Below are 48,437 nucleotides of genomic sequence, written 5' to 3' on the forward strand. Positions count from 1 at the left end.
AGCGGCGGAACTCCGCGTCGCCGAAGGCACGCACGCTGTCTGCATGCACGTCGTCCACGGGGATGTCGTCGCGGGTGATGCCCCGCTGCGACAGCCACTCGTCGAGTCGGGCGTCGGCGGTCTCGGCGTCGGTCGGGGCGACGATCATCACGAACTCGTCGGCCTGTGGTCTGGCGGTTCGTCTTCGACGTCGCCCGGCGGCGTCACCGGCTCGACGAGCGTCTCTTCCTGGGCAGTGTCCGCCGCTTCGTCCTGGTCGGCTGGCTGGGCCGGCGCCGGAGGCGCGTGCTGCGACACGCTCGCCGGTTCGGCCGGTGGTTCAGCGGGAGGCGGTGACTCGTCCTGCGGCGCCGCGGCGGCCCGCCACGCCTGTTCCAGGTCGCCCGACTCGATGGCCGCGGCGAGGATCGCGTTGCGGTGCACGGTCGTGACCGGGACGCCCACCGCCTGCATACGCTTGCGGAGGCGCGCCACGTCGTCGAGCCGGCCAGCGGCGGCGTACCGCGGAGCGTTTGGGCGTGCGCCTGCGTGTTCCCCGGCGCGCCGACCTCCGCGATGCGGTCCAGCAGTTGTGCGGCACGGTCCAGGTCCCCGGCCTTGACGAAGACCGGCCGCTTCCACCCGGCCGGGGGCGGGAACGATCCCGGCATCGAGCATCTGCCCGATGATCTCGTCGACCGGCCGCGCTGCGGCCTGCTTGAGGTAGCCAGCCAGCAGACCGTCGTAGTCGGCGGGGCGTGCAGTCAGGCCGTCGCGCTCAATGTCGGACCTCCGAGAGCTGGCCCCCGACGCGGCTCCAGCCTGGGGGTGGGGTCGGCTGACAAGCTCGGTGAAGACAGAGTGGACAAGGCCGTCTTGTGACCTCCTCGTCAAGGCCGTCGTGTGACCTCCTCAGCGTGCACTGGCCGGACACGCCGAACCTCACGCGGTGGCCCCGACGTCGGAGCGGGACGTCAACAATCCCGAATTCCGATCACTCGGTTACACCAACCGGTCACTGCCGACGCGGCACGGACGCACCAAGGATGCCTAGAACAGGCGCTATGTTACATTCGCGCGTCTGGCGCTCCTTTCTGTAGAGCTTGGGGGCAAACCATGGGTGTCACTTGCCGGGCGGCCGTCGTCGGCCAGCTTGCCGCTGCGTTGATGCTGAGCATGACGAGCACCGCGCTCGCCGCATCACCGTCGGATGCCTCGCGACGCGAGGACGTGATCGTGGTGTTCCACGACACCGTCCGCGACCCGCGCGGTGCCGCACGGGACATGGCGCGACGCCACGACGGCGAGGTCCGATTCGTCTACGAGCACGCCTTGAAGGGCTTCGCCGGCAGGTTGCCGGCGGAGGCCATCCGAGGCATGCAGTCGGACCGACGCGTCGACTTCGTCGAGCTCGACCAGCGGATCGGCATCTTCAACCAGGCGATTCCGACCGGGGTACGGCGTATCTTCGCCGATGAAAACGCCAACATCGGCATCGATGGCTCCAACGCCGACGCCGTCAACGTCGACGTGGCGATCATCGACACCGGCATCGACGACGATCGGCCCGACGAGCTGAACGTGGTTGGCGGGGCGCGCTGCACCAGCCTCGTCGGGCTGTTCCCTTCCTGCTCGGGCGGCGGCTACGACGACGACAACGGTCACGGCACGCACGTGGCCGGGACGGTGGGCGCCATAGACGACAACGATGGCGTGGTGGGCGTGGCCCCAGGGGCGCGGCTGTGGGCCGTCAAGGTCCTCACCGCGAACGGCACCGGGTGGATGTCGCAGGTGGCGGCCGGAGTCGATTGGGTCACCGCCAGGGCCAAGACGATCGAAGTCGCCAACATGAGCCTCGGCTGCGAATGCTCCAGTAGCGCGTTGGACAGGGCCATCTCCGGCTCGGTCGCAAAGGGCGTCGTCTACGCGGTCGCCGCCGGCAACGACGACGCGGACGCCAACGATTTCTCGCCCGCCAACCACAAGGACGTCATCACCGTGTCGGCTCTCGCCGACTTTGACGGCGAGCCCGGTCACGTCGGAGCATCGACCTGCCGGAAGGACCAGGACGACACACTCGCGGACTTCAGCAACTGGGGCACGACGGTCGAGGTCGCTGCCCCGGGCGTGTGCATCCTGTCGACGGTGCCCCGCGAGCTTGATACGAGCGGCGCTCCTGCCGACGGCTACGCCACCTACAGCGGCACGTCGATGGCCTCGCCGCATGTCGCCGGCGCTGCGGCGCTTCTGGCCAGCAGGAACAATCCCAACAGCGCGTCGGACGTTCAACTGATCCGCGACACCATCCTGAGCGCGGGCAACTTCGACTGGATCGACGACTCAGGTGACGGCGTCATGGAGCCGCTACTCGACGTGGGCGTCTCAACCGTCTTCGACCCCATCCTCACCGGCGAGAACAGCCCATCCAGCGCCGACTCCAATTGAGGCTGCACGCAAGTCCAGTGCGCCTTCCACCGTTCGCCATCACCGTCGACGCTCCACGCCTCCAACGGGGCTCCGGTCCGGCGCAGGGCGCCGGTCGTCCGGGCAGGTGTCGCGCCCCGGTCTTCGACAGTGACGCTCTACTTGGTCGGCGGGTGCTCGGTGACCCACCGGGCGCGGATGCGGTACCGGCGGAACTCCGCGTCGCCGAAGGCACGCACGCTGTCTGCATGCACGTCGTCCACGGGGATGTCGTCGCGGGTGATGCCCCGCTGCGACAGCCACTCGTCGAGTCGGGCGTCGGCGGTCTCGGCGTCGGTCGGGGCGACGATCATCACGAACTCGTCGGCCTGTGGTCTGGCGGGTTCGTCTTCGACGTCGCCCGGCGGCGTCACCGGCTCGACGAGCGTCTCTTCCTGGGCAGTGTCCGCCGCTTCGTCCTGGTCGGCTGGCTGGGCCGGCGCCGGAGGCGCGTGCTGCGACACGCTCGCCGGCTCGGCCGGTGGCTCAGCGGGAGGCGGTGACTGGTCCTCCGCGGCGGCCGCCGGCTCGGCCCGTCCCGACTCGCCCGGGGGCGACGGCTCGCCCCCCGGGGCGCCTCGGGCCGGTTCGGCGGGGCCGGGGCCCGGCTGGTCGGCGGAGACGCCCTGCGGTACGTGGTCGCCGCGACCGGTCGCGTCGAAACCAGTGACGGCGGTATCGGGCTCCTCGCCGAGCTGGCGCGGGGTCTCCCCCGTCGCCCAGCGCACCGCCGCGTGGTGGCGGTCGTCCGCGTCGATGCCCGCGGTCGTCATCAGCTCCAGCAACGCCTTGGTCTGCGCGGCCTTGCCCTTCTTGGCGTACTCCCACATCAGCTCGCGGTAGCGCGGCTCGGTAATCGGCACGCCGGCGGCGACCAGGCGCTCGAGCAGCGCGCGTGCGTCGTCGAGTCGTTTGCGCCGTACCAGCGTCGAGATCACGTCACCAGCGTGGGTGGTCGGTGGAGCGATGCCTGCCGCCACGACCCGGTCCAGGAGCGCGACCGCGTCCTCGGGCCGCTTGCCCGACAGGCGCGACAGCAACGTCCCGATCGAACGCTGGTCCAGCGCGCCGGCGGCCAGGAGCCGCTCGGCGAGCCCCAGGGCCTCGGCGATCCGGCCAGCGCGGACGTATCCGCCCAGCAGGAGCCGTTCGTGGCGGCCCTCGACGGGGACGCCTGCGCGTCGCAGCCGGTCCAGCAGCGCTTCGGCTTCGTCGAGGCGACCGCCGCGGACGTACGCGGTGACAGCGGCGACCACGTGCCCGGGTTGGGGCTGCATCCCCAGGATCAGCATCCACTCGAGCGCCCCGGCTGCTCGATCGGGAGCCGACGCCGACATCGACAGGTTGAACAGCCGCTGAACGTTGGCGGTGGTCGGGACCTGCCCGGCCTCGGCGAGGTCCTCGGCGGCCCGCCACGCCTGTTCCAGGTCGCCTGACTCGAGGGCCGCGGCGAGGATCGCGTTGCGGTGCACGGTCGTGACCGGGACGCCCACCGCCTGCATACGCTTGCGGAGGCGCGCCACGTCGTCGAGCCGGCCAGCGGCGGCGTACCCGCGGAGCAGGTGGGCGTGCGCCTGCGCGTTCCCCGGCGCGCCGACCTCCGCGATGCGGTCCAGCAGTTGTGCTGCACGGTCCAGGTCCCCGGCCTTGACGAAGACCGCGACGGCCGCTTCCACCCGGCCGGGGGCGGGAATGATCCCGGCATCGAGCATCTGCCCGATGATCTCGTCGACCGGCCGCGCTGCGGCCTGCTTGAGGTAGGCAGCCAGCAGACCGTCGTAGTCGGCGGGGCGTGCAGTCAGGCCGGCGCTCGAGACCTGCCCGAGGAGCTGGCGGGCGATGCGCAGCTTGCCCGCAGCCAGGTAGACGGCGAGGAGGTCGCGGGCGGTCTCCGGCTTCAAGCGGATGCCCTCGGCGCTCATCGCCTCGAGCAGGTTCGCCGCGTCGCCCAGCCGGCCGGCCCGCGCGAGGCTCCGGACAAGCTGGGCGTAGTCCTCGTCGCTCGGTGCGATGCCGTCGGCGCGCATCTCGCGGATGACCTGGTGCGCCCCGTCGATGTGTCTCGCCCGGGTGTAGGCCTCCAGCAGGACGCCGTAGTGGTCGCGTGTGGGTGTCAATCCCGCGGCACGCATGCGCTCCAGCACGGCGCGGCTCTTGTCCGGCTCGCCGCTGGCCGCGAACTGGCGGATGGCCCGGGCGTACGACTCCGGGCTGGGCTGGATCTGGCGGGGGTCGGTGGCGGGCGGGGGGACGGGCGGTTGCACGCCCGGGGAGCGGTCGGTGTTCATGGTTCTCCAAGGTCGAGGAGGTGCTCGAGCCCGACGGTCAGCCCCCGTCGGTTCGGCACCTCACGGATGGCGAGGAGGACACCGGGCATGAACGCGGTTCGGTCGACCGTGTCGTGCCGGATGGACAGCGTCTGGCCCTCGGCGCCGAACAGGACCTCCTGGTGGGCGACCAGGCCGGGCAAGCGGATGGCGTGGATGCGGATGCCGTCCGCCTCGGCTCCACGCGCCCCCGGATGCTCGTCGTCACCCAGGACCGGCTTGGGTGCGTCGCGACGGGCCCGGGCCAGCAGCCCAGCGGTCCGCAGCGCGGTCCCGCTGGGAGCGTCGGACTTGCCGTCGTGGTGCAGCTCGATCACCTCCACGTGGGGCAGGTGCCGCGATGCGGTCTGCGCCAGGTGCATCAGCAGGACCGCGCCGAGCGCGAAGTTCGGCGCGACCATGGCGTTGGCCGACCCCGCGTCGGACCGTTGCCGCCAACGCGCGAGGTCGTCGTCGGTCCACCCGGTGGTCCCGACCACGGCATGCAGCCCATGTTCGAGGTACCAGGTCACGTTCTCGCCGACGGCAGCCGGCGTCGTGAAATCGACCACGACCTCCGCCCCGGCGTCGGCCAGGTCACGCCGGTCGTCGCCCTGATCGATCCGGGCGACGAGGTCGAGGCCGTCGGCGTCCGCGACAGCCTGACAGACGGTCCGCCCCATCCGGCCCCTCGCGCCGGCGACGCCGACCCTGACCATGTGCGTCGACCTCCCGCCGCGACCGTGCCACAGGCTAGGCGCCACGGCAGGACGCAGCGACCTCGACGGATCAGTCGGCCACGACCTCGCCGAAACGATCGCCGTCGTCGAACGGGCCGACCACCGCCAGACAGCGTGGTGGCGCGTACAGCTCCTCGATGACGGCGCGGACCTGATCGACGTCGACCGCGTCGATGCGCTGCAGCGTCTCCTCGACGCCGATCAGGTCCACGTCGGTACACACCATCTTCCCGAGCCGGGTCATCCGGGAGCCGGTGTCCTCCAACCCGAGCACCATCCCGCCCTTGACGTTGCCCTTGGCTCGGGCGACCTCCTCGGCGTCGAGCGTGTCGGGGAGGCGGTCGAGCTGTTCGCGCAGGACCTTCAGCAGCTCGTCGGTCTTGGCCGGGGTCGTCCCGGCGTAGGTCCCCCAGTAGCCGCCGTCGGCGTAGGACGCGTGGTAGCTGTACGTGGAGTACGCCAGGCCGCGCTGTTCACGCACCTCCTGGAACAGCCGGGACGACATCCCCCCACCGAGGAGCGCGTTGGCGACCAGGAGCGCGAACCGCCGGTCGTCGTCGCGGGGCAGTCCCCGTCCGCCGAGCACCACGTGGGCCTGCTCGGTCGGGCGGTGGCGGACGTTGACGTCACCGGCGCCGTACCGCTGCGGCGGGTGACGCTCCGGTCGGTCGCCGCCCGGGCGGCCCAGGTCCCCGGCGAAACCGTCCACCAGGGCGACGACCGCGTCGTGGTCGACGCTGCCCGCGACCGCCACGGTCAGGTTCGATGGCCGGTAGTAGGACTCGTAGTAGCCGTACACCTGGTCGCGGTTCATCGCCGCGATGGATTCGGCTGTGCCCAGCACCTCCCGCGCCAGCGGATGGCCGCGCAGGACCACGTCGGCGAAGTCGGAGTGCACCAGGTCCTCGGGGGTGTCGACGTGGATGTTGATCTCCTCGAGGACCACCTGGCGTTCCTGGTCGACGTCGGCCGCGGCGATGGTGGCCGAGCGGATCATGTCGGCGAGCACGTCGGCAGCCACCGGCAGGTCGCGGTCCAACACCCGCGCGTAGAAGCAGGTGTACTCCTTGGAGGTGAAGGCGTTGAGGTCACCACCGACGGCGTCGAGCGCCGCGGCGATGTCCTTGGCGCTCCTGCCGGCCGTCCCCTTGAACAGCAGATGTTCGAGGAAGTGGGACGCGCCGGTGTCATCGCCCGCCCGGCCGTCGCCGGGGCCGCGTTCGTCTCGTGAACCGACCCGGATCCAGAAACCGATCGCGGTCGAGCGCACGGCGGGCATCGGTTCGGTGACGACCTGTATGCCGTTGTCGAGTTGCGTGCGTACGACGTCCACCTGTCCTCCCAGGTCGCGGGCCGGGTCGCGGGCCAGGTCGCGGGCCAGGTCGCGGGCAGTCGCGGGCGCTGCAGCGGGCGCCTCCGGATGCTCGCGCCAGGCGGGTCTACTCGCGGCTGCGGGTCCGGGTGCGGACGCGTCCGCCTTCGTCGCCGCGGTCGCCCCCGCGCCGTCCGCGGTCACGCTGACGGTCGTCACTGGGGTCACGCTCACGGTCGTCGCCGCGGTCGCGTTCGCCGCCCTCGCCGCTTTGACGTGGGCCTGCTTGCGCCGTGGCCCCTGCGTCGCGGCGTTCACCGTCGCCGTCCAGGCCCTCGTCGACGAAGTCCAGCGAGTACTTCCCGCCGGGGCGGACCTCCTTGACCTCGACGTACACGGTGTCGCCGACCGACAGCGCCTCCTCGGCGTGGTCGAGGCGCTTCCCGGCCTTCTGCCCGATCTTGGAGATGTGCAGCAGGCCGTCCACGCCCGGCGTGAGCGACACGAACGCCCCGAAGTCCACGGTCTTGACGACCGTCCCGCGGTAGCGCTCGCCCTCCTTGGGCACGACCGGGTTCGCGATCGCGTTGACGCGGTCGGCTGCGGCGTCGGCTTGATCGCGTTGCGCGGCGTAGATGCGGACGATCCCGCGGACACCGTCGTCGTCCACGTCGATGTCGGCGCCGGTCTCCTCGGTGATCTCGCGGATGATCTTCCCCTTGGGGCCGATCACCTCGCCGATCTTGTCCATCGGGATGTGGATCGTCATCACCTGCGGGGCGTTGGGCTTCACCTCGGTCCGTGGCTCGGCGATCGTGGCGACCATCACCTCGAGGATCTCCAGCCGCGCCTCGCGAGCCTGCAGCAGTGCGGACGCCAGGACGTCCGCCGGGATGCCGGTGAGCTTGGTGTCGAGCTGCAACGCGGTGATGAGGTTTTCCGTGCCGGCGACCTTGAAGTCCATGTCGCCGAAGAAGTCCTCCACCCCTTGGATGTCGGTCAGCGTGGTGTAGCTGTCGCCCTCCTTGATCAGCCCCATCGCGATCCCGGCGACCGGGGCGTGGATCGGCACCCCGCCGTCCATCAGCGACAGCGTCGATGCGCAGACGCTGGCCATCGACGTCGACCCGTTGGAGCTGACCACCTCCGACACCAGCCGCATCGCGTACGGCCAGGCGTCCTCATCGGGGATGACCGGCAGCAGCGCACGCTCGGCGAGGAGCCCGTGACCGATCTCGCGGCGCTTCGGTGAGCCGATCCGGCCGGCCTCGCCCGTGGAGTACGGCGGCATGTTGTAGTGGTGGATGTAGCGCTTCTCCTCCTCGGGGGCGAGCGTGTCGAGCCGCTGGGACTCGCGGAGCGCGCCCAGCGCCAGCACGTTGACGACCTGCGTCTCGCCGCGCTCGAAGATGCTGGACCCGTGGACCTTGTCCAGGACGTTGACCTCGGCGGTCAACGACCGGATGTCGCTCGGCCCGCGGCCGTCCACGCGCGTCTCGGTCTCGCTGACGAGCCTGCGGACGACCGTCTTCTCCAGGCTCCGGAAAGCCTGCTTGGCCTGCTTGCCCCGCTCATCCTCGTCGAGGTCGGCGGGACCGTTGTGACGCACGTCGGCGATGACCTCGTCACGCACCGCCGCGACGTAGGCGTTCTTCTCCTTCTTGGTCCCCGGACGGGTGTACGCCTCGCGCAGCCGGTCCTCGAAGCGGGCGGCGTGGGCCAGAACCTCGTCGCTGTAGTCGACGAAGATCGGGAAGTCCTCGGGCGACGTCTCCCGCGCCCCCACCTCCTCGACGAACGTCGTTTGCGCCTCGCACAACTGGCGCAGGACGGCCTTGACCTGCTCCAAGCCATCGCCGATCAGTTCTTCGGTCGGCTCCGGCGCCCCCTCTTCGATCAGCTTCCAGGCGTGCACGGTGGTGTCGGCCTCGACCATCAGGATGGCCACGTCGCCGCGCTCGTCGACGCGTCCGGCGACGACCATCTGGAAGACGATGTCGGTGTCGAGGTCCTCGAACGTGGGGAACGCCACCCATGTCCCGTTACGGTGCAGGCCGTAGCGCACAGCAGCGACCGGACCGTCGAACGGGATCCCAGCCAGCAACGTCGACACCGACGACGCGTTGATCGCCACCACGTCGTAGGGGTCGACCTGTCCGGTTTGCAGCACGGTGTTGACGATCTGGATCTCGTTGCGCAGACCGTCAGCGAACGTCGGGCGCAGCGGACGGTCGATCAGCCGCGCGGTGAGGATCGCGTTCTCAGACGGACGCCCCTCGCGTTTGAAGAACCCGCCGGGGATCTTCCCGGCGGCGTACATGCGCTCCTCGACGTCGACGGTGAGAGGGAAGAAGCCCAGGAACTCCTTGACCGGTCCGGCCGTGCTGGTGGTCAGGACGGTGGTGTCACCCATGGACGCGACGACCGATCCACCCGCCTGCTGAGCGAGCCTGGCGCCCTCGAAGCGCAGGGTCCTGCCGTCAACGGTGATGGTGTGTTCGATTGTGCCGAGCTTGCCCACTGGGGGCCTCCTTCCGCGGTCCGCATGGGACCGCTGTCTGCACCGGCCCGGATCCTGTCGGACCGGGAGAGGCCGTCCGGGTCGCCGGTCTTCAGTGGAGGCGTCTGAGTGTTCGCCGGTGGAGCCCACCTCGGCCCCGACCGCGCTCTCACCCGTCTCCACTGACGACCGACGCGCGTCGGATACCTCATGGTCAGTCGCGTCTCGTCAGTATGGTTCGTGACGAGGCCCGGTCACCCGGCCTCGTTGTCGTTGGTCAGCGGCGGAGCCCGAGCTCCGCGATGAGCGCCCGGTAGCGCTCGATGTCGGTTCCACGCAGGTAGCCGAGCAGGCGTTTGCGCTGGCCGACGAGCATCAGCAGGCCCCGACGGGAGTGGTGATCCTTGTGGTGGGCCTTGAGGTGCTCGGTGAGGTGGCTGATCCGCGCCGTGAGCAGCGCGACCTGCACCTCCGGCGACCCGGTGTCACCCTCGTGACGCGCGAACTTGTCGATGATGGCTTGCCTGTCGTCGCCGAGCGTGACCGCCACGTCGCCTCCTTGCTGGCCCTGTCCCGCCGCGCCCGGCACCCTGCGAGGCGCCGCCGGTCGTCCGCGCTCGGCTGCGCGCCGATGCGGGGGAAACCGGACCTGGTCGTCGCACCGCCGGTGGCTCCCCGGATCCGATGGGGTCGGAACCCGACGAGCTCATCGTTCAGTTCGACTGTCTCGCTTCGACTGTCTCACTCAACCAGGCGCCCGAACGGGCACGGTGAAGGCGGCTACCGCCGCCTCGTGTCCAGTGTTCCACAGACCCGCACGACCGGCAACCGCCGGCCCCGCCAGGCCGCGGGGCTACGCCCCGAGCAGGACGTAGGAACGGAAGCTCTCTGCAGCGTGGCGGTCGGACCAGCGGCCGATCCCCACGTACACGAAGGTGAGGTCCACGGGACTGGCACCGTCGGCCACCAGTAGATGGGACAGGTACCAGCCCGGCTCGCCCGGCCGCCCTTCGACCGGCGCTCCGATCGGCACGTCGGCGGCGGTGGTCAGCAGCACCGGGGCGTCGAGGTAGGCGGCGAACGGGGCGACCGACAAGGCCAGCGCCCAGGTCTCCGCGTGGTAGCCGTTCAGACCAACGAACGCCGCCCGCTTGGGCAGGCTGGTCCGCGCCCACAGGTCGCCGTGACGCGCGATCGCCACCGACGTCTCCGTCCGGCTCCGGCCGAACACGCGTTCGGGGTTGCGTCCCTGCGCCCGCAGGGCATCCTCCACGGGCCGCTCCAGGGCCGCGGTGCCGCCGAGCATCAGCGTGCGGCTGATGCCGAGTTCGGCTAGCGCCTGGGCGGTTGCGCCGTGCAGACCGGCCTTCGACGTGAGCAGGATCGGCAGTCCCCGGGTGCCGGCGGCGGCACCGCCCGTCACGGCGTCGGCCGGGTCGTCGTCGCGGGCCACGAGCGCCACCCCGGCCCGGCCACGGCGCGCCACGACTTCGCGTGCCACCGCGACCGCGGTCTCGATCCGGCTCGGTCCGGACAGCCGCCGTGTGTCGGGCCAGCTGGCCCGCAACGCGTCGGCGACCGCGCGGGACACGGCCTGCTCACCGCCGAGCACGTACACGGTCCCCGACGGTGGCAGGGCCGACAGCAGGGCGGCCCGGACGTTCAACGGCAAGCTTCCGCCCGCACCGCCGGGCACGAACACCACCGGGCCGTCCTTGCCGGCGAGGGCGGCACCGGCGAGGCAGTCGGCGAAGACGTCATCGCGGCAGACGACGGCGACCCGTGCCCAGCCTGGTCCGCGCTCCTGCGTGGAGGCGGTCGCCAGGTGCACACCCAGGTCCCGCACGGATCCCGCGCCGTTCCCCAGCTCGCGGCGGGTGACCGACCCCACCTGGCCGCGGTAGTCACCCGGGAGGTTCCACGCGTGCCCATCGGGGCCGTCGCCGATGCGCGCCCCCACGGTGCACGCGCCGTTGTTGTACAGCCGGCGCAGCGCCTCGGTGGTGCCGGGCCCGACCCCGCCGGTGTAGACGAAGCCGTTGGACAGCGCCTCGTGGGCGTCGCCGACGTGCGCGAGGCCCAGTGCGTGACCGAGCTCGTGGATGGTGACCGCGATGCGCTGCTCAGGCGGCATCGTGGCGAACGCCGGGGCGTCGAAGGCGACGTCGGCGGCCACGATCTCCAGGGGTACTCCGCCGCTGGTGGTCCAACTCAGCCAGGCGGTCCCCGCAGCGCTGCCGGGCAGGTCGGTGAACGACGCGACGAACTGGCCGTCGTTGAGGTCCTTCCCGGTCTTGGTCGTCAGGTCGCCCACCGCCAGGAGGGACACGCCCGTGGCGGCGTTGATGCGCTGCACGGACTGTGCGAGCTCCTGCAGGAACGTGGGCGGCCCACCCGCCGGATTGGGGTGCACCACGATCGTCTTGCACGGTCGCCACCCGACGCCACCGGTGATCGAACGCCACTCCGTCCCGGCGTGGGCCGGGACCGCGGTGGACAGGACAGCGGCGGCGGCAGCCGCCGACAGCAAGGTCGTGAGCACTCGTCGCATGCGTACGGTGTCGACGCCGAACCTCGGCGTCTCCATGGCCCGTTCGGACCAGATCCCGGCGGGTGCAACGGTGCGACGGCGACGACGCCAAGCCACATGGGCACGTGCGGGGCCACGATCGAGCAGTCAGGGTCGGGTCAGCCGATCGACAGCACGGCACGTGCGTGGCGGATGTCGTCCTCCATGGCAGCGACCAGGTCCTCGACCGTGTCGAACTTCAGCTCGTCGCGCAGACGGTGGGTGAACCCCACCGAGACCTGCGCCCCGTACAGGTCACCGTCGAAGTCCAGCAGGTGTGACTCGACGGTGACGGTCTCGCCGCCGAAGGTCGGCCGGGTCCCGACGCTGGTCACCGCAGGCCAGTGCCCGTCGGGGATCTCCACGTCGCCTGCGTACACCCCGTTCGCGGGGAAGGCCATCCGCTTCGGTACGTCCACGTTGATCGTCGGGACACCGAGCTGGTGGCCGCGGCGGTCACCGCGGACCACCGTCCCGTCCAGCACGTGGGGTCGGCCCAGCGCCTCCGCGACCCACCGCACGTCGCCGTCGGCGAGCTTCTGGCGGATCGTCGACGACGAGATCGGGCGGTCGAGGTGGCTGCGGAGCGGCACGGTCTCGACGTCGAAGCCGTGGGCGGTGCCGAGGTCGGCCAACAGCGAGACGTCCCCGCCGGCGCGGTGACCGAAGCGAAAGTTGCTGCCCACCACCGCCTTGCGCACGTCGAGGACGGCGACCATCACCTGGTCGACGAAGGCGGTCGGCTCCAGCTGGGACAACTCCAACGTGAACGGCAGGATCAGCACGCGATCGGCGCCGACCTGCAGCAGCGTCCGCACCCGCCGTTCACGGGTCATCAGCAGCGGGGGCTGCGATCCCGGGCGGAGCACCTCGCTGGGATGGCGGTCGAACGTCACCGCCACCGCACGCAGGCCGAGTTGCTCGGCGCTGGCAACTGCGCGGTCGAAGATGGCCTGGTGGCCACGGTGGACGCCGTCGAAGAACCCGATCGTCGCGACCGACGGGGCGCGTTGGACCTCGTCCAGTGCGTGCCACACCCGCTCGGACGCGGGGGCGGAGGGCGGCGTCATCGGCTCTCCGACCGTTGCAGGTCGGCGGGTTGGACGAACACCGCTTGCGCGCGAGCGTGACCGTCGGCGTCGGCGTAGATCGCCACGAGCGTCGGTTCGCCGCCGACGCGGTGCAGCAGCGCGATCGGTCCCGGGATCCCTGTGGGCGGCAAGCCGCGTCCCGTGGCGACCGCCCGTGCGGTCTCGGCGTCGACCTCGACCGACGGCAGACCCCGCACCGCCTCGGCCATGGTCAGGACCAGCCGATGGAGCTCGCCGTGTTCGGCGGCTTCCTGGATCTCGGTCAGGGCGTGGGCGTCGTGCACGGTGAACGCACCGTTGGTCAAGCGGCGGAGCCTGGCGAGGCTCGCTCCGCAGCCGAGTGCGCCGCCGAGGTCGTGTGCGAGAGTGCGGATGTAGGTCCCCGAGGAGCACGTCACCAGCAACGACGCGTGTGCGCGCTCCCCGGGTTCGAACGATTCCACGACGATGTCGTGGATCGTCACCGTGCGTGGCTCGCGTCGCACGACCTCACCGCGCCGGGCCTTGTCGTACAACCGTTCGCCGCCGACTTTCACCGCCGACACCATCGGGGGGACCTGCTCGATGTCGCCGACGAACCCGGTCAGCGCCTGGCGGAGACGGCCCTCGGTGACGTCGTCCGCCGACCGTTCCGCCACGATCCGCCCGCTGGCGTCCTGCGTGGTGGTCTCCACGCCGAACGCGACCCGCGCGAGGTAGGCCTTGCGGCCCTCTTGCAGGAACCGCACCAGGCGGGTGGCTCGCCCCAGGCACACCACCAGCACACCGGTGGCGTCGGGGTCGAGGGTGCCGGTGTGCCCCACACGTCGCTGCCGTGTCACCCGGCGCAGCACCCGGACCACGTCGGTGGATCCCATCGCCGCGGGCTTGTCGACGACGAGGACACCGTCGCTCATGGTGACTGCGCGCGAGCCGCCCACGTCATGTCCCGGCGAGTCGCTCGACGACCGCGTCGATGATCGCATCACGCGGCTCGTCCGCGTGGAAACCGGCCATGAACTGGTGGCCGCCGCCACCGAGGTCGGTGGCCAGCGCGGCGACGTCGGTGCGGCCCTTGGCACGGAACGACACCCGCCACCGGCCGTCTGGCTGCTCCTTCATGATCATGGCCACTTCGGCCGAGTCGGCGGTGCGCAGCACATCGATGATGCCCTCGGTCTCCTCCAGCGACATCCCGTACCGCTCGAGGTCCGACTGCTCCACCCAGGAGTACACCAGGCTGGCCTCCGGCACGAACGTGGTGCGGTCCAGGACCCGGGCCAGGACCTTGAGGTACCCGAACGAGTGCGTCTCGAACATCTGCCGGTTCATCTCGGCGTGGTCGATCCCCTCACCGATCAGCCGGCTGCCGAGCTCCATCGCCGAGCGATCGGTGCTCTTGTACTGGAAGCGGCCGGTGTCGGTGACCAGGCCGGTGTACAGGCACGCGGCGATGTCGCGGTCGGGGTGACCGCCGAGTCGACGGATCAGCTCGTCGACGAGGACCGCCGTCGCTGCGGCGCGGGGGGCCACCAGGTTGATGTCCCCGAAACCGGTGTTGCTCTCGTGGTGGTCGACGACGATCACCGTCCCGGCGTGATCGACGGCGCCGGCCAGCAGGCCCAACCGTTCGGAGCTGCCGGCGTCGAAGGTGACCAGCACGTCGGGCGCGTCGGGGAAGTCGCGTGGAGGGACCAGCTGGTCGAGGGCCGGCAGGAACGTGTACTGGGGCGGAACCGTGAACGGGTCGCTCCCCCAGGATGCGACCGACTTGACGCCCCACTGTCGCAGGAACAGGTACGTGCCGAGCAACGATCCGATCGCGTCACCGTCGGGGTCGGCGTGACAGGCCAACCCGACCAGCAGGCCCTCGTTGCGGGCCCGTTCGAGGACGCCGATGGTCGCGTCCCACGCTTCGGCGGGGATCTCGCTGGCCCACCCCGGCGCGTCGCCGTGTCCGCGCGACGACAGCTGCTGGTCAATCACCGTCGCCGTCACCGCCCTCATCCTGCTCGCCACCGACCCGACGCAGGAGCTCGTCGATGCGCCGGCCTTCGGCGACGACCTCGTCCGGCGCGAACTCCAGGATCGGGGTGTTGCGCAGCCGGACCCTCCGCGCCAGCAGACCCTGGACGCGGGGCGCGGCGCTCGCCAGCCCGGCGGCCGCTTCGTCGGCGTCCGGCAGGCCGGCGCCACTGCCACCACTGGGGTCGCGCGACAGCACGCCCGGCTCGAGCGTCGTGTAGTACACGGTCGCGCGCTTGTGGTCCTCGGTGAGACGGACGTCGGTCACCGTCACGTAGGACACCCGCGGGTCGGAGATGTCTTCCTCGAGGAGTTCCGCCACGGCCTCCTTCACCCGCTGCTCCACGCGCGGGTTGCCTCGCTTGGGCATTAGCTGACCTCCCCCACATCGTTGAGGATCGCGGTCACGACCACGCGAGGGTCACGTTCGATCACCGCGACGATGCGATCGAGGACCCGCTCCGCGCCGGTCTGGGACGACGCGGCCGCTGCCACCCCGACCGCGGCACGCTGCCACAGGTCCTGGAAGCCGACCTCGGCCACGCTGCATCCAAGTTCACGCTGCAGCGCGGCCTTGAGCTTGTTCATCACGGCGCGCTTGCCCTTGAGCGACCCCACACCGGGGATGTGCAGCTCGACGCGCGCGACGCCGATGAAGACCGTGCCAGGCTCCGTGCCTGGAAGATCCATGCGACATCCCTCGAGTGGATCAGAACAGGTCAACTCGGGTCAGACGCGCTCGACCTCGCGCGCCTCGTAGACCTCGAGCACGTCACCGGACTTGACGTCCTGGAACCGAGCCAGCCCGATGCCGCATTCGTACCCGGCGGACACCTCGCGCACGTCGTCCTTGAAGCGACGCAACGACTCGACACGATCGTCGGCCACGACGACGCCCTCGCGGACGACACGCACGCTGCTGCCCCGTCGCACCTCTCCGTCGGTGACCATGCAGCCGAACACGAACCCCGCGCGCGGGACCCGGAAGATCTCGCGGACCTCCGCCTCGCCGAGCACGACCTCGCGGACCTCGGGTCCGAGCATGCCCTTCAGGGCGCGCTCGATGTCCTCGATGGCCTCGTAGATGATGCGGTAGCTGCGCAGGTCCACACCGCTCCGCTCGATCGCCTCGCGCGCGTTGGCGTCAGGCCGGACGTTGAACGCCACGATCGTGGCGTCCGACGCCTCGGCGAGCGTGACGTCGTTGGCGGTGACCGCACCGACGCCCTTGTGCACGACACGGACCTCCACCAGGCCGTCCAGGTCAGACACGTCGAGTTGGGTGAGGGCGTCGTCGAGCGCCTCGACCGAACCGGACACGTCGCCCTTGATGATCAGGTTGAGCCTGGCAACCTCGCCGCGCTCCACCTCCGCGGCCAGATCCTCCAGCGTCTTGGGACGCTGCTGCTCGACCAACTCCTTGCGGCGCTGGCGTTCGGCGCGACGCTCGGCGATGTCACGGGCCACGCGTTCCTCGTCGGCGACCCGGAACTCGTCGCCGGCCTCGGGGACGTCGTTCCAGCCCAGGACCTGCACGGGGCGGGCCGGTCCCGCCTCGTGGATCGGGCTGCCTTTCTCGTCGAACATGGCACGGACCTTGCCGTCGGCGACCCCGGCGACGACCACGTCCCCGACGTGGAGCGTGCCCGCCTGGACCAGGACGGTCGCCACCGCGCCACGGCCCTTGTCGAGGTGGGCCTCGACCACCCGTCCGCGGGCTTCCTTCCTCGGGTTGGCGCTCAGCTCCATCAGGTCGGCCTGCAGCAGCAGGATCTCCAGGAGCTCGTCGATGCCCTGCTTGGCTTTGGCCGAGACCTGGATGGTCGGCGTGTCCCCGCCGTAGTCCTCGGCGATCAGGCCGTACTCGGTGAGCTGGCCCTTGACCTTGTCCGGATCGGCACCCGGCAGGTCCATCTTGTTGACCGCCACCACGATCGGGACGTTCGCGGCCTTGGCGTGGTTGATCGCCTCGACCGTCTGGGGCATCACACCGTCGTCGGCGGCGACCACCAGCACGGCGATGTCGGTGATCTGCGCCCCGCGGGCCCGCATGGCGGTGAACGCCTCGTGGCCGGGGGTGTCGATGAACGTGATCTGCTTGCCGTCCTTGCGCACCTGGTAGGCGCCGATGTGCTGGGTGATGCCACCGGCCTCACCCGACACCACGTCGGCCTCGCGGATCGCGTCCAGCAGCAACGTCTTGCCGTGGTCGACGTGACCCATCACCGTGACGACCGGGGGCCGCGGCTCGAGGTCGGCCGGGTCATCTGGCTCTTCGATCCCGAACTCGAGCTCCTGCTCGGTCGCGAAGTACACGTCGACGCCGAGCTCGTCGCAGAGGATCTCGACGGTGTCGTCGGGCAGCGACTGCTGCACGGTGACCATCTCACCCATCTGGAACAGCTTCTTGACGAGGGCCGCTCCGGAGAGGTCGAGCTTCTTGGCGAGCTCGTCGACGGTGATGCCCGACAGGACCTCGACGCGCTCGACGTCGGTGGCGAGCGGCTCGTCACGTCGCTGCCGTGGCTGGAAGTCGAGCGCCTGCTCCTGGGGCTGGGTCTTGCGCCCCTTCTTGCGCTTCTTCCCGGCGGGACGGGGCGGTGCGCCCCGCCCGGGCGGGGCGCCGCCGGGGGCGCCGCGCCCGGGCGCCGGCGGGGCCGATGGGGTGGGCGTGCCCGGCGTCCCACGCCCGACCGGCTGGCGGTACGGCGAAGACGGGCGTCCGGGTGCGGCCGGCCGGCCCGGCGCGCCACGCCCGGGCTCGCTGGGACGGCGTGTGGGAGCGGCGCGCACCGGCGGTGGGATCGAGCGGCGCCCCGATCCCTCCTGCGGCAGCCTGGGCTCGACCACGCGACGGGCACGCGGCACCTGCCCCGTGACGGTCGGTGGCGGGGGCGCCCCGGGCATCCGCACGCCAGGCGGGGTGGGACGCGGAGCCTCACCCGCCGGAGCGGGTGGGGGCGGGGCACCGGGCATCCGCGCGGCCGGGGCCTGCGGTTCGGCGGTGGATGTGCGGGCGGCCGGGGCCTGCGGCTCGGGGGCCAGGGCGGGCCCAGGTTCCTCGATGGGCTCGGCCGTCGCCGGTTCTGCGGGGGGTTGCGGCGCCTCGACGGTCGGTGCCGCCGCGGCGGCCACCGCCGCCTCGCCCTGCTCCTGGGCCTCCTGCTGTGCCCGCAAGTGTGGCGGCAGGACCTTGGCAGCCTTCTTCCGCTCCGGCGCACCGACCGCGGACAGGTCGAGCTCAGCCAGCCGCCGTGCCTCCTCCCGGCGACGGCGCTCCTCCTCATCGTCCTCGGTGGTGCGTCGACCCAGCGATTCACGGAACCGCTGGGCGTCACCGAGCGTGATCGACGAGGAGTGGCTGGACGCCTCGATGTCGAGCTCGGCCAGGCGACGCAGGACCTCTTTGTTGGCGAGGCCGGTCTCCCGGGACAGCTCGTAGACTCTGACCGTGTTGCTCACTCGGGATCTCCTCCCGTCCGCACTGCCGCGTCCAGCGCGGCCAATGCGTCCTCAACGTCGTGCAGATCTGCGCCTCTGAGCCCGTGCCGTACGGCACGCGCCCCGCGGCGGGTCGCCGCCGCCACGCAGGCCGGGTCGGGGCACAGGTAGGCGCCCCGGCCGGGAAGGCGCTGACTTTGGTCGACGCGGACACCGGCGGGGTCGCGCACGATCCGCACCAGCTCCTGCTTGGGTCGGGTGCGACGGCACGCGACACACATCCGCATCGGTGTGTGCGACACGGCGGCCTCGTGTCTGCTAACGCGTCGGACTGCTGAACCCTTCCTCACGCGGTCTGGCTCGCCTCGCTGTCCTCGTCGAGGACCCGCTGGCGGGCCGAGTCCGCGGCCTCCTGCGCAGCGGCGATCGCAGCCTGGCCCTCCTCGCTCAGCGGTCGGCCGTACTCGTCCACCAGCCCGGCCTCGAAGGCCTCCTGGAACGCGCGCTGCTCCTCGGCGAACTGCGATTCGTTCTTGATGTCGATCCGCCAGCCGGTCAGACGCGCCGCCAGGCGGGCGTTTTGCCCCTCGCGTCCGATCGCCAGCGACACCTGGTAGTCGGGGACCACCACGATCGCGGTGGCCTCCTCCGGATAGAGGTAGACGTCGGTCACCTTCGCCGGTGACAACGCGTTGGCGACCAGCTCCTCGGGCTCGTCCGACCACGGGATGATGTCGATCTTCTCGAGGCCCGCGTTGTGCAGCTCCTGCATCACCGCCCGCACTCGCGAGCCTTGCGGCCCGACGCACGCTCCGACCGGATCGACCGGCGGGTCGTTGGAGCTGACCCCGACTTTGCTGCGGTGTCCGGCCTCGCGGGCGATGCCGCGGATCTCGACGATCCCCTCCTCGATCTCGGGGACCTCCAACGCGAACAGGGCCGCCACGAACGCCGGGTGCGTGCGCGAGGCCACAATTTGCGCTCCCTTGGGCTGGCGGCGCACCTCGATCACCAGCGCCCGCGCGTGAGTGCCGTGCTGGATGCGTTCGTTGGGGACCTGCTCGCTGTAGGGAAGCAACGCCTGGCTCCGGCCGAGGTCGATGAGCGTGACGTTGCCCTGCTGGGACACCATGCCCGTGACGATGTCGCCCTCACGGCCGACGTACTCGCCGTAGGTCATCTCCCGCTCGGCTTCGCGGAGCCGCTGCAGTAGGACCTGCTTGGCCGTCTGTGCGACGATGCGGCCGAAGTCCGTGGGTTCCTCCCGCCACTCCGAGACGATGTTGCCGTCGTCGTCGAGTTCCTGGGCGTAGAGGACGATCTCGCCCGACCCCCGGTCGACGGCGACGCGGGCCTCGTCGCCGCTGGCCTGGGGCGACCGCTTGTACGCCGACGCGAGCGCCGTCTCGAAGGCTTCCACCACCGTCGCGAAGTCGATGCCCTTCTCACGTTCGATCTGGCGCAGCGCGTCGATATCGACCTTCATCGTTCCTCCTCTACGTCTGCCGGCGCCGTGCGCGCGCAGGTCCCCGTGCCGGTCACCACGGCAGCGCCACCCGCGCGTACTGCACGTCGACCAGCGCCACGGACACCGCGGCGTCGTCGACCTCCAACGTCACCGCCTCGTCGTCCACGGCGACGACCACGCCTGTCAGCTCCGACGGGGACGACGTCTCCGGCCGGGTCACCACCCGCACCGGCCGACCGACGTTGCGCGCGAAGTCCCGGCGGGTGACCAGCGGGCGATCCACTCCGGGGGACGACACCTGCAGGATGTAGCGCCCGGGCACGGTGTCGGTCCGGTCGAGCACCACGCCGATGTCGTGCGACAAGGTCGCGCAGGCTTCCACGTCGACGCCCTGGTCGGCGTCGACCACCAGCCGCACCAGTCGGCTCCCGGGATGACCTTTGACCTCGACGTCGACGAGTTCGAGCTCGGCGGCGGCGGCGAGGGGTTCTGCGAGGTCGCGGACGTGGGCCTCCAGGGCGGTGTCGCGCTGGGCGGCCATCGCCACCTCCTCCCTCTCGTCACGTCGGGGTGCCCTCTCGCACCAACGGCCGGCCCCCGGGGGCCGGCCGTCGCGTGGACGCCTCGTTTCTTCGGTCACCTGCCGGCCACTGATCCGACATGACGGGGCCGGCGGCGAACCGCAGGAAGTGGGCGACGAGTCGCCCACTTCCGAGCGACCCGAGGCTACCAGAGCCGGGGTGGGCCCGCCAGGCTCCGCCCGTCAGCGGTCCTCACAGCGACGCGCGGTGCACCGCCGCGTCGACCGCGAGGGCACTGGCCACCACCAGCGGGGCCACTTCAGGACCGGGATCGCGTGTGATCTGCAGCCGGTAGCGGTCGACCACGCCGGTCGTGGCGGGGACGTCGTCGCGGCCGCGGACGATCACGGCGAGCTCTTCTCCGTCGGCGTCCTGGATGGTGAACGTCTCCTCGTGCCAGGAATCCGCCTCCACCTGGGCGACGGTCTGGTCCCCAGCGTGGATGGTGAGGCGGATCTTGCCGACGATGTTGCGCTGGGCGATCCGCCCCAGCTCCCCGCCCGACCCATCGAGCACGATCAGTTCCGGGGCGAAGCGCCGTCCGGCCCGTTGCAGGGCGAACAGGACCGTGTCGTCGGGGGCGTGGACCACCAGCCGGACCCGCTCGGTCCCCAGGTCGGTGAACAACCGTCCGATCTCGTCGGGGCCGGGTTCACCTTCGAGCCGCACCACCCCCACCGTCTCGCCGTCGCGATCGACGATGTCGTACTGCGTCATCGGGTCGCGCACAGACGTGCGGTGCCGGAAGTCCAGCCGGCCCAAGCGGCCGAGGTCGAGAGTGTCGTCGGCGGTCAACGGCTCACCTCCCCGGGCGTCAGCTGACCACCCGCGTCGCGCCGGAGCCGCGTTCGGCCCGGACCTCGTCGGCCAGTTCGTGGGCGAAGTGGACGAGCGCTTCGACGATGTCCTCCTCGCGGACGGTGGCGATCACCTCACCCTGGCGGATGATCTGTCCCTTGCCACGCCCGGCGGCCACGCCGATGTCGGCCTCCCGCGCCTCGCCGGGGCCGTTGACCACACATCCCATCACCGCCACACGCAGGGGCACGTCGAGGGTCTGCAGCTCGGCCTCGACCGACTCCGCCAGGGTGTACACGTCGACCTCGGCCCGGCCACACGACGGGCAGGCGATCAGCTGCAAGCCTTGCGCTGGGCGCAGGTGCAGCGACTCGAGGATGGCGATCCCGGTCTTGACCTCCTCCACGGGGTCGGCGGACAGCGACACGCGGATGGTGTCGCCGATCCCCTCGGCCAGCAGCGCCCCGATGCCCACGGACGACTTGATGTTGCCGACCTTGGGGGTGCCGGCCTCGGTCACGCCCAGGTGCAGCGGGTAGTCACAGTGCTCCGCCAGCAGACGGTAGGCCTGGATCATCACCCACGGGTCGGAGTGCTTGACCGACACCTTGATGTCGAAGAAGTCGACGTCTTCCAGGAGGCGGGCCTCCCCGACAGCCGCCTCGACCAGAGCCTCGGCGGTGGGACCGCCGTGCTTGTCCAGCAGCCAGTCCTCCAGCGAACCACCGTTCGCGCCGACCCGGATGGGGATGCCTGCGTCAGCCGCCAGGCGGCCGATCAGCGCGACCTTGTCGTGCTTGTGGATCGTGCCGGGGTTGATCCGCACCCCCGCGCACCCGGCCTCGATCGCGCGGACGGCGTACTTCCACTGGAAGTGGATGTCGGCGATCACCGGGATGCGGCTCTTGGCGGCGATCGCTTCCAGGGCGTCGGCGTCGTCCTGACGGGGGCAGGCCACCCGGACGATGTCGCACCCGGCGTTCTGCAACGCCGCGATCTGCTGCAGCGTTGCGTCGATGGCGTGGGTGGGGGCCGTGGTCATCGACTGCACCGACACCGGGGCACCCCCGCCGACCGGGACGGAACCGACGTTGATGCGTCGGCTGGCGCGCCGGGCCGGCCCGTCGCCGGAGCGCGCAGGCTGTGCGGGGACGAGGGGGAGTTCGCGGTTCACGCCGACTCCTGAAGGGTCGTGGTTCACGCTACCGCACGCGACCCGGGGGTGGCCGGGTGGCGGCCCGTGACGGAGGCCGCCTGCCAGTGGCCGATCAGTCCGGTAGCCGCAGCGGGTTGGTGATGTCCAGGACGATCAGCGCCAGCGCGACCATCCCGACCAGCACGATCACGGGGATGGCGATCGCTGTGACGGTGCGCGGGTCGACCCGGTAGTCGGCCGGCAGACCACGCAGGCCACGGACGGCGTTCACGCCGCGTTCGACCGCGAGCACCGCAAGGTGGCCGCCGTCCAAGGGCGGGAGCGGGATCAGGTTGAACACGCCGATGAACACGTTGAGCGACGCCAGCAGACCTAGCAGGAAGAACGCCCCCGCGACCGCGGTGCCCTCGCCGGCGATCATGGTGATGCCGACCAGTGAAGCGCCTCCCTCCAGGCCGCGCTCAGCGCCACCCAACTGGCGGAAGATCGCCCCGATGCCCTCGGGTCCGAAGACGCCGCCCAGGGCCCGGATCGTCCCCACGAACAGGGCCGGGAAGCTGCCTTCGCCGACGAACGTCTCGCGCAGCGCCCCGACCGCGCCCAGGTCCTGGTGCGCGGGGACGAACCCGGCCAGGCCTGTCACCAGCCGTGCGAGCTCATCGAGGGCACCGGCCGGGACGGCGAGGGTCACCTCACCGACGTCGCCGGGCTCGTCGCCGAGCCGCTGCACCGTGACATCGACGGTCCCGCGCGCCCCAGCAGGAGCGATGTCGGCTCGGCCCGAGACCTCCTCGCCGGCGACGCTGAGGATGCGATCGCCGGGCTGCAGACCGGCCTCGGCCAGGACCGAACCCGGCGGCAACTGGCCGACCACCAGCGCGGTCGTCAGGGTCAGCTGACGTCGGGTGCCGTCGCGGTGCTCGACGGTCAGTGTGATCGGTTCGCCGGCGTGGGCTTCGATGCGACCTTTGACGTCGGCGAAGGCCTGCACTGGGTGACCGTTGACCGCGACGATCCGGTCGTCGGCTTGCAGGCCGGCCGCCGCGGCCGGCGACTCGGGCAGGACCTCGCGGACGACCGGAACCGGCTGGATCCCGAACGCCCAGAACGCCACCAGCAGCAGGACGATGGCCTGCAGGAAGTGCATCGTCGAGCCAGCCGCCAGGACCACCCCCCGCTGCCACGCCGGCCGGTCGTGGAAGAAGCGCCCGTCGTCGCCGGACAGGACCCGGTGGCGCAGATCGCCGACCCGGCCGGTGCCTGTCAGGCGCGTCGCTGCGACCGCCGTGAAGGCACGGGCGGTCTCGGCAGCGCTGGCGTCGGAGCTCACCCGCCGGCGGGTGTCGGTGACCAGCGCCTCGCGCTCGGCGGGCGGGACGCCGCGCCGTGCGAGCTCCCCGTCGAGGCGCTCCCACGTCCCGGCAGGCACCGCCGGGACCTCGTGGAGCGGTCGGTGCTCGGTCTCGGCGGTGGCGCGTCGGTCGGCGGCGATGGCGTCGTGGTCGAACACCGCGTCCGCGATCGGCCGCTGCCGCGATTCGCCGATCGACATGCCCGCGATCCGGACGAACCCGCCCAGCGGGAACCACTTCACGCCGTACTCGGTCTCGCCACGGCGCGTGGACCACAACGTGGGCCCGAACCCGATGAAGAAGCGCTCGGCACGCATGCCGAACCAGCGGGCGGTCACGAAGTGACCCCATTCATGCAGACCGATCGCGATCGTCACCGCGATCACGAACAGCACGCTGCCGATCCAGGTCGCCACTTGTTCCTTCTCTGTGCTCGGTGACGCCTCGCCGGCGGCGACGCGCGTTGCTGGCCGAGAGCCTGGGGTCGCCCGCTACCGCGCGGTGGCGCGGCACAGTTCGTCGGCGCAGGCGCGCGCCCAGCTCTCGGCGTGGAGAACGTCGCCGAGGGTGAAGTTCGTTCCCTGCCCGTGGCCGCGGTGCCGGTCGAGGACCTGCTCCACCACCCGATCGATGTCCAGGAACCCGATGCGCCCGTCGAGGAAGGCCGCCACCGCCTGTTCGTTGGCGGCGTTGAGCACCGCCGGGAACGTGCCACCGAGCCGGCCGGCCTCCTCGGCGATGGACAGCAGCCGGAACGTGTCGCGGTCCACGGGCTCGAACTGCAGCTGTGTGGCCCGTCCCCAGTCGAGGGTCGCCGGCGCGTGCGGCAGCCGGCGTGGCCACCCCAACGCGAGCTGGATCGGCAGCCGCATGTCGGGTGGCGACAGCTGCGCGAGCGTGGACCCGTCGATGAACTCCACCATCGAGTGCACCACCGACTGTGGGTGGACCACCACGTCCAGGGCGTCCCATGGCACGGCGAACAGCAGGTGGGCCTCGATCAGCTCCAGGCCCTTGTTCATCAGGGTGGCGGAGTTGACCGTGATCACCGGGCCCATGTCCCAGGTGGGGTGCGCGAGCGCGTCGTCGGGGGTGACGCCGACGAGGTCGTCGCGGCCGCGCCCACGGAAGGGGCCACCGCTGGCGGTGAGCACCAGGCGGGCGACCTCGTGGCGTGCCCCGCCGCGGAGGCACTGCGCGAGGGCCGAGTGTTCGCTGTCCACCGGGACGATCGCGTCAGGTCGGCCGTCAGCGGCCCGCACGACCAGCGGCCCGCCGACGATGAGGCTCTCCTTGTTGGCCAACGCGACGGTGTGGCCGGCTTCGAGCGCTGCGAGCGTGGGCAGCAGGCCCTGCGAACCGACCACCCCGTTCAGCACCACGTCGGCCGATGCGAGCGCGGCCAGCTCGGCGACGCCGTCCAGTCCACTGCGCACCCGCGCGGTCGGGAGTGCGTCGCGGAGCCGGGCGGCGGCGACAGGATCCGCGACGGCCAGCTCGTCGACACCGAAGGCTTGCGCCTGCGCCGCCAGCCGGTCGCCGTCGGACCGGGCGGCCAGACCCACCACCTCGAAGCGGTCGGCGTGGGTGCGCACCACGTCGAGCGCCTGCGTCCCGATCGATCCGGTCGATCCGAGCACGACCACGCGTCGGCGAGTCACGACCGCCCCCTGCGGGTCACGCACCGCCCTCAACCGACCAGGATCAAGGCGTAGTACCCGGCCGGCAGCGCGAACAGCAGCGAGTCGATCCGGTCGAGGACGCCACCGTGCCCGGGGATGATCCGCCCGAAGTCCTTCACGCCGAGGTCGCGTTTGAGCAGTGACTCGGTGAGGTCGCCCACCACCCCGACCGCCGCGACGATCACGGCGAACAGGAACGCCGTGACGGGATCGAACAGCTGGCCGGTCCCCAGCAACGGCAACGCAACCGCAGCCACGACCCCGGCCACCGCCATCCCGCCGAGGACCCCCTCCCAGGTCTTGCCGGGGCTGACCGACGGGGCGACCTGGCGGCGGCCGAACGACGTCCCCACCACGTACGCGCCGACGTCGCTGACGACCGCTGCCCCGACCGTGGCGAGGACCGCCACCCACCCGTCGACGCCGCGGACAGCGAGTACCACGGCGAACGACCCCAGGAAGGGCACCCACAAGCCGAGCATCACGGTGGCCGCGATGGTGCGGAACACGTCGGTGCGTTCCGGATCGGCCAGCTCCCACGCCACCGCCAACAGGAACAGCATCACCAGCCCCACGACCAGACCGCCGGTCCCGCCGCGGTAGGCGCCGACCACGAAGATCAACGCGGCCACGAGGATGACCGGGACGGCGACGTCCACGCCCCGCTCCCGACACACTGCGGCCGCCTCGACGATGCCGACCAGGATCAGGAACGTCACCAGGGCGGTGAACGCCACCGGGTGGGTGAACAGCGTCACGAGGAACAGCAGGGTCAGCAGCGTCCCAGCCGCGACGGCGACCCGCACGTCGCGATCGGCGCGGCGGCGCCGCCGGCGCCGCTTCGTGGGTGGGCCCGCGACCCGTTGCTCCTCGGCGGCGTCCGGCCCGGGCGGGCGCTTGTCGGCGGTGTCCGGGCGCTCGGCGGCGTCCGGCCCGGGCGGGCGCTCGTCGGCGGCATCCGGTGCGGGGGGCGGCTCCTCGGCGGCGACGTCGCGGCGCTCGTCGGCGGCATCCGGTGCGGGGGGCGGCTCCTCGGCGGTGACGTCGGGGCGTTCGACGGCGGCGTCCGGCACGCCGGCGGGCTCCTCGGAGCCGGGCGCGCCAGGTCGTTGATCGGCGCCGCGGTCTGGTGGCTGGTCGTCCGGCGCCTGGGGCCCGCTCAACGGCGCGGTGGCCTCCGTGTGGGTCTCGAGCGGCTCCGTCGCCCGAGCGTCGTCGCGGCGAGCGTCGTCGCGGCGAGCGTCGCCGCGGCGACCGTCGTCGCGGCCATCATCGTCGTCTCCGTGTGCCACGGTGCGGTCGCCCAAGGATCCCCCGTGCGGTCAGACCTCGAGGAGCTCGCGTTCCTTGCTTTCGAGCAGCTGGTCGATGCGGTTGACGTGCTGGGCGGTCAGCTCCTCGAGCCTCTTGGCGTACCGCTCGTGCTCGTCGGCCCCGACCGTCCCGTCGTCCTCGAGCTGCTGCAGTGCGTCCCTGGCGTGCCGGCGGACGTTGCGCACCGCGACCCGGCCTTCCTCGGCGCGGGCCTTGGCCAGCTTGATGTACTCGCGGCGGCGTTCCTCGGTCAGCTCGGGGAAGATGCACCGGATGATCTGCCCGTCGGTGGAGGGGTTGAGCCCCAGATCCGACTCCCGGATCGCCCGCTCGATGTCGGAGGTGGCGCCCTTGTCGAACGGGTTGATCACCAGCATGCGCGGCTCGGGGACCGAGAACGACGCCAGCTGCTGGAGAGGCGTGGGCTGGCCGTAGTACTCGACGCGGAGGTTGTGCAGCAGCTGCGGGTTCGCCCGCCCCGTCCGGATGCCGGCGAAGCCCTCCTGGGTCATCTCGACCGCCACGTCCATCCTGTGGTCGGCGTCGGCGAGGATCTCGTCGGGACTCATGTCGGTGTCGACCATCTGTCTGCCTCCCGTGGTGTGCCGCGATCTTCGGCGGGGGTTGTGGGACGCTACACGTCCGCCGTGACCAGCGTGCCGACACTCTCGCCTTCCACCACCCGTTGGATGTTGCCCGGACGCAGCAGCTCGAACACCACGATCGGGAGCTTGTTGTCCATGCACAGCGAGATGGCGGTCGCGTCCATCACCTTCAGGCCGCGGTTGAGCACGTCGAGGAAGCCGATCGCCTCGAACCGGGTCGCGTCGGCATCCTCGCGGGGGTCGGCGTCGTAGACCCCGTCCACGCTCGTGCCCTTGAGGATCGCCTCGGCACCGATCTCGAGCGCACGTTGGGCAGCGGCGGTGTCGGTGGAGAAGTACGGGGCACCCAGCCCCGCCGCGAAGATCACGACCCGGCCCTTCTCCAGGTGGCGCAGCGCGCGCCGCCGGATGTAGGGCTCGCAGACCTCCTGCATCCACACCGCACTCTGCACCCGGGTCTGCACGCCAGCCTTTTCCAGCGCGTCCTGGAGAGCGAGCGCGTTGATCACCGTGGCCAGCATGCCCATCTGGTCGGCGCTGGAGCGGTCCATCCCGGTCGCCTGCGGGGCGTTTCCGCGGAAGATGTTGCCCCCACCGACCACGACCCCGATCTCGGTCCCGCGCGCTTCCTTGAGGTCGGCGAGCTCGTCGGCGATGCGCCGCACCACGTCCGGATCGATGCCTCCACGCACGGACGGGTCGGAGAACGCCTCGCCGGAGAGCTTGAGCAGCACCCGACCGTAGCTCCCCCGTTCCGGCAACGGCTTCTCCTCGCGGTGGGTGTGGCCGATGCTACGGCACCGCGACCGGCACCCGGGTCAGGCGCCCACCTCGAAACGAGCGAAGCGGGCCACCTCGATCTTCTCCCCGATGATGCCCTGCACCGCGACGATGACATCGCCGACGGTCCTGCTGGTGTCCTTCACGAACGGCTGGTTGAGCAGGACCTGCTCGGAGTAGAAGGCCCTGATCTTCCCCTCGATGATGCGGTCGATCACGTGCTCGGGCTTGCCCTCGGCCTCGGCCTGCTTCCGCGCGAAGATACGTTCCTTGTCCAGGAGCGCGTCGCTGATCTGCTCCTCGGACACCACCGCCGGGTTCGAGGCGGCGATGTGCATGGCGACGTCGCGCGCCAGTTGCTGGAACGTCTCGTTCTTGGCGACGAAGTCGGTCTCGCACGACAGCTGGACCAGCACGCCCACCTTGGCTGGGGTGCCGGGGGACGGGGCATGCAGGTAGGCGTGGACCAAGCCCTCCTTGGCGGTGCGCTCCCCAGCGCGGGCATCCATGCGTGCCCCGGTGCGCTCGCGGACGAGGTCGGCGGCCTTGGCGAAGTCGCCGCCGGCGTCGATCAGCGCCTGCTTGCAGGCCATCATCCCGGCGCCGGTCGCGTCTCGGAGGCGCTTGACGTCGGCAGCGGGGATCCTGTCGGCCACGGTGGGCTCCTTGTCGCTGCGGGTCAGGACGTGGCGGGCGCGCCGTGTTCCGGCTCGCCGGCGGGCTCCTCGTCCGCACGATCGGCGTCCTCGGCGGGCTCTTGCGCCGCGCGTTCGGGCGGCTGACCGGCAGACGCCCCAGGCTCACCGTCGCTCGGGCCGGTCGGTCCCCCCTCAGCCTGCTCGGACGGGGCCACACCGGCGGCGGCCGCCAGCCGTGCGGCCTGCTGCCGCTCGAGCTCGATCTCCCACTGGGCTTTGGGCTCGGCGACGTCCAGGCCGCTTCCTGTCGTTGCGGCAGCCTTCATCGCCTGCTCACGCAGCTCCTCGTCAGGCGAGCGCGACGCGCGCAGCAGCAGCCCGTCGGCGCAGGCATCACCGAGGATGCGGGTCATGAGCGCGACCGAGCGGATCGCGTCGTCGTTCCCCGGGATCGGGTACTGCACCAGGTCGGGGTCGCAGTTGGTGTCCAGGATGGCGATCACCGGGATCCGCAGCCGGTTGGCCTCCCGGACGGCGATCTCCTCGTTGACGGTGTCGATCACCCACATCGCGTCGGGGAGCTTGGCCATGTCCCGGATCCCGCCGAGGTTGGTCTGGAGCCGGGCGTGCTCACGCTGCAGCTCGAGGACCTCCTTCTTGGGGAGGATCTCGAACAGGCCCTGGGCCTCCATCGCCTCGAGCTCACGCAAGCGGGCGATGCGGCCCTTGATCGTCTGGAAGTTGGTGAGCATCCCCCCGAGCCACCGCTCGGTCACGTAGGGCATCCCGACCCGCGTCGCGTGGTACTCGATCGGTTCCTTGGCCTGCCGCTTGGTCCCCACGAACAGCACGGTTCCGCCGTGCGACACCAGGTCGCGCGTGAAGGCGTAGGCCTCCTGGAGGCGTTCGATCGTCTGGCGCACGTCGACGATGTAGATGCCGTTGCGCTCCGAGTGGATGAAGCGCTTCATCTTCGGGTTCCAGCGCCGGGTCTGGTGCCCGAAGTGGAAGCCAGCTTCGAGCAGCTGGCGGGTGGTGACGACGGCCATGTGGGATCGTCCCTCTCGTTTTCGTTGGCCTCGCCCGTGTCGCCGGGCGCTTCGCCAGGAGCGCGCCTGTTGGCCGACCGTCGCCGGCGCGGCTTCCGCGGCGTCGGACGGACTCGCCGACAGCTCCCGGCCGGGGGTCGGGGGCCGCCCGTCGACGGGCATGTGTGATTCTGGGCCCGCGAACGGGCCCGACCTGAGGCTAGCTGTTGCCTGGCGCGCCCGCCACCGTGCCCGGCAAGGGCACCCCGCCCAGGAGGTACCCGCCCAGCTGTTCACCCCACCCCACCGGGTACGACAGCCAGTGCCCGAGCCCGCCGGGCTCGCCGGGGACGGGCCGGTCGGCGAGGAAGGCGCGGATCACCAGCCGGCTGGCCTCGGTCGCGCGCATGCCCTGATGGTCGCCCGGCAGGACGACGTGGGGGGCCTCGGGTAGGTCGCTGCGGTGCTCAGGGACGGTCACGTCACGCGACCCGCCGACCGTCAGCACCTGCGTCCCGGCCGCGAGCGGCCCGCCCCAGCGGTCGCGCAGCGCCTGTTCCCAGGCCGACGCGAGCTCGCGTACCAGCGGCGAGGCGACCGCCAGGTCGCGCAGCGCCTGGTCGTCGTGTCGCGGCATCCCGACGAGCGGGGCGACCGCGTCGATCACCCATTCCATCATCGGGTCGCGGGCAGCCGAGCGGACGGCGGTGGCCAGGTCGGCTCCCTCGACCGGGGAGGCGAGCGTCACGGCGTGGGCGACCGGCGGGAGGGTCGGGTCGGCCGGATCGTGCAGGGTGAGCAGGTAGTGCAGCACGACGACGCCGCCCATGGAGTGGCCCACGAGATCCACCGCCTGTCCGGGGTTGGTCCGCGCGTGGGCGCGCAGCTGGTCGCGGAGGCGCCGGGCGGCGCGCTCCACCCCGAGGAAGGTGTGCTGCGGGCCGTAGGGCAGCTGGTCACCCGATCCGTCCGCGGCGCCGGGGCGGCGACCGGCGTAGCTGAAGTAGGTCACGTCCAGCGGGTCGTACCCCAGGTGGGTCAGGTCGAGCGGCTTCCTCGTCTTCCCCCCGCTCCTGCTGCCGAGCCCGGCCACGCCGATGACGTGGTTGGGGTTGGGCGGCAGGACCCACCCGGCGTGCTCGGCGACGGGCGACCCGGCCACCAGCCCCAGGCGCCCCCCCAGCCCTCGCGCTCGTCCGGGCCATGGCGCGTAGCCGGGGATGCGGGGGAGGTCCGTGACGACGGTCGCGCCGGGCCCGACCAGCGCGGGGCGCCACCGTCCGGCATCCAGGAGCGTCAACGGGTCGAGGTAGCGGCCGCCGCGGCGGGCGCTCCAATGCACGACCACCCGCCGCGGATCGTGGCCGGGGGTGACGGTGCCGACGCGCTGACCGCGGTCGACCCGCTGGCCGGCGACGACCTCGACCGTCGTCAGCGGCCCGTAGGCGGTGCGGATCCCGTCGGGATGGTCGACCGAGACCCATGTCCGCCTCGCGACCGTGCCGACGAAGGCGACCGTCCCGTCGCCGGCGGTTGCCACCGCCTGGCCGTCGGCCGCGGCGAGGTCGACCCCGCGGTGGCCGCGGCCCCACCGGGCGTGAGGCCGGTCGAAGTGGCGCACCACTGCGCCGTCGACCGGCGCGACGTACGGGGTCGTCGCAGCCGTCGGTGCCCGCGCGGGCGGCGCCAGTTGAGCGGCGGCGGTTGCGGGGGCGAGGGCCGCGACCAGCGTGATGGCCACGGCGCGGACCGCACCAGACGACGGCAGGGGGCGCTCCTCGGCCCCCCACGGCTCGCGGCGATCCTAGGTGCCGTCACCGCGGACGCGGCGGGTGGTGCGGCTCTCGCCTGTGGAGTTCGCGGGGTCGCGCCAGTCGACGCTGGCGCCTGACTGCCGCCGGCCGCCCGCCGGCCGCCCGGCGCGCCGTCACCTCGCGATGCGGTCGAGGAGCTTGGTGCGCAGCGACACCACCGCCTTGGTGTGGATCTGACAGACCCGCGATTCGGTGACGCCGATGACGCCGCCGATCTGGGCCAGCGTCATTCCCTCGAAGTAGTACAGGGCGACGACCTTCTGCTCGCGCTCAGACAGGCGCCGGATCGCGTCGCCCAGCAGCCTCAGCGTCTCGATCTGGTCCAGGCGCTCCTCCGGGCCCACCGCGCTGACGTCCTGGATCGTGTCGACCAGTGCGACGCGTTCGCCACTGTCGCCGACCTTGAGCGTCTCGTCGAGCGCCACGACCGCGGTGAACGAGATGCGCTCGAGCGTGGCGTGGAGTTCGGCGAGGGAGACGCCCAGCTCTTCAGCGAGCTCTTCGTCCGTGGGCGTGCGCTGCAGCACTCCCTCCAGGTGCTGCATCGCGCGCTCGACGGCGCGGGCCTTGGTACGCACGGAGCGGGGCACCCAGTCCACCGACCGCAGCTCGTCGATGATGGCCCCCTTGATCCGAGTGATCGCGTACGTCTCGAACTTCACGCCCTTGTCGGGATCGAAGCGTTCGATCGCGTCGATCAACCCGAACATCCCGTAGGACACCAGGTCGCCGTACTCGATGTTGCGGGGCAGGCCCACACCGACCCGGCCAGCGACGTACTTGACCAACGGGGCGTACGTCAGGATCAGCGACTCGCGGACGTCCGCGTCGCGGGACCGTTGGTAGCGATCCCACAGCGTCCGGGTGTCGGCATCCACCGCTGCCTCCGATGCGTGGGGACCGGCCTGCGCGCCCCGCCCCGTCGCATGCTAATCGGGGCGGCGAGCAGCGCCCCGCCGGAGCTGGCGGTGGCCCTGGCCGGCGTTCCGGCCGTGGGGGTGCGCGGCGGTGTACACCTCACGCACGTGGCCCCGTGACAGGTGCGTGTAGCGCTGGGTGGTCCCCAGCGATGCGTGGCCCAGCAGCTCCTGCACCGACCGCAGGTCCGCACCGCCCTCCAGCAGATGGGTGGCGCAGCTGTGGCGCAGGGTGTGGGGGGTGACCCGCCCCAGTCCCGCCGTCCGTGCGGCGCGTGACACCGCCGTCCGTGCGCCGCGGGTGCCCAGCCGCTTCCCGAGGGTGCCGAGGAACACCGCGGGGCAGGCCCGACCGGCAGTGGCGGCGAGCGCGGGACGGCCCTGGGCCAGGTAGACCCGCAGCGCGTCGACCGCCGGATCGCCGAGGGGGACCAGCCGCTGTTTGCGGCCCTTGCCGTGCAGTCGTACCTGTCTGCCCGGGATGTCGACCGCGTCGAGGTCGAGGCCGCAGGCCTCGGCGACGCGAGCGCCCGCCCCGTACAGCAGTTCCAGGAGGGCGCGGTCGCGCAGCCCCAGCGGCGTTGCGAGATCGGGGGCGGCCAGGAGCCGTTCGATCTGGTCGGGGCGGAGCACACGTGGCAGGGAGCGGACCTGCTTGGGGGTGGCCAGGAACCGCGCCGGGTCACGCGTGACATCACCACGCCGACGGCAGAACGCGAAGAAGGTCCGCACCGCGGCGGCCTTCCGTGCCACCGAGGCCCGGGCGTACCCCGATTCGTCCAGCCAGGCCAGGTACCGGCGCAGGACCAGCTGGACGACCTCGCCCGGTGCGTCGATGCCGTGCGCCCCGCAGAACTCGACGAGCTGCTGCAGGTCGGCGCGGTACGCCGCGACGGTGTGCGGGCTGCGGTCGTGGTGGATCGCGACCGCGCGCAGGTACGCGGCCAGCGGGTCGCGCCACCCGGGCGGGATGGCGGCGCCGGGCGCGTCACCCGCCGCCGCATCGTCGACCATGTCCGCATGGTGATGCTGATGTCGTTTGGAGTCAAGTGCAGTGGGTCATGATGTGTGCTGATGGCGGCGTGTGACGGCCAGTCGTCCCGGGCGATCGACCGTACGGTGGGTGCCGTCCTGCAGCCGTCCAGGACGAGACAGGAGCCGGGTCGTGTCATCGGTCGAGCGGTTGACGTACGGCGGGCACGAGCTCGTCTACGAGACGCACGGGAGCGGCCCACGCGTCACGGTCCTGGTGCACGGCCTGCTCCTCGACGCCCACCTCAGCCGGGCGTTGGCTATGGCACTGGCCGGTTCCGGCGCGCACCAGGTGGTCCTGCTCGAGCTGCTCGGCCACGGCCGTAGCGACAGGCCTGTGGACCCCTCCTTGCACCGCATCGACTCCTACGCCCAGCAGGTGGTGGCCCTCCTCGACCACCTCGAGGTGGACGAGGCAGTGATCGGCGGGACGTCGTTGGGGGCCAACGTGGCGCTGCAGGCGGCCGCGGCCGCCCCCGAGCGGGTGCGTGGGCTGATCCTGGAGATGCCGGTCCTGGAGTGGGCCGGACCGGCCGCGGCGGCCCTGTTCGTCCCGCTGCTGCTCGGGGTGCGCTTCGGGCGGCCGGTGGCGGAGCTGGTCACCGCCGTCGTGCGGCGCCTACCCCGGACCCGGATCGGTCCGCTGGACACTTTCCTGAACGCCGCCTCGATGCGGCCGGCCGAGATCGCCGCCGTGCTGCACGGGATCGTGATCGGGCCGCTGGCTCCGAGGGTCGACGAGCGACGTGTGATCCAGGTGCCATCCCTGATCGTCGGTCACCGCCGCGACGCCCTGCACCCGTTCAGCGACGCCGAGCACCTCGCCGAGCAGCTGCCCAACGACCGTCTGATCCGCGCCCGGTCCGCTTTCGAGCTGCGGACCCGGCCCACACGCCTGACCGGCGAGATCTGCGCGTTCCTCGACGAGGTCTGGCGGCCGCAGGTCGCGGGGGGACGCTCGGCCCGGTCGCGGTGAGCGCAGCCGACATCACGTCCGTCTCCGCCCGCGGGGACGGTTGGCGTCGCGGCTCAGGCGGACGCCGTCGGGGCTCTCAGCGACCTCGCCAGCGACCCGCGCCCGGGTGACGACCGCCAGCAGACGCGCGACCGGGATGCCGGCGCCGGCGGCGAGCTCGTCGAGGCGGACGGGGCGCGGCCACCGCCGGGCCAGCACCGCGTGGACGTCGGGCGGCAGAACGCTGACCACCTTGTCGCCGTCGTCGGCGCTCTCCGGGGCGGACACCCCCACGGCGTCCAGCAGGTCGGCAGGCCCGGTGCACGGTGCCGCGCCCTCCGCCAGCAGCCGGTGGGGGGCGGCCGACCCGGGCGCACGGACGTCGCCGGGGACGGCCAGGACCGCCACGCCGCGTTCCGCGGCGCACTCCGCGGTGCGCAACGATCCCGACCGCTCGCCGCCCTCGACCACCACCACCGCGTCGACCAGGCCCGCCACAATCCGGTTCCTGGCCAAGACGTTGGCCGGACGGGGCGGGGCGTCCGGCGGGAGCTCGGACAGCAGCCACCCGCCAGCGTCCAGGATGTGGTCGAACAGTCCACCGGGGCGCGCGTGAGCTTTGGGGTAGCCGACCGCGTGGCCGGATCCCAGCACGACCGAGGTGCGGTCGGCGGCGGCGCCGTGCGCGGCGGCGTCGATCCCGATGGCACCGCCGCTGACGACCAGCACGCCAGCTGCGGCTGCGGCCGCGGCCAGCCACGCTGCCACACCGGTGCCGTACCCGCTGGCGCGGCGCGCTCCGACGATCGCCACCGCAGGCGTGTCCGGGACACCGCTCGCGGGCCCGCGCCACGCCAACAACAGGGGCCCGCCGGTGGCGGGCCAGCCGGCTGCCAGACGCCGCGGGTAGGTCGTGTCGCCGACCACCGCGGCGTGCACGCCCAGCTGCACCCACTGCCCTGCGACGGTCGCGGCCGCCGCCCGCCCGGCAGGTCCGGGGTCGGGTGCGACCGCGGCCAGCAGCGCTGAGCGCTCGTCTGTCCCGCGCTCGCCGCGCTGGACGACCTCGCGGGCGACCGTGCGGGGATCGCCGCGGGGTCCCAGCAGCCGGGCGACCACACGGGCCAGCAGCTGCGGGTCCGTGCCGGACGCCGCGACCCGCGCGAAGGGGTCCGCGACGCTCACGCGACCGGTGGGAGCCGGTAGGCGGCGGCCTCCTCGACGTGCGCCACGTCGATCAGGTCGGCACCGTCGAGGTCGGCGATGGTGCGCGCCACCCGCAGGCAGCGATCGAACCCGCGTGCGGTCAAGCCGAGTGCGTCGACCGCCCGCCCCAACGCGGTCAGGGCCTGGCGCCGCGAGGTGGCGCGCACAGCCCCAGACGACGCGTCGCGCGTGAGCCGACCGGCGCCCCACCGCTCCTGGGCGCGCGCACGCGCTCGGGCGACCTGGGCGGCCACCACCGCGGACGGTTCGCCGTCGGGCGGGCCGAGCAACCGGTCGCGATCGACCGGTCGGACCTCGACCGCCAGGTCGATGCGGTCCAGCAGTGGACCCGACAACCGCGAGCGGTACCGCTCGACCTGGTCGGGGCGGCACCGGCACGGGCGGACCGCAGCACCCAGGTAACCGCACGGACAGGGGTTGGTCGCCGCGACCAGGAGGACCTTGGCCGGGTACCGCACGATTGCGCGGCTGCGCACGACCGTGATGGTGCCGTGTTCGAGCGGCTGGCGCAGCGCGTCGAGAACCCAGCGCGGGACCTCCAGCAGCTCGTCCACGAACAGCACGCCGAGGTGGGCCAGGGACACCTCGCCGGGACGTGCGATCCCGCTCCCCCCGCCGATCAGGCCCGCGACCGACGCGGTGTGGTGGGGGTCGCGGAAGGGCGGCCGCAGACACAGCGGGGCATCCGGAGGGCGCACGCCGGCGACCGAGTGCACCGCCGCGACCTCCAGCGCCTGGTCGACCGTGAGCGGCGGGAGGATCCCGGGCAGCCGCCGGGCCAGCATCGACTTGCCGCAGCCGGGGGGACCGGCCAGGAGCAGGTGGTGGCCTCCGGCCGCAGCCAGGACCGCCGCGCGCCGCGCGACCGGCTGGCCGCGGACGTCGAGGAGGTCGGGGACCGGCTCCGCAGCCACGGGGGCAGGCTCGCCGGGTGGACGCGCTGGTCGGTCATCGCGGAGCACCGCCACCGCCTCGCGCAGGTCGGCGACGGGGATCACCCGCAGGTCGTCGACGAGGTCGGCCTCGACCGCAGCGCGGTCGGGGACGACCAGCCGGTCACAACCGGCTCGCCGGGCGGCGACGGCCACCGGCAGGACGCCCGGGACCGGCCGGGTCCGTCCGTCGAGGCCGAGCTCGCCGTGGGCGTAGACGCCTGAGAGCGCGTCGAGCGGCACCTGGTCGGTCGCGCCCAGCACCGCCAGGGCGATCGGCAGGTCGAACCCGGCACCGGTCTTGGGGAGCGCCGCCGGGGCGAGGTTGACGACCACGCGGCCCGATGGCCAGGCGAGGTCGCTGCGCTGGACGGCGGTGCGTACCCGGTCGCCGGCCTCGCGCACGGCCGTGTCGGGGAGTCCGACCAGCCGCAGCTGTGGCAATCCCGACCCCGTGGAGCACTCGACCCTCACCGGGCGGCCCTCAAGGCCGGCCAGGGCGACCGCGCCGGCGATCGCCAGCGCCATCAGAACGCCGCCGGCACGTGCACGACGGCGGGCGCCTGCCCGGCTCGTGTGACGACGCCGATCACGTCGAAGCGCACCACCCACCGCCCGGCTCCTGCGTGTTGCAGGTAGGCGGTCGCCAGCGCCCGGACCCGGGCTTGCTTGCGCCACGTCACCGCCTCGAGCGGACCCCCGAAACGTTCCCCGCGGCGGGTCTTGACCTCGACGAAACACAGCACGTCAGCGCGGACGGCGACGATGTCGACCTCCCCGCGCAGCTGGGCGCCGTGCGGCCTCCAGTTCCGGGCCACGATGCGGTAGCCGCGTTCACGCAGGTACGCGGCGGCGAGGTCCTCACCGGCCGTGCCCAGCCGCTGGTTGGGACGTTGGCGCATGCGGCGACGCTACGGGCCACCGCGTCACCGGGGACGGGGAGCCGCGTTGTGACTGGGGACAACCTGCGGATGCCTGACCGCCTCGGCTTCCCTCCTGGCGCACCGAGACGGCAATATGGGGCACCACGACGAGGGGATCACGCCTTGCGGCCGCACGCTCATCACGCCAGACCCGCGGTGTGGCGCATGGCCATGGCCGGCGTGGCCGTCGCGTGCGTCGGGGCGCTGTCGATCCCGGCAGCCGGGACGGAGGCGGCCGAGCGCGTCGGCGATCCAACCGCTGGTTCGGCGTCGCTGTCGGCCGACGCCGCGACCGTCGTGTTCACCACCGCTGCGGGGGTCCACGCCGTCGATCGCCCCGGCGGGAGCGTGGAGCGCGTCGACGTGTCCGACTCCGGTGCGCCAGCCAACGGCGAGCCGACACGCGACGCCGCCGGGCCGGTGTCGTCCGCCGACGGAGGGATCGTGGCGTTCAGCTCCCACGCCAGCAACCTGGTCGCGGGTGACACCAACGGCGTCGCCGATGCGTTCGTCCGCGATCGTCGAGCGGGACTGACGGTGCGGGTCTCCGTCGGTCGCGGCGGCATCGAGCCGAGATGCGCGCTCGGCGTGACCTGCAACGGCAGCGTGGTCGGCGACATCTCCGCCGACGGCCGCTTCGTCGCGTTCACGTCCGATCTGGGCGACCTGGTCGACGGCGACGCCAACGGCCTCGACGACGTGTTCGTCCACGATCGTCAGACGGGTGCCACCGAGCTGATCTCGGTCTCGGCGCACGGCATCGCCGGCGACCTCGACAGCCGCGCACCGGCGATCTCGGCGGATGGCCGCTTCGTGGCCTTCAGCTCGAACGCGACCAACCTGGTCGCCGGCGCTCCGACCTGCGTCGGACGCAACCTCTACGTCCGTGACCGTGCCACGGCGACCACGACCACCGCGATCCCCGGCCGCTGCGCGGACGTCCGTGGCGGTGTGGCGATGTCCGCCGACGGCCGGCGCGTCGCGTTCGCGTCGCCTGCCTCGGACCTCGTCGACGGTGACCACAACGGTGCCGTCGACGTGTTCGTCCGCGACGTTGCCGCCGGCCGGACGGTGCTGGTCTCGCGTGCCGCGGACGCGACTCCGGGCGACGGCGACAGCGGCCATGGCGAACCGGCTCTGTCCCCCGACGGTCGCTACGTCGCGTTCGCCTCCCGTGCGACCAACCTGGTGGACGGCGACCGCAACGGCGCCCTGGACGTGTTCGTCCACGACCTCGACGGCAGCCGGACGGTGCGCACGTCGCTCGCCCCGGGCGGCCGCGAGCGCAGCGGCGGGGCGAGCGTGTACGCAGGCGCGCTGTCGCACGCTGGCCGCGTGATCGCGTTCGGGCTGGCCGGGACCGATGCCGCCGACGACGCGACCTTCGGTCCCGGCGTGATCGTGCGTGCCGTGCGGTGGGACACGGGCGCGAACGGACCCGCGGCCGGCGCTGCGGGGACCGTCGCGGGCCACCAGGCAGGCGAGCAGGTGCGGAGCCACACGCCGCCGGCGTTGCGTGGGCCGGCCCCGCCCGTGCCGCCGATCCGCCGCCCCGGGGATGCGGTCGCCGGGGGGCCACCGGCGGCGAAGGGGTCATCGGCACGGGCGCCGGCTCCCCAAGACACCACCTTCGGCGACCTGCCGCTCCCCCCGCCTGTGACCGTGACCGAGAGCGAGGCCGCGCTGGAACAGGTGGCGCTGGAAGGCGACGATCCGGAGCGTTGGTGGGTGCCCTACCTCGCCGGGTCGGTCCTGGTCCTCACGGCCGGGGCGCTGCTGCCGCTGGTGCGCCCGGCGCGGGTCAGCCGAGGAGGCCGGCCCCCCAAGCGACCAGGCCGACGATGATCAGCGTGCCGATGACGAGCAGCGCGATGTCGGCTGCTCTACCGTCGCGGTAGCGCCGGGTGGCGTTGAAACCCATCGGGCCTCCGCTCAGCCGATGAACGGTGGGGCGTCGTCCTGGTCGTCGTGCGCGAGTTCCTCGACGTTGACGTCGCGGAAGGTCAGCACCCGGACGTCCTTGAGGAACCGCGCCGGACGGTACATGTCCCACACCCACGCGTCGCGGATCGACACCTCGAAGTACAGGTCCCCGCCGGGTCCGTCGTTACGGGGCTCCACCGACACCTCGTTCGCGAGGTAGAACCGCCGCTCGGTCTCCACGACGTAGCGGAACATCCGCACGACGTCGCGGTACTCACGGTAGAGCGCAAGCTCGAGGTCGTTCTCGTAGGCGTCCAGGTCGTCGGTCACCGACGCTCCGTCCGGTCACGGTCTGGCAGGTTCATCGCTGTCCGGGTCCTGAAACGTCGGCCGGGTCGAGGCCGTCCATGGTAGGTCCCCCGTGCGCCGCCGCCACCGGCGCGAAGCAGCGCCGGTGGAACCCGCACGCACCCAGGCTGGCGAGGGCGGCCAGGTGCTCTGGGGAGCGGTAACCCTTGTGGCTGGCGAAGCCGTACCCCGGGTAGCGCTGCTCGGCGCGAACCATGATCCGGTCGCGCGTGACCTTGGCCACGATCGAGGCGGCCGCAACCGACGTGCAGACCTGGTCGCCTTTGACCACGCGCAGCGCCGGGACCGGCATCCGCGTCAACGTGAAACCGTCCACCAGGACGTAGTCGGGGGTCGGCGCCAGCTTGTTGAGTGCCGCTCGCAGCGCAGCGAGGTTGGCCCGTTGCAGCCCGATGTCGTCCAGCCGGGTGTGGCTCACCCGGAAGACCCCGACCGCGAGGGCTCCCGCCACGATCTCGTCGTACAGCCGCTCACGGTCGGTCGGTGCGACCAGCTTGGAGTCGTTGAGGCCGTCGGGCGCCCAGCCGGGCGGGAGCATCACCGCGGCCGCCACCAGCGGCCCGGCCAGCGCCCCACGCCCCGCCTCGTCGGCGCCGGCGACGTGGCGGAAGCCCTGCGCGTGCAGCACCTGTTCGTACGCGCCGGTGGGGCCAGCGTCCACGGCCATCAGGAGGTCGAACACGGCCCGACGGTGACGGGTTCGGCCACCTGCGGCGCGGATCGCGACGCGGGCGGGACGTCCGGGTACCGCGGCGACCGTAGGAACCGGACCCGGTCGGGCGGCCAGATCACCGTGAAGGCCTTCCCCACCACCGCGTCACGGTCGACGAACCCCAGCGTGGCGTAGCGCGAGTCAGACGAGTTCGGCCGGTTGTCGCCGAGGAAGAACAGCTTTCCCTCCGGCACGATGATCGGCTCGCAGGAACGTGGGTCGTCCACCGCGTACGGTTCGGGCAGCAACACGCCGTTCACGGCCACCCGACCGTCGTCGATGCGGATCTCGTCGCCGGGGAGACCGATCACCCGCTTGACGTAGTCACGTGCGTTGGCAGGGGCGAGCCCGATCAGCTGCCCGATCCCACGCACGACCGTCGACCCCGGGCCGCGATCCTCGGTGGGGACGGTGAACTGGTGCCCCTCGAAGACGACGATCTCGCCGTGTTGCGGGTCGCGGAGGCGGTAGGTGACCTTGTCGACGAGGATGCGGTCGTCGACCAGGAGGGTCGGCTCCATGGAACTCGACGGGATGTAGAAGACCTGGACCACGAACGTGCGCAGCATGAACGCCAGCAGGAACGCGACCAGCACCAGGACGGGCAGTTCGCGCATGAACGACGCGACGCTGTCGTCGCGACGGCGGCGCCGTGGGGACCTCTGACTGCTCCATTCGGCGGTCGGATCGTCGGAAGCCTCTCGCTGAACGGGAGCCGCATCCACAGGTCCGCGCGGCTCGGGGCCGTTCACGCCGGCGGCCGCCGCGCGGTCTGTCGCCGGTGGCTCATCGGGCCGGCTCGCGCTTCTCCTTGATCCGGGCCTTCTTCCCGGTCCGCTCCCGCAGGTAGTACAGCTTCGCGCGGCGGACCTTCCCGCGGCGGGTGACCTCGACCTGGTCGATGATCGGGCTGTGTACCGGGAAGGTGCGCTCCACGCCGACCCCGAACGAGACCTTGCGGACGGTGAACGTCTCGCGGACGCCGCCGCCCTGGCGGCGCAGGACCACGCCCTCGAAGACCTGGATCCGTGACCGGTTGCCCTCCACGACCCGGACGTGGACCCGGACGGTGTCGCCGGGGCGGAAGTCGGGAAGATCGTCGCGCAGATGTTGTCGTTCGACCACGTCGACCTTGTTCATCGTGGCATCCATCGGTCGGGTCGGAGGCGGGGGCGTTCGGCAGGCTACCCGACGTGCGGGGACGCGCGGCCGGCGCGTCTGGGGGGCGACCGACAGCTAGCCCTGCTCTCCGTCTTCGTCGCTGGGTGCGGGTTCGCCCCCGGCAGCCAGCCACCGACGGTACAGGTCGGGGCGCCGCTGTCTGGTCAGCCCCAGCGCCTGCTCGCGACGCCACCGCGCCACGGCACCGTGGTCACCCGAGCGCAGCACGTCGGGGACGGCCAGGCCCCGCACCCACGGTGGACGGGTGTAGTGCGGGTACTCGAGGAGGCCTGCGCTGAACGACTCCTCCTCGATCGACGTGAGGTTGCCGATGACGCCGGGGACTAGGCGGCTGACCGCCTCGACCAGTACGACCGCGGCGGCCTCGCCGCCGGCCAGGACGTAGTCGCCGATCGAGACCTCGTCGGTGGCGACCGCGTCGTGGACGCGCTCGTCGATGCCCTCGTACCGCCCGCAGCACACGACCAGCCGTGGTTCGGTGGCGAGCTCGGCGACCAGCGGTTGGGTCAGGGGCGTCCCGCGGGGCGTCAGCAGCACGGTGCGTGGCCGCCGGCCCGCGACGCGGTATGTCGGGCCGTCCACGTCGAGGTTCCACACCTCCTCGGCCGCGTCGAACCAGACGTCGGCGCGCATGACCATCCCCGCCCCGCCGCCGTAGGGCGCGTCGTCCACGATGTGGTGCTTCCCAATCCCCCACCTGCGCAGGTCGTGGACCCGCAGGTCCACCAACCCCGCCTCGAATGCCTTGCCCAGGAGGGAGGTGGTGAACGGGCCGGCGAAGAACTCCGGGAAGATCGACAGCACGTCGATCCGCATCACGCCTCCCCGGCCTCGTCGAGGAGGCCAGGCGGCGGGGAGGTCACGACCAGGCGTTCGGTTCCGTCCGGGCCCTCGTCGATGCCGACGTAGTCCTCGACGGCCGGCAGCAGCCAGGTGGAGTCGTCGTGGCGGCGGACCTCCAGCAGGTCGTACTGCGCCGCAGCGGGGAGCTCGATCAGCGCGTCGACGGTGCCGAGGTCGCGACCGCGGTCGTCGACGACCGCCATCCCGACCAGCTCCGACGCGAGGTAGGTGTCCTCCTCGGGCTCCCCGTCCCGATCGGCCTCCAGCACCGTGCCGCGGAGAGCCTCGGCGGCCGAACGGTCAGCGACGTCCTCGAAGGTGACCAACATTCGTCCCTGGTGGGGACGGGAACGCACCACCGTGAAGGTCCGGCCGGCGCCGTGGAGCCGTTCGCCGGCTCGCAGCCGCTCCGGACGGTCGGTCAGGAGCGCAACGACGACCTCGCCGCGGATGCCGTGGGGCTTGACGATCCGCCCTACTTCGATGCGTTCGGATGGCTGACCCGGCACTCTCAGTCGATGATCTCGACGTTGACGTTGGTGTCGCCCTCGGTTGCGGCCTTGCATACCGTCCGCAGCGCCTTGGCGGTGCGACCTCGCTTGCCGATCACCTTCCCGACGTCGTCGGGGTGGACCCGCAGCTCGAGCGTGACGTTGCGGCCGCGGCCGTCCTCGACGGGCGTGACCGACACGTCATCGGGGTGGTCGACCAGCTGTTCGGCGACGAACTGCAGCAGACGTTCAGCGCTCACGCCTCCTCCTCCGTCTCGCCGGGGGTGGTGCCAGGCGAGCCGCCACCGCCGCCCCCGACCGAGGCGGCGCGCTCGTCGCCCTCACCGGGTCCGCCTTCGGTCTCGCCGCGGACCGCCTCGGTCTCGGCGACCGGTGCCGCGGTGGCGTCCTCGGGGACGCCGGGCGCGGCTTCGACCTCCTCGGGCGCCGCAGCGGCCTGCCGGGCGGGGGCGTCGCCGCCGCCGGTGACCTGCGACTGATCCGCGGTGCGGGCCGCCTGATCGCGCGCCTGGTCGGACGTGCGCACCGGTGTCTGGGTGCGGACGCGCTCGGACGCTCCGCCGGGCTTGAACGTCTCCCACACTCCGGCGATGCGCAGCAGGTTCTCGACCGGGTTGGTGGGTTGCGCGCCGTGGCGCAGCCAGTGCAGTGCCCGCTCGTGGTCGATCTCGACCACCGACGGGTTGGCGGTCGGGTTGTAGTGGCCGATGATCTCGATGAACCGTCCGTCGCGGGGAGAGCGGCTGTCGGCCGCCACCACCCGGAAGTAGGCGTTCTTTTTCCCACCCTCGCGACGCAGGCGGAGTTTGACAGCCATCTTCGGATCCTCGCTCATCAGGCCGACGCGGTCGGCTGGTGGCCGGCGCCGGCGGCGGGGCTGGCCTGTACCCACGCGGACCGATCGGTGTGGTCGCAGGTCGGGCGGCGGGGCGGAGACAGCCGGAGTGCCGTGCGGCCCCGCGGGGCACGGTGCCGAGCGGGACAGCAGCAGCGTAACCGGTGGCGCGGCCTGCGGCGACCGCCGGCGACGTATGCCCGCTCGGGCGGTCACCCCTGCGAGGGTGGCCACAGCCAGGCAGCGCCGCGGACGCCGCTGGCGTCGCCGTGCGCGGCGCGGCGGACCGGGGTGGTGACCTCCCCACCGAACACCCACCCCGCCAACCGTCGAGCGACGGAGCCGCAGAGCCGGTCGACGTTGGACATGCCGCCGCCCAGGACGACCACGTCGGGGTCCACGACGTTCACGACGGACGCCAGCGCGCGCGCCAGGCGGTCCTCGTAGCGGCGCAAGCTGGCGTCGGCGTCGGCGTCGCCGGCTTCCGCGGCTGCGACGATGCTCTCAGCGTCGCTGCGACGGCCGGTGGCATCGCGGTGGTCGCGTTCGAGGCCGGGGCCCGACAGCCACGTCTCGACGCAGCCGTGGCGGCCACACCAGCAGGCGGGGCCGGGGATCTCGTCGTGGCGCGCCCACGGGAGGGGGTTGTGGCCCCACTCGCCGCCGAGCCCGTTCCGCCCGGTGTGGACGCGGCCGCCGATCGCCACCCCGGCGCCGGTGCCGGTGCCCAGGATCGCCGCGAACACCACCTCGGCGTCGGCGCCAGCGCCGTCGGTCGCCTCGGACAGGGCCAGGCAGTTGGCGTCGTTCGCGCAGCGCACGTCGCGGTCCAGCGCGTCGCTGACGTCCCGGGCGAACGGCCGTCCGTTCAGCCACACCGAGTTGGCGTTCTTCACCAGGCTCGTCACGGGCGAGAGCGTCCCGGGCATGCCGATGCCCACGGTGCCGCGGCGGCCGGTGTCGCGCTCGAGGCGTTCCACCAGCTCGGCGATGGTTCGGATGCTGCCCGCGTAGTCGTGGCGGGGGGTGGGGACCCGGTGGCGGGCGACGTCCTGGCCGTCGTCACCGAGCGCGACCGCCTCGATCTTGGTCCCGCCGAGGTCGATCCCGATCCGCATCGGCGGGTGCGTCGGTCAGCGCTTTTTGCGCTTGGGGGCGGGCTGCAGACCAGGGAAGCCGCCCAAGCCACCGCCGGGCATCTGGACCTGGCCCGACTGTTGCAGCTGACGGAGCGCCTTGGCCTGGGCCATCTGACCGCGGACCGCGCCCTTGCCCCGCCCGCGGCCGTCGCCGCCCCCGGCCATCTTCATCACCGACCGCATCATCTTCTGGGCTTCTTCGAACTGCTTGACCAGCCGATTGACGTCGGTGACGGTCGTCCCCGACCCCGCGGCGATCCGTCGGCGGCGCGAGCCGTTGAGGACCTTCTTGGGATCGCGACGCTCCCGGGGGGTCATGGCCTGGATGATCGCCTCGACCCGTTTGAGCTGTGAGTCATCGAGATCCACGCCCTTCAGCTGCTTCCCGACCCCGGGCAGCATCCCGAGCAGGTTGGTCAGTGGCCCCATCTTCTTCAGCTGCTGCAGCTGGTCGAGGAACTCCGCGAGCGTGAAGTCGCCGGAGAGCAGGGCCTCCTCCGCGCGGCGGGCCTCCTCCTCGGAGTAGGTGTCCTCCGCCTTCTCGATCAGCGTCAGCATGTCGCCCATGCCCAGGATCCGACCGGCCATGCGGTCGGGATGGAACTGCTCGAACTCGTCGAGCTTCTCGCCGACCGATGCGAACTTGATCGGCCGTCCGGTGACCTCCGCCACCGACAGAGCCGCGCCGCCGCGGGCGTCGCCGTCGAGCTTGGTGAGGATCACCCCGTCGAAACCGACCTGATCGAGGAACGCCTTGGCGACGTTGACCGCCTCCTGGCCGATCATCGCGTCGATCACGAACAGCGTCTCGACCGGGTCGACGGCCGCGCGGATCGCGGCGGCCTGGTCCATCATCTCCTGGTCGACGTGGAGGCGACCGGCGGTGTCGACGATCACCACGTCACAGCCGGTGTCGCCGGCGGCGCGGAGCGCGTCGCGGGCGACCGGGACCGGGTCGCCGGATTCCGTCGGGGCGTAGACGTGCACCCCGACCTGGTGCGCGAGGACGCGCAGCTGCTCCACGGCGGCGGGGCGCTGCAGGTCGCAGGCGACCAGCATGGGGTGGCGGCCCTTGCGCTTGAGCTGCTGGGCGAGCTTCCCGGCGGCGGTGGTCTTCCCCGAGCCCTGCAGACCGGCCAGCATGATCACCGCCGGACGCCGTGCGCGGAGGTCGAGCGGGGCGGTGTCCTGGCCGAGCGCGCGGGTCAGTTCTTCGTTGACCGCCTTGACCACGTGCTGGGTCGGGTTGAGCGCTCGGGAGACATCCTCGCCGACCAGCTGTTCGCGGAGCCGCTGCACGAAGCGGCGGACCACCATGATGTTGACGTCCGCCTCGAGCAGCGCCAGGCGGATGTCCTTCAAGACGGCATCGACGGTCTGCTCGTCGAGCCGCCCGCGGCCACGCAGGCGGCCGAGGGCGGCCTCGAGCCGCTCGGAGAGCGCGTCGAACACGGCGGGGGCCCGTTCTCGTGGGGACGGAGGAAGTTCGCGCCAGCAGGGTACCGGGTGGTGTGGCCGTCAGGCCGCCGCCGCCCGGTCGGCGAACAGTGCCTCGACGAACGCGTCGACGTCGAAGGGTGCGAGGTCGTCGATCCCCTCTCCGAGGCCGACGAGCTTGACCGGGATGCCGAGATCGCGCTGCACGGCCACGACGATCCCGCCCTTGGACGTCCCGTCGAGCTTGGTCAGGATCAGCCCGGTGACGTCGACCGCGTCGAGGAACGCCCGTGCCTGTGTCACGCCGTTCTGACCGGTGGTCGCGTCGATCACCAGCAGCACCTCCTGGAGGTCGCCGGCCTGCTTCTCCAGGACGCGCTTGACCTTCCCCAGCTCGTCCATCAGCGCCTTCTTGTTGTGGAGACGGCCGGCCGTGTCGACCAGCAGAACGTCCGCGTCGGTGGCCTTGGCGGCGTTGTACCCGTCGTAGGCGACCGCAGCGGGATCCGCACCGGGGTCCTTTGCGACCAGCCGCGCCGCGGCGCGCTCCGCCCACAACGCCAGCTGGTCGATGGCGGCGGCCCGGAAGGTGTCGGCTGCGGCCAGAACCACCGATCGGCCTGCGCGGGTCTCGCGGGCGGCGAGCTTCCCGATCGAAGTGGTCTTCCCGGTGCCGTTGACGCCGGTGACCAGCCACACGGTCGGTTCGTCTTGATGGCAGCGGACCAAATCTCGTGGGCCGGCGCCCAGCAGGACACGCAGCTCATCCTTGAGCAGTTCGATCACGCCGTCGGCGCCTGTAACGCCCTCCTCCCGGGTGCGGGTGCGGACCTGTTCGACCAGCGCCAGCGACGTGGCGACCCCGACGTCCGCGGCGATCAGGGTCTCCTCGAGGCCCTCCCAGGCCTCGTCGGTGATCCCCCGACCGAACAGGTCGGCGACCTGGGCGGAGAGCAGGTTCCGCGACCGCGCCAGCCGGCGCCGGAACCGCTCGCCGACGGTGAGTTCCTCGACCGGCGGGGCCGGGGGCGCCTCCGGCGCGGGCACGGTCGGTGCCTCGGGTGGGGCGGCGGCTTGCGGCGGGGCGGCGGCGTCCGGCGGGGCGGCGGCGTCCGGCGGGGCGGCGGCCTCCGGCGGGGCCGGTGGCGCCTCAAGGGTCGCCACGCCGCCCCCCTGTTCGTCGGGTTCCTTCTCGTCGCGGTGTGGCGGGGCGCCGGGATGGCGCGGCTTCAACGGGGTCCGGCGGCGCGGACGTGACACGACGTAGGCCATCGCGAACAGCACCAACGCGGTGCCGATGACGATCAGCACGAGTAGGAGATCGGGCATGTGGTGTCCACCGAAGCCGGGGCCGTGAAGGGTACAACCGGCCGGCTCGGTGTCCCGCGGACATCCCGGGGCGCGCCCCTCTCGCCGTAGGGACGTCGGGCGGGTTTTCCCCCAGGTTCGGTTTGACGTCGACGCTGGATGTCGCAGGGGGTTGGTAGCGTTCGACTCGAACACAAGTTCGGTAACAGGGTTCGGTCAAGGGTTCGGTCAAGGGTTCGGTAACAGAGTCTCCAGGGAGATGGCGATGGCTGTGGGAACCGAAGACCGCGAGCGGGTGGGTGAGGCCACGGCTGCGCGGGGGGTTGGGGCGCTGGGCGAGTTGGGGCGCCTGCTGGAGGAGCGCAACCGTCTGGACGCGGCGATCGTGGAGCTGGTGGGCGAGCTGCACGCGGCGGGGGTGGTCGAGCAGGTGGAGGGGTTGTCGTTGGATCTGCACCTGGCCGCCGCCCACCATCTGACGGGGGCTGAGCGGTGGGTGTTGATCACCGCCAGTCAGGTGCTGCGCCACCTGCCGGTGACCGCGGGGCTGTTCAACGACGGGCGCCTGTC

Annotated in this window: 44 protein-coding genes and 2 pseudogenes; 4 read left to right on the forward strand and 42 right to left on the reverse strand. The window is 72.1% G+C overall.

All coding sequences use genetic code 11. The annotated features are described in order from the left end of the window. Nucleotides 1-147: 147 nt before the first annotated feature. Nucleotides 148-474 (reverse strand): hypothetical protein, encoded by a 327-nt coding sequence (locus KY462_13140; protein ID MBW3578658.1) that lies wholly within the window; start codon nucleotides 472-474, stop codon nucleotides 148-150. A gap of 621 nt (nucleotides 475-1,095) precedes the next feature. Between KY462_13140 and KY462_13145 the strand changes: the two genes are divergently transcribed. Further along, a complete protein-coding gene (locus KY462_13145) occupies nucleotides 1,096-2,424 on the forward strand; it encodes a S8 family serine peptidase (GenBank protein ID MBW3578659.1) in 1,329 nt (442 codons plus the stop codon). 137 nt (nucleotides 2,425-2,561) lie between these two features. On the opposite strand, the gene KY462_13150 is transcribed toward KY462_13145, so the two are convergent. From KY462_13150 to KY462_13280, 27 genes and pseudogenes are all read right to left on the reverse strand, one after another. Then, nucleotides 2,562-4,730, reverse strand: a complete 2,169-nt coding sequence (locus KY462_13150; GenBank protein MBW3578660.1) for a hypothetical protein — start codon at nucleotides 4,728-4,730, stop codon at nucleotides 2,562-2,564. Beyond that, entirely contained in the window at nucleotides 4,727-5,467 is a 741-nt protein-coding gene (gene dapB / locus KY462_13155; protein ID MBW3578661.1) for a 4-hydroxy-tetrahydrodipicolinate reductase, read from the reverse strand. Before dapB ends, KY462_13150 begins: the two co-directional genes overlap by 4 nt. A 70-nt stretch (nucleotides 5,468-5,537) precedes the next feature. Further along, nucleotides 5,538-6,767 carry an insulinase family protein gene (locus tag KY462_13160; protein MBW3578662.1) on the reverse strand — a complete coding sequence of 410 codons (1,230 nt, stop codon included), beginning with the start codon at nucleotides 6,765-6,767 and terminating at the stop codon, nucleotides 5,538-5,540. Nucleotides 6,768-6,927: 160 nt separating this feature from the next. Further along, nucleotides 6,928-9,321: a polyribonucleotide nucleotidyltransferase gene (locus KY462_13165; protein ID MBW3578663.1), complete on the reverse strand. Its 2,394-nt coding sequence runs from the start codon at nucleotides 9,319-9,321 to the stop codon at nucleotides 6,928-6,930. A 256-nt stretch (nucleotides 9,322-9,577) separates the two neighbouring features. Continuing rightward, nucleotides 9,578-9,850 carry a 30S ribosomal protein S15 gene (gene rpsO / locus KY462_13170; GenBank protein ID MBW3578664.1) on the reverse strand — a complete coding sequence of 91 codons (273 nt, stop codon included), beginning with the start codon at nucleotides 9,848-9,850 and terminating at the stop codon, nucleotides 9,578-9,580. A 303-nt stretch (nucleotides 9,851-10,153) separates the two neighbouring features. Beyond that, the gene (locus tag KY462_13175; GenBank protein MBW3578665.1) at nucleotides 10,154-11,887 is read right to left on the reverse strand and encodes a cell wall-binding repeat-containing protein; all 1,734 of its coding nucleotides are present in this window, start codon (nucleotides 11,885-11,887) and stop codon (nucleotides 10,154-10,156) included. 101 nt (nucleotides 11,888-11,988) lie between these two features. Further along, nucleotides 11,989-12,939, reverse strand: a complete 951-nt coding sequence (locus tag KY462_13180; GenBank protein ID MBW3578666.1) for a bifunctional riboflavin kinase/FAD synthetase — start codon at nucleotides 12,937-12,939, stop codon at nucleotides 11,989-11,991. Next, a complete protein-coding gene (truB, locus tag KY462_13185) occupies nucleotides 12,936-13,856 on the reverse strand; it encodes a tRNA pseudouridine(55) synthase TruB (protein MBW3578667.1) in 921 nt (306 codons plus the stop codon). The genes KY462_13180 and truB overlap by 4 nt, the downstream gene beginning before the upstream one ends. Before the next feature lie 25 nt (nucleotides 13,857-13,881). Beyond that, the gene (locus KY462_13190) at nucleotides 13,882-14,937 is read right to left on the reverse strand and encodes a bifunctional oligoribonuclease/PAP phosphatase NrnA (GenBank protein MBW3578668.1); all 1,056 of its coding nucleotides are present in this window, start codon (nucleotides 14,935-14,937) and stop codon (nucleotides 13,882-13,884) included. After that, entirely contained in the window at nucleotides 14,918-15,334 is a 417-nt protein-coding gene (gene rbfA, locus KY462_13195) for a 30S ribosome-binding factor RbfA (protein ID MBW3578669.1), read from the reverse strand. The genes KY462_13190 and rbfA overlap by 20 nt, the downstream gene beginning before the upstream one ends. After that, complete coding sequence (locus KY462_13200; GenBank protein ID MBW3578670.1) at nucleotides 15,334-15,654, reverse strand: DUF503 domain-containing protein; 321 nt, start codon at nucleotides 15,652-15,654, stop codon at nucleotides 15,334-15,336. The genes rbfA and KY462_13200 overlap by 1 nt, the downstream gene beginning before the upstream one ends. Before the next feature lie 39 nt (nucleotides 15,655-15,693). Beyond that, on the reverse strand, nucleotides 15,694-18,426 hold the full coding sequence (gene infB / locus KY462_13205) for a translation initiation factor IF-2 (GenBank protein ID MBW3578671.1): 2,733 nt from the start codon (nucleotides 18,424-18,426) through the stop codon (nucleotides 15,694-15,696). Then, nucleotides 18,423-18,692, reverse strand: a complete 270-nt coding sequence (locus tag KY462_13210) for a YlxR family protein (protein MBW3578672.1) — start codon at nucleotides 18,690-18,692, stop codon at nucleotides 18,423-18,425. Before KY462_13210 ends, infB begins: the two co-directional genes overlap by 4 nt. A gap of 59 nt (nucleotides 18,693-18,751) precedes the next feature. Then, nucleotides 18,752-19,891, reverse strand: coding sequence for a transcription termination factor NusA (gene nusA, locus KY462_13215; protein MBW3578673.1), 1,140 nt, complete (start codon nucleotides 19,889-19,891; stop codon nucleotides 18,752-18,754). Nucleotides 19,892-19,943: 52 nt separating this feature from the next. Continuing rightward, entirely contained in the window at nucleotides 19,944-20,414 is a 471-nt protein-coding gene (locus KY462_13220; protein ID MBW3578674.1) for a ribosome maturation factor RimP, read from the reverse strand. A 232-nt stretch (nucleotides 20,415-20,646) separates the two neighbouring features. After that, nucleotides 20,647-21,249, reverse strand: a complete 603-nt coding sequence (locus tag KY462_13225) for a hypothetical protein (GenBank protein ID MBW3578675.1) — start codon at nucleotides 21,247-21,249, stop codon at nucleotides 20,647-20,649. A 19-nt stretch (nucleotides 21,250-21,268) separates the two neighbouring features. Further along, nucleotides 21,269-22,426, reverse strand: coding sequence for a flavodoxin-dependent (E)-4-hydroxy-3-methylbut-2-enyl-diphosphate synthase (ispG, locus tag KY462_13230; protein ID MBW3578676.1), 1,158 nt, complete (start codon nucleotides 22,424-22,426; stop codon nucleotides 21,269-21,271). Nucleotides 22,427-22,520: 94 nt separating this feature from the next. Further along, nucleotides 22,521-24,176 (reverse strand): RIP metalloprotease, encoded by a 1,656-nt coding sequence (locus KY462_13235; protein MBW3578677.1) that lies wholly within the window; start codon nucleotides 24,174-24,176, stop codon nucleotides 22,521-22,523. Nucleotides 24,177-24,251: 75 nt separating this feature from the next. Further along, nucleotides 24,252-25,421: a 1-deoxy-D-xylulose-5-phosphate reductoisomerase gene (gene dxr / locus KY462_13240; protein MBW3578678.1), complete on the reverse strand. Its 1,170-nt coding sequence runs from the start codon at nucleotides 25,419-25,421 to the stop codon at nucleotides 24,252-24,254. Nucleotides 25,422-25,450: 29 nt separating this feature from the next. After that, nucleotides 25,451-26,734, reverse strand: a complete 1,284-nt coding sequence (locus tag KY462_13245; GenBank protein MBW3578679.1) for a phosphatidate cytidylyltransferase — start codon at nucleotides 26,732-26,734, stop codon at nucleotides 25,451-25,453. A gap of 30 nt (nucleotides 26,735-26,764) precedes the next feature. Continuing rightward, nucleotides 26,765-27,325: a ribosome recycling factor gene (gene frr, locus KY462_13250; protein ID MBW3578680.1), complete on the reverse strand. Its 561-nt coding sequence runs from the start codon at nucleotides 27,323-27,325 to the stop codon at nucleotides 26,765-26,767. A gap of 65 nt (nucleotides 27,326-27,390) precedes the next feature. Further along, nucleotides 27,391-28,122 carry a UMP kinase gene (pyrH, locus tag KY462_13255; GenBank protein ID MBW3578681.1) on the reverse strand — a complete coding sequence of 244 codons (732 nt, stop codon included), beginning with the start codon at nucleotides 28,120-28,122 and terminating at the stop codon, nucleotides 27,391-27,393. Nucleotides 28,123-28,179: 57 nt separating this feature from the next. Further along, nucleotides 28,180-28,737 (reverse strand): elongation factor Ts, encoded by a 558-nt coding sequence (gene tsf / locus KY462_13260; protein MBW3578682.1) that lies wholly within the window; start codon nucleotides 28,735-28,737, stop codon nucleotides 28,180-28,182. An 83-nt stretch (nucleotides 28,738-28,820) separates the two neighbouring features. Further along, nucleotides 28,821-29,828, reverse strand: coding sequence for a 30S ribosomal protein S2 (rpsB, locus tag KY462_13265; GenBank protein ID MBW3578683.1), 1,008 nt, complete (start codon nucleotides 29,826-29,828; stop codon nucleotides 28,821-28,823). A gap of 1,267 nt (nucleotides 29,829-31,095) precedes the next feature. Continuing rightward, nucleotides 31,096-31,575 (reverse strand): annotated as a pseudogene (locus KY462_13270) (M23 family metallopeptidase). Nucleotides 31,576-31,734: 159 nt separating this feature from the next. Beyond that, the gene (gene whiG / locus KY462_13275) at nucleotides 31,735-32,499 is read right to left on the reverse strand and encodes an RNA polymerase sigma factor WhiG (GenBank protein ID MBW3578684.1); all 765 of its coding nucleotides are present in this window, start codon (nucleotides 32,497-32,499) and stop codon (nucleotides 31,735-31,737) included. 51 nt (nucleotides 32,500-32,550) lie between these two features. After that, nucleotides 32,551-33,552: a tyrosine recombinase XerC gene (locus tag KY462_13280; protein MBW3578685.1), complete on the reverse strand. Its 1,002-nt coding sequence runs from the start codon at nucleotides 33,550-33,552 to the stop codon at nucleotides 32,551-32,553. 169 nt (nucleotides 33,553-33,721) lie between these two features. On the opposite strand from KY462_13280, the gene KY462_13285 reads away from it, so the two are divergent. Further along, the gene (locus KY462_13285) at nucleotides 33,722-34,546 is read left to right on the forward strand and encodes an alpha/beta hydrolase (protein MBW3578686.1); all 825 of its coding nucleotides are present in this window, start codon (nucleotides 33,722-33,724) and stop codon (nucleotides 34,544-34,546) included. 12 nt (nucleotides 34,547-34,558) lie between these two features. Here KY462_13285 and KY462_13290 read toward each other — a convergent pair whose 3' ends face one another. Genes KY462_13290 through KY462_13300 form a run of 3 tightly spaced genes read right to left on the reverse strand, consistent with a single transcriptional unit; the run spans nucleotide 34,559 to nucleotide 37,586 of the window. Further along, nucleotides 34,559-35,710 (reverse strand): DNA-processing protein DprA, encoded by a 1,152-nt coding sequence (locus KY462_13290; protein ID MBW3578687.1) that lies wholly within the window; start codon nucleotides 35,708-35,710, stop codon nucleotides 34,559-34,561. Next, nucleotides 35,707-37,212, reverse strand: coding sequence for a YifB family Mg chelatase-like AAA ATPase (locus KY462_13295; GenBank protein ID MBW3578688.1), 1,506 nt, complete (start codon nucleotides 37,210-37,212; stop codon nucleotides 35,707-35,709). The genes KY462_13290 and KY462_13295 overlap by 4 nt, the downstream gene beginning before the upstream one ends. Beyond that, a complete protein-coding gene (locus KY462_13300; GenBank protein MBW3578689.1) occupies nucleotides 37,212-37,586 on the reverse strand; it encodes a YraN family protein in 375 nt (124 codons plus the stop codon). The genes KY462_13295 and KY462_13300 overlap by 1 nt, the downstream gene beginning before the upstream one ends. A gap of 186 nt (nucleotides 37,587-37,772) precedes the next feature. Here KY462_13300 and KY462_13305 point away from each other — a divergent pair, with 186 nt between their 5' ends. After that, a complete protein-coding gene (locus KY462_13305) occupies nucleotides 37,773-39,452 on the forward strand; it encodes a hypothetical protein (protein ID MBW3578690.1) in 1,680 nt (559 codons plus the stop codon). Between the two features lie 87 nt (nucleotides 39,453-39,539). Here KY462_13305 and KY462_13310 read toward each other — a convergent pair whose 3' ends face one another. The 11 genes and pseudogenes from KY462_13310 to ftsY all read right to left on the reverse strand — a co-directional run bounded on the left by KY462_13310 (nucleotide 39,540) and on the right by ftsY (nucleotide 47,888). Beyond that, nucleotides 39,540-39,860, reverse strand: a complete 321-nt coding sequence (locus tag KY462_13310; protein MBW3578691.1) for a DUF2469 domain-containing protein — start codon at nucleotides 39,858-39,860, stop codon at nucleotides 39,540-39,542. A 31-nt stretch (nucleotides 39,861-39,891) separates the two neighbouring features. Next, nucleotides 39,892-40,581 carry a ribonuclease HII gene (locus KY462_13315; GenBank protein ID MBW3578692.1) on the reverse strand — a complete coding sequence of 230 codons (690 nt, stop codon included), beginning with the start codon at nucleotides 40,579-40,581 and terminating at the stop codon, nucleotides 39,892-39,894. Then, nucleotides 40,566-41,228 carry a signal peptidase I gene (gene lepB, locus KY462_13320; protein ID MBW3578693.1) on the reverse strand — a complete coding sequence of 221 codons (663 nt, stop codon included), beginning with the start codon at nucleotides 41,226-41,228 and terminating at the stop codon, nucleotides 40,566-40,568. Before lepB ends, KY462_13315 begins: the two co-directional genes overlap by 16 nt. A 169-nt stretch (nucleotides 41,229-41,397) precedes the next feature. Next, nucleotides 41,398-41,751, reverse strand: coding sequence for a 50S ribosomal protein L19 (gene rplS / locus KY462_13325; GenBank protein MBW3578694.1), 354 nt, complete (start codon nucleotides 41,749-41,751; stop codon nucleotides 41,398-41,400). Between the two features lie 96 nt (nucleotides 41,752-41,847). After that, a complete protein-coding gene (gene trmD, locus KY462_13330) occupies nucleotides 41,848-42,609 on the reverse strand; it encodes a tRNA (guanosine(37)-N1)-methyltransferase TrmD (GenBank protein MBW3578695.1) in 762 nt (253 codons plus the stop codon). Next, the gene (gene rimM, locus KY462_13335; GenBank protein MBW3578696.1) at nucleotides 42,609-43,202 is read right to left on the reverse strand and encodes a ribosome maturation factor RimM; all 594 of its coding nucleotides are present in this window, start codon (nucleotides 43,200-43,202) and stop codon (nucleotides 42,609-42,611) included. Before rimM ends, trmD begins: the two co-directional genes overlap by 1 nt. Further along, nucleotides 43,148-43,387, reverse strand: coding sequence for a KH domain-containing protein (locus KY462_13340; protein ID MBW3578697.1), 240 nt, complete (start codon nucleotides 43,385-43,387; stop codon nucleotides 43,148-43,150). The genes rimM and KY462_13340 overlap by 55 nt, the downstream gene beginning before the upstream one ends. Nucleotides 43,388-43,722: 335 nt before the next feature. Beyond that, nucleotides 43,723-43,965: pseudogene (rpsP, locus tag KY462_13345) on the reverse strand (30S ribosomal protein S16). Nucleotides 43,966-44,195: 230 nt separating this feature from the next. Further along, nucleotides 44,196-45,101 carry a fructokinase gene (mak, locus tag KY462_13350; protein MBW3578698.1) on the reverse strand — a complete coding sequence of 302 codons (906 nt, stop codon included), beginning with the start codon at nucleotides 45,099-45,101 and terminating at the stop codon, nucleotides 44,196-44,198. Nucleotides 45,102-45,116: 15 nt separating this feature from the next. Next, nucleotides 45,117-46,574, reverse strand: coding sequence for a signal recognition particle protein (ffh, locus tag KY462_13355; GenBank protein ID MBW3578699.1), 1,458 nt, complete (start codon nucleotides 46,572-46,574; stop codon nucleotides 45,117-45,119). Between the two features lie 66 nt (nucleotides 46,575-46,640). Further along, entirely contained in the window at nucleotides 46,641-47,888 is a 1,248-nt protein-coding gene (gene ftsY, locus KY462_13360) for a signal recognition particle-docking protein FtsY (GenBank protein MBW3578700.1), read from the reverse strand. Between the two features lie 244 nt (nucleotides 47,889-48,132). Here ftsY and KY462_13365 point away from each other — a divergent pair. Then, nucleotides 48,133-48,437 (forward strand): hypothetical protein (locus KY462_13365; GenBank protein ID MBW3578701.1); only part of this gene is annotated, 305 nt, incomplete at its 3' end.

Source organism: Actinomycetota bacterium (assembly GCA_019347675.1).
In the GTDB taxonomy this organism is placed as follows: domain Bacteria; phylum Actinomycetota; class Nitriliruptoria; order Nitriliruptorales; family JAHWKO01; genus JAHWKW01.

What these genes read in the sequence shown, in the direction of transcription:
- KY462_13145 (MBW3578659.1), top strand. Translation starts at nt 1,096, where the DNA reads ATGGGTGTCACTTGCCGGGCGGCCGTCGTCGGCCAGCTTGCCGCTGCG.
- KY462_13150 (MBW3578660.1), bottom strand. Translation starts at nt 4,730, where the DNA reads ATGAACACCGACCGCTCCCCGGGCGTGCAACCGCCCGTCCCCCCGCCC.
- dapB (MBW3578661.1), bottom strand. Translation starts at nt 5,467, where the DNA reads ATGGTCAGGGTCGGCGTCGCCGGCGCGAGGGGCCGGATGGGGCGGACC.
- KY462_13160 (MBW3578662.1), bottom strand. Translation starts at nt 6,767, where the DNA reads ATGCCCGCCGTGCGCTCGACCGCGATCGGTTTCTGGATCCGGGTCGGT.
- KY462_13175 (MBW3578665.1), bottom strand. Translation starts at nt 11,887, where the DNA reads ATGGAGACGCCGAGGTTCGGCGTCGACACCGTACGCATGCGACGAGTG.
- KY462_13180 (MBW3578666.1), bottom strand. Translation starts at nt 12,939, where the DNA reads ATGACGCCGCCCTCCGCCCCCGCGTCCGAGCGGGTGTGGCACGCACTG.
- truB (MBW3578667.1), bottom strand. Translation starts at nt 13,856, where the DNA reads ATGAGCGACGGTGTCCTCGTCGTCGACAAGCCCGCGGCGATGGGATCC.
- rbfA (MBW3578669.1), bottom strand. Translation starts at nt 15,334, where the DNA reads ATGCCCAAGCGAGGCAACCCGCGCGTGGAGCAGCGGGTGAAGGAGGCC.
- KY462_13200 (MBW3578670.1), bottom strand. Translation starts at nt 15,654, where the DNA reads ATGGATCTTCCAGGCACGGAGCCTGGCACGGTCTTCATCGGCGTCGCG.
- KY462_13210 (MBW3578672.1), bottom strand. Translation starts at nt 18,692, where the DNA reads ATGCGGATGTGTGTCGCGTGCCGTCGCACCCGACCCAAGCAGGAGCTG.
- nusA (MBW3578673.1), bottom strand. Translation starts at nt 19,891, where the DNA reads ATGAAGGTCGATATCGACGCGCTGCGCCAGATCGAACGTGAGAAGGGC.
- KY462_13220 (MBW3578674.1), bottom strand. Translation starts at nt 20,414, where the DNA reads ATGGCCGCCCAGCGCGACACCGCCCTGGAGGCCCACGTCCGCGACCTC.
- frr (MBW3578680.1), bottom strand. Translation starts at nt 27,325, where the DNA reads ATGAGTCCCGACGAGATCCTCGCCGACGCCGACCACAGGATGGACGTG.
- tsf (MBW3578682.1), bottom strand. Translation starts at nt 28,737, where the DNA reads ATGATGGCCTGCAAGCAGGCGCTGATCGACGCCGGCGGCGACTTCGCC.
- rpsB (MBW3578683.1), bottom strand. Translation starts at nt 29,828, where the DNA reads ATGGCCGTCGTCACCACCCGCCAGCTGCTCGAAGCTGGCTTCCACTTC.
- KY462_13280 (MBW3578685.1), bottom strand. Translation starts at nt 33,552, where the DNA reads ATGGTCGACGATGCGGCGGCGGGTGACGCGCCCGGCGCCGCCATCCCG.
- KY462_13295 (MBW3578688.1), bottom strand. Translation starts at nt 37,212, where the DNA reads ATGGCGCTGGCGATCGCCGGCGCGGTCGCCCTGGCCGGCCTTGAGGGC.
- KY462_13300 (MBW3578689.1), bottom strand. Translation starts at nt 37,586, where the DNA reads ATGCGCCAACGTCCCAACCAGCGGCTGGGCACGGCCGGTGAGGACCTC.
- KY462_13305 (MBW3578690.1), top strand. Translation starts at nt 37,773, where the DNA reads ATGGCCATGGCCGGCGTGGCCGTCGCGTGCGTCGGGGCGCTGTCGATC.
- lepB (MBW3578693.1), bottom strand. Translation starts at nt 41,228, where the DNA reads ATGCGCGAACTGCCCGTCCTGGTGCTGGTCGCGTTCCTGCTGGCGTTC.
- rplS (MBW3578694.1), bottom strand. Translation starts at nt 41,751, where the DNA reads ATGAACAAGGTCGACGTGGTCGAACGACAACATCTGCGCGACGATCTT.
- trmD (MBW3578695.1), bottom strand. Translation starts at nt 42,609, where the DNA reads ATGCGGATCGACGTGCTGTCGATCTTCCCGGAGTTCTTCGCCGGCCCG.
- rimM (MBW3578696.1), bottom strand. Translation starts at nt 43,202, where the DNA reads ATGCAAGGCCGCAACCGAGGGCGACACCAACGTCAACGTCGAGATCAT.
- mak (MBW3578698.1), bottom strand. Translation starts at nt 45,101, where the DNA reads ATGCGGATCGGGATCGACCTCGGCGGGACCAAGATCGAGGCGGTCGCG.
- ftsY (MBW3578700.1), bottom strand. Translation starts at nt 47,888, where the DNA reads ATGCCCGATCTCCTACTCGTGCTGATCGTCATCGGCACCGCGTTGGTG.